The sequence below is a fragment of the Rhodococcus ruitaii genome (assembly GCF_055230935.1).
In genome coordinates this window covers 226,650-284,320 of the sequence record NZ_JBUYWC010000002.1, presented here as the reverse complement: position 1 = coordinate 284,320, position 57,671 = coordinate 226,650, and the positions used below count along the sequence as shown (strand labels likewise).

Annotated in this window: 50 protein-coding genes and 1 pseudogene (2 of these 51 cut by a window edge); 21 read left to right on the top strand and 30 right to left on the bottom strand. The window is 65.8% G+C overall.

What is annotated here, in order from left to right; all coding sequences use genetic code 11:
• Both ACZI8W_RS02400 and ACZI8W_RS02395 read right to left on the bottom strand, forming a co-directional pair.
• Positions 1-402 carry the 5' portion of an ABC transporter permease gene (locus ACZI8W_RS02400; protein WP_463366874.1) on the bottom strand. Its footprint begins 354 nt before the window's first position, so only the first 402 of its 756 coding nucleotides appear in the window; its start codon is at positions 400-402; the stop codon falls past the left edge of the window.
• 2 nt (positions 403-404) lie between these two features.
• On the bottom strand, positions 405-1,136 hold the full coding sequence (locus ACZI8W_RS02395) for an ABC transporter ATP-binding protein (RefSeq protein WP_463366873.1): 732 nt from the start codon (positions 1,134-1,136) through the stop codon (positions 405-407).
• Between the two features lie 125 nt (positions 1,137-1,261).
• Between ACZI8W_RS02395 and ACZI8W_RS02390 the strand changes: the two genes are divergently transcribed.
• From ACZI8W_RS02390 to ACZI8W_RS02380, 3 genes are all read left to right on the top strand, one after another.
• A complete protein-coding gene (locus ACZI8W_RS02390; protein WP_463366872.1) occupies positions 1,262-1,840 on the top strand; it encodes an AMIN-like domain-containing (lipo)protein in 579 nt (192 codons plus the stop codon).
• A 77-nt stretch (positions 1,841-1,917) separates the two neighbouring features.
• Positions 1,918-3,819, top strand: coding sequence for an ABC transporter ATP-binding protein (locus tag ACZI8W_RS02385; RefSeq protein WP_463366871.1), 1,902 nt, complete (start codon positions 1,918-1,920; stop codon positions 3,817-3,819).
• Positions 3,816-4,091, top strand: coding sequence for a hypothetical protein (locus tag ACZI8W_RS02380; RefSeq protein WP_463366870.1), 276 nt, complete (start codon positions 3,816-3,818; stop codon positions 4,089-4,091). Before ACZI8W_RS02385 ends, ACZI8W_RS02380 begins: the two co-directional genes overlap by 4 nt.
• Positions 4,092-4,112: 21 nt before the next feature.
• On the opposite strand, the gene ACZI8W_RS02375 is transcribed toward ACZI8W_RS02380, so the two are convergent.
• Entirely contained in the window at positions 4,113-5,942 is a 1,830-nt protein-coding gene (locus ACZI8W_RS02375) for a DEAD/DEAH box helicase (RefSeq protein WP_463366869.1), read from the bottom strand.
• Between the two features lie 244 nt (positions 5,943-6,186).
• Here ACZI8W_RS02375 and ACZI8W_RS02370 point away from each other — a divergent pair, with 244 nt between their 5' ends.
• Together ACZI8W_RS02370 and ACZI8W_RS02365 are read left to right on the top strand one after the other, a co-directional pair.
• Positions 6,187-6,822, top strand: a complete 636-nt coding sequence (locus tag ACZI8W_RS02370) for a phosphoribosyltransferase (RefSeq protein WP_463366868.1) — start codon at positions 6,187-6,189, stop codon at positions 6,820-6,822.
• A gap of 170 nt (positions 6,823-6,992) precedes the next feature.
• A complete protein-coding gene (locus tag ACZI8W_RS02365; RefSeq protein WP_463366867.1) occupies positions 6,993-8,795 on the top strand; it encodes an AMP-dependent synthetase/ligase in 1,803 nt (600 codons plus the stop codon).
• Positions 8,796-8,882: 87 nt separating this feature from the next.
• Here ACZI8W_RS02365 and ACZI8W_RS02360 read toward each other — a convergent pair whose 3' ends face one another.
• From ACZI8W_RS02360 to ACZI8W_RS02350, 3 genes are read right to left on the bottom strand one after another with little or no spacing between them, the layout of a single operon-like run.
• Positions 8,883-9,506, bottom strand: coding sequence for an alpha/beta hydrolase (locus ACZI8W_RS02360; RefSeq protein ID WP_463366866.1), 624 nt, complete (start codon positions 9,504-9,506; stop codon positions 8,883-8,885).
• 32 nt (positions 9,507-9,538) lie between these two features.
• Positions 9,539-10,765 carry an amino acid deaminase/aldolase gene (locus ACZI8W_RS02355; RefSeq protein WP_463366865.1) on the bottom strand — a complete coding sequence of 409 codons (1,227 nt, stop codon included), beginning with the start codon at positions 10,763-10,765 and terminating at the stop codon, positions 9,539-9,541.
• 45 nt (positions 10,766-10,810) lie between these two features.
• The gene (locus ACZI8W_RS02350) at positions 10,811-11,452 is read right to left on the bottom strand and encodes a TetR/AcrR family transcriptional regulator (protein ID WP_463366864.1); all 642 of its coding nucleotides are present in this window, start codon (positions 11,450-11,452) and stop codon (positions 10,811-10,813) included.
• Positions 11,453-11,528: 76 nt separating this feature from the next.
• On the opposite strand from ACZI8W_RS02350, the gene ACZI8W_RS02345 reads away from it, so the two are divergent.
• A complete protein-coding gene (locus ACZI8W_RS02345; protein ID WP_463366863.1) occupies positions 11,529-12,833 on the top strand; it encodes a D-arabinono-1,4-lactone oxidase in 1,305 nt (434 codons plus the stop codon).
• Between the two features lie 14 nt (positions 12,834-12,847).
• Here ACZI8W_RS02345 and ACZI8W_RS02340 read toward each other — a convergent pair whose 3' ends face one another.
• Both ACZI8W_RS02340 and ACZI8W_RS02335 read right to left on the bottom strand, forming a co-directional pair.
• Complete coding sequence (locus ACZI8W_RS02340; protein WP_463366862.1) at positions 12,848-13,792, bottom strand: adenosine deaminase; 945 nt, start codon at positions 13,790-13,792, stop codon at positions 12,848-12,850.
• Positions 13,789-14,844 (bottom strand): class I adenylate-forming enzyme family protein, encoded by a 1,056-nt coding sequence (locus ACZI8W_RS02335; RefSeq protein ID WP_463367039.1) that lies wholly within the window; start codon positions 14,842-14,844, stop codon positions 13,789-13,791. The genes ACZI8W_RS02340 and ACZI8W_RS02335 overlap by 4 nt, the downstream gene beginning before the upstream one ends.
• A 149-nt stretch (positions 14,845-14,993) precedes the next feature.
• On the opposite strand from ACZI8W_RS02335, the gene ACZI8W_RS02330 reads away from it, so the two are divergent.
• Together ACZI8W_RS02330 and ACZI8W_RS02325 are read left to right on the top strand one after the other, a co-directional pair.
• Complete coding sequence (locus ACZI8W_RS02330) at positions 14,994-15,674, top strand: GNAT family N-acetyltransferase (protein WP_463366861.1); 681 nt, start codon at positions 14,994-14,996, stop codon at positions 15,672-15,674.
• Positions 15,675-15,738: 64 nt separating this feature from the next.
• Positions 15,739-16,800, top strand: coding sequence for a glutathione S-transferase family protein (locus tag ACZI8W_RS02325; RefSeq protein WP_463366860.1), 1,062 nt, complete (start codon positions 15,739-15,741; stop codon positions 16,798-16,800).
• Here the strand turns inward: ACZI8W_RS02325 and ACZI8W_RS02320 are convergent.
• Together ACZI8W_RS02320 and ACZI8W_RS02315 are read right to left on the bottom strand one after the other, a co-directional pair.
• The gene (locus ACZI8W_RS02320) at positions 16,794-17,237 is read right to left on the bottom strand and encodes a VOC family protein (RefSeq protein ID WP_463366859.1); all 444 of its coding nucleotides are present in this window, start codon (positions 17,235-17,237) and stop codon (positions 16,794-16,796) included. The two genes, ACZI8W_RS02325 and ACZI8W_RS02320, sit on opposite strands and share 7 nt — an antisense overlap.
• Before the next feature lie 18 nt (positions 17,238-17,255).
• Positions 17,256-18,110 carry a helix-turn-helix domain-containing protein gene (locus ACZI8W_RS02315; protein ID WP_463367038.1) on the bottom strand — a complete coding sequence of 285 codons (855 nt, stop codon included), beginning with the start codon at positions 18,108-18,110 and terminating at the stop codon, positions 17,256-17,258.
• 37 nt (positions 18,111-18,147) lie between these two features.
• Between ACZI8W_RS02315 and ACZI8W_RS02310 the strand changes: the two genes are divergently transcribed.
• From ACZI8W_RS02310 to ACZI8W_RS02290, 5 genes are all read left to right on the top strand, one after another.
• Complete coding sequence (locus ACZI8W_RS02310) at positions 18,148-18,894, top strand: hypothetical protein (RefSeq protein ID WP_463366858.1); 747 nt, start codon at positions 18,148-18,150, stop codon at positions 18,892-18,894.
• 114 nt (positions 18,895-19,008) lie between these two features.
• A complete protein-coding gene (locus tag ACZI8W_RS02305; protein WP_463366857.1) occupies positions 19,009-20,121 on the top strand; it encodes an ABC transporter ATP-binding protein in 1,113 nt (370 codons plus the stop codon).
• Positions 20,118-20,897: an ABC transporter permease gene (locus tag ACZI8W_RS02300; RefSeq protein ID WP_463366856.1), complete on the top strand. Its 780-nt coding sequence runs from the start codon at positions 20,118-20,120 to the stop codon at positions 20,895-20,897. Before ACZI8W_RS02305 ends, ACZI8W_RS02300 begins: the two co-directional genes overlap by 4 nt.
• A gap of 54 nt (positions 20,898-20,951) precedes the next feature.
• A complete protein-coding gene (locus tag ACZI8W_RS02295) occupies positions 20,952-24,785 on the top strand; it encodes an ABC transporter ATP-binding protein (protein WP_463366855.1) in 3,834 nt (1,277 codons plus the stop codon).
• 258 nt (positions 24,786-25,043) lie between these two features.
• Positions 25,044-28,739, top strand: coding sequence for a multifunctional oxoglutarate decarboxylase/oxoglutarate dehydrogenase thiamine pyrophosphate-binding subunit/dihydrolipoyllysine-residue succinyltransferase subunit (locus ACZI8W_RS02290; protein ID WP_463367037.1), 3,696 nt, complete (start codon positions 25,044-25,046; stop codon positions 28,737-28,739).
• 15 nt (positions 28,740-28,754) lie between these two features.
• Here the strand turns inward: ACZI8W_RS02290 and ACZI8W_RS02285 are convergent, their stop codons facing one another.
• The gene (locus tag ACZI8W_RS02285; RefSeq protein WP_463366854.1) at positions 28,755-29,417 is read right to left on the bottom strand and encodes a TetR/AcrR family transcriptional regulator; all 663 of its coding nucleotides are present in this window, start codon (positions 29,415-29,417) and stop codon (positions 28,755-28,757) included.
• Positions 29,418-29,488: 71 nt separating this feature from the next.
• Between ACZI8W_RS02285 and ACZI8W_RS02280 the strand changes: the two genes are divergently transcribed.
• Genes ACZI8W_RS02280 through ACZI8W_RS02270 form a run of 3 tightly spaced genes read left to right on the top strand, consistent with a single transcriptional unit; the run spans position 29,489 to position 32,795 of the window.
• Positions 29,489-31,057: a flavin-containing monooxygenase gene (locus ACZI8W_RS02280; protein WP_463366853.1), complete on the top strand. Its 1,569-nt coding sequence runs from the start codon at positions 29,489-29,491 to the stop codon at positions 31,055-31,057.
• Positions 31,054-31,881, top strand: a complete 828-nt coding sequence (locus tag ACZI8W_RS02275; RefSeq protein WP_463366852.1) for an SDR family NAD(P)-dependent oxidoreductase — start codon at positions 31,054-31,056, stop codon at positions 31,879-31,881. Before ACZI8W_RS02280 ends, ACZI8W_RS02275 begins: the two co-directional genes overlap by 4 nt.
• 8 nt (positions 31,882-31,889) lie before the next feature.
• A complete protein-coding gene (locus tag ACZI8W_RS02270; protein ID WP_463366851.1) occupies positions 31,890-32,795 on the top strand; it encodes an alpha/beta hydrolase in 906 nt (301 codons plus the stop codon).
• A 12-nt stretch (positions 32,796-32,807) separates the two neighbouring features.
• On the opposite strand, the gene ACZI8W_RS02265 is transcribed toward ACZI8W_RS02270, so the two are convergent.
• From ACZI8W_RS02265 to ACZI8W_RS02250, 4 genes are all read right to left on the bottom strand, one after another.
• Positions 32,808-33,782, bottom strand: a complete 975-nt coding sequence (locus tag ACZI8W_RS02265) for a glycine betaine ABC transporter substrate-binding protein (protein ID WP_463366850.1) — start codon at positions 33,780-33,782, stop codon at positions 32,808-32,810.
• Positions 33,783-33,863: 81 nt separating this feature from the next.
• The gene (locus ACZI8W_RS02260; RefSeq protein WP_463366849.1) at positions 33,864-35,057 is read right to left on the bottom strand and encodes an NAD(P)-dependent malic enzyme; all 1,194 of its coding nucleotides are present in this window, start codon (positions 35,055-35,057) and stop codon (positions 33,864-33,866) included.
• 471 nt (positions 35,058-35,528) lie between these two features.
• On the bottom strand, positions 35,529-35,957 hold the full coding sequence (locus ACZI8W_RS02255; protein ID WP_463366848.1) for a hypothetical protein: 429 nt from the start codon (positions 35,955-35,957) through the stop codon (positions 35,529-35,531).
• Positions 35,954-36,808: a PHP domain-containing protein gene (locus ACZI8W_RS02250; RefSeq protein ID WP_463366847.1), complete on the bottom strand. Its 855-nt coding sequence runs from the start codon at positions 36,806-36,808 to the stop codon at positions 35,954-35,956. The genes ACZI8W_RS02255 and ACZI8W_RS02250 overlap by 4 nt, the downstream gene beginning before the upstream one ends.
• Before the next feature lie 198 nt (positions 36,809-37,006).
• Here ACZI8W_RS02250 and ACZI8W_RS02245 point away from each other — a divergent pair, with 198 nt between their 5' ends.
• Together ACZI8W_RS02245 and ACZI8W_RS02240 are read left to right on the top strand one after the other, a co-directional pair.
• Positions 37,007-38,020: a magnesium and cobalt transport protein CorA gene (locus ACZI8W_RS02245; RefSeq protein ID WP_463367036.1), complete on the top strand. Its 1,014-nt coding sequence runs from the start codon at positions 37,007-37,009 to the stop codon at positions 38,018-38,020.
• 7 nt (positions 38,021-38,027) lie between these two features.
• The gene (locus tag ACZI8W_RS02240; RefSeq protein WP_463366846.1) at positions 38,028-39,827 is read left to right on the top strand and encodes a hypothetical protein; all 1,800 of its coding nucleotides are present in this window, start codon (positions 38,028-38,030) and stop codon (positions 39,825-39,827) included.
• A gap of 3 nt (positions 39,828-39,830) precedes the next feature.
• Here the strand turns inward: ACZI8W_RS02240 and ACZI8W_RS02235 are convergent, their stop codons facing one another.
• The 6 genes from ACZI8W_RS02235 to ACZI8W_RS02210 form a co-directional block, all read right to left on the bottom strand.
• Positions 39,831-40,424 carry a suppressor of fused domain protein gene (locus ACZI8W_RS02235; RefSeq protein WP_463366845.1) on the bottom strand — a complete coding sequence of 198 codons (594 nt, stop codon included), beginning with the start codon at positions 40,422-40,424 and terminating at the stop codon, positions 39,831-39,833.
• A 53-nt stretch (positions 40,425-40,477) separates the two neighbouring features.
• Positions 40,478-41,407 carry a TAXI family TRAP transporter solute-binding subunit gene (locus ACZI8W_RS02230; RefSeq protein ID WP_463366844.1) on the bottom strand — a complete coding sequence of 310 codons (930 nt, stop codon included), beginning with the start codon at positions 41,405-41,407 and terminating at the stop codon, positions 40,478-40,480.
• Positions 41,391-42,836: a sensor histidine kinase gene (locus ACZI8W_RS02225; RefSeq protein ID WP_463366843.1), complete on the bottom strand. Its 1,446-nt coding sequence runs from the start codon at positions 42,834-42,836 to the stop codon at positions 41,391-41,393. The genes ACZI8W_RS02230 and ACZI8W_RS02225 overlap by 17 nt, the downstream gene beginning before the upstream one ends.
• Before the next feature lies 1 nt (position 42,837).
• Positions 42,838-43,497, bottom strand: coding sequence for a response regulator transcription factor (locus ACZI8W_RS02220; RefSeq protein ID WP_463367035.1), 660 nt, complete (start codon positions 43,495-43,497; stop codon positions 42,838-42,840).
• Positions 43,498-43,520: 23 nt separating this feature from the next.
• Complete coding sequence (locus tag ACZI8W_RS02215) at positions 43,521-44,906, bottom strand: MFS transporter (RefSeq protein WP_463366842.1); 1,386 nt, start codon at positions 44,904-44,906, stop codon at positions 43,521-43,523.
• Between the two features lie 149 nt (positions 44,907-45,055).
• Positions 45,056-46,285, bottom strand: coding sequence for a GNAT family N-acetyltransferase (locus ACZI8W_RS02210; RefSeq protein WP_463366841.1), 1,230 nt, complete (start codon positions 46,283-46,285; stop codon positions 45,056-45,058).
• A gap of 187 nt (positions 46,286-46,472) precedes the next feature.
• On the opposite strand from ACZI8W_RS02210, the gene ACZI8W_RS02205 reads away from it, so the two are divergent.
• The gene (locus ACZI8W_RS02205) at positions 46,473-46,910 is read left to right on the top strand and encodes a phosphatase domain-containing protein (protein ID WP_463366840.1); all 438 of its coding nucleotides are present in this window, start codon (positions 46,473-46,475) and stop codon (positions 46,908-46,910) included.
• Here ACZI8W_RS02205 and ACZI8W_RS02200 read toward each other — a convergent pair.
• From ACZI8W_RS02200 to ACZI8W_RS02185, 4 genes are read right to left on the bottom strand one after another with little or no spacing between them, the layout of a single operon-like run.
• Positions 46,899-47,732, bottom strand: a complete 834-nt coding sequence (locus ACZI8W_RS02200; RefSeq protein WP_463366839.1) for a hypothetical protein — start codon at positions 47,730-47,732, stop codon at positions 46,899-46,901. The genes ACZI8W_RS02205 and ACZI8W_RS02200 overlap by 12 nt on opposite strands.
• 21 nt (positions 47,733-47,753) lie before the next feature.
• A complete protein-coding gene (locus tag ACZI8W_RS02195; protein ID WP_463366838.1) occupies positions 47,754-50,243 on the bottom strand; it encodes an ABC transporter permease in 2,490 nt (829 codons plus the stop codon).
• Entirely contained in the window at positions 50,240-50,971 is a 732-nt protein-coding gene (locus ACZI8W_RS02190) for an ABC transporter ATP-binding protein (protein ID WP_463366837.1), read from the bottom strand. Before ACZI8W_RS02190 ends, ACZI8W_RS02195 begins: the two co-directional genes overlap by 4 nt.
• Before the next feature lie 44 nt (positions 50,972-51,015).
• A complete protein-coding gene (locus ACZI8W_RS02185; RefSeq protein ID WP_463366836.1) occupies positions 51,016-51,303 on the bottom strand; it encodes a hypothetical protein in 288 nt (95 codons plus the stop codon).
• Between the two features lie 218 nt (positions 51,304-51,521).
• Between ACZI8W_RS02185 and ACZI8W_RS02180 the strand changes: the two genes are divergently transcribed.
• Together ACZI8W_RS02180 and ACZI8W_RS02175 are read left to right on the top strand one after the other, a co-directional pair.
• Complete coding sequence (locus ACZI8W_RS02180; RefSeq protein ID WP_463366835.1) at positions 51,522-52,796, top strand: sensor histidine kinase; 1,275 nt, start codon at positions 51,522-51,524, stop codon at positions 52,794-52,796.
• Complete coding sequence (locus tag ACZI8W_RS02175; RefSeq protein ID WP_463366834.1) at positions 52,787-53,446, top strand: response regulator; 660 nt, start codon at positions 52,787-52,789, stop codon at positions 53,444-53,446. The genes ACZI8W_RS02180 and ACZI8W_RS02175 overlap by 10 nt, the downstream gene beginning before the upstream one ends.
• Before the next feature lie 22 nt (positions 53,447-53,468).
• Here ACZI8W_RS02175 and ACZI8W_RS02170 read toward each other — a convergent pair whose 3' ends face one another.
• The 5 genes and pseudogenes from ACZI8W_RS02170 to ACZI8W_RS02150 all read right to left on the bottom strand — a co-directional run.
• A complete protein-coding gene (locus ACZI8W_RS02170; RefSeq protein ID WP_463366833.1) occupies positions 53,469-53,954 on the bottom strand; it encodes a YflT domain-containing protein in 486 nt (161 codons plus the stop codon).
• 106 nt (positions 53,955-54,060) lie between these two features.
• Positions 54,061-54,312: pseudogene (locus ACZI8W_RS02165) on the bottom strand (CoA ester lyase); the annotation flags it as partial.
• 24 nt (positions 54,313-54,336) lie between these two features.
• Positions 54,337-54,810 carry a Na+/H+ antiporter subunit E gene (locus ACZI8W_RS02160; RefSeq protein ID WP_463366832.1) on the bottom strand — a complete coding sequence of 158 codons (474 nt, stop codon included), beginning with the start codon at positions 54,808-54,810 and terminating at the stop codon, positions 54,337-54,339.
• A 5-nt stretch (positions 54,811-54,815) separates the two neighbouring features.
• Complete coding sequence (locus tag ACZI8W_RS02155) at positions 54,816-56,609, bottom strand: proton-conducting transporter transmembrane domain-containing protein (protein WP_463366831.1); 1,794 nt, start codon at positions 56,607-56,609, stop codon at positions 54,816-54,818.
• Positions 56,606-57,671 carry the 3' portion of a proton-conducting transporter transmembrane domain-containing protein gene (locus ACZI8W_RS02150; RefSeq protein WP_463366830.1) on the bottom strand. The gene runs 461 nt beyond the window's last position, so only the last 1,066 of its 1,527 coding nucleotides appear in the window; its start codon lies beyond the right edge, outside the window; the stop codon is at positions 56,606-56,608. Before ACZI8W_RS02150 ends, ACZI8W_RS02155 begins: the two co-directional genes overlap by 4 nt.

The following is a 57,671-nucleotide window of genomic DNA, read 5'->3' as shown; positions in this document are numbered from 1 at the left end:
TCCCGCGCTGGTGACGCCGAGGAGCCAGAACGCCACGGCGCACGCGAGCCCGGCCTGGAGTGCCGCGGCGAGGGAGAACGCGCTGCCGTACCCGGCAAGCAGGTCGAGTTTCGTCAACGGTGTGGTGAGAAGCCGCTCGAGCGTGCCCGAGCTTCGTTCACGCTGCATCGCAATGGACGTGACCAGGAACATCACGACGAACGGCAGTATCCCGAGCATGGTCACGGCGATTTGATCGAACAGCGAGAAACCGCCCGGCCCGACAGGCGCGTTCTGGTACATGAAGTACAGCAGGATCATCAGCAGGCTCGGCACGAACACGATCATCGCGACCGTGCGGTGGTCGGATCTGAGCTGCCGGAGGATTCGGGTGGTGGTGGAGGCATAGATGACGACGCTCATGATCACGCTCCCGTCGAGGTTCGGATCAGGTGGAGGAAGGCGTTTTCGAGGCTCGGCTCGCCAGTCCGATCACGCAATTCGCCCGGCGTGAGCTGCGCGATCAATCGGCCGTCTCGGAGCAGGACCAGTTCGTCGCAGTGGTCGGCCTCATCCATGACGTGGCTGGAAACGAGGAGCGTGGCGCCACGCGCAGCCAGGGTCCGGAAGTGTTCCCACAGTTCTGCACGCAGGACCGGATCGAGGCCGACGGTGGGCTCGTCGAGGACGAGAAGCTCTGGGTCTCCGACGAGGGAGCACGCGAGCGACAGGCGTCCGAGTTGACCTCCTGAGAGTGCGCTCGCGGCATTGCGTGCATGGTCGGTCAGTCCGACTGCGGCGATCGTGTCGGTGACGGCCGAGCCCCGCCGGCCGTAGAGCGCGGCGAAGTAGGAGACGTTCTCGGTGACCGACAGATCGAGATACACGCTCGGCGCCTGGGTGACGTACCCGACGCGTCGGCGCAGGTCCGCAGAACCGGCGGGTTTCCCGAGCACGGTGACACTGCCGGATTCGACGATCTGGGTGCCGACGATCGACCGCATCAGCGTGGTCTTCCCGCAACCGGAGGGGCCGAGCAACCCGGTGATCGATCCGCGGGCGACCTGGACGTTCACATCTACGAGCGCTCGGTGAGTGCCGCGGCGGATCTGCAGATCACGGACGTCGACGGCGAAGGATTCGGAACAGACATTCATGGTCCACTCAATTCATCGAGTGTTGAAATCATCGTGTGTTGAATTGTGCAGCTCGAATCCTCGCCCGTCAAGACCCGCGCCGCACCTCCCTCTGTCCGACGCATCGGCGCCGTATCATGAGGCTCATGCTTCGCACCCGTCATGCCCTCGCCATCACCGCCGCCGCGTTGGTTCTCGCGGGATGCACCGCCACCGGCGACCCCGCACCCGAGTCTGCGGCATCGATCGAAACGCAGGTCGAAGCACCGGATGCTTCGGCGACGATCCCCACCGATACAGCCGACAAGGTCTCCCCCGCCGGCGACGGCGCGAAGCTCACGGTCACCGATATCCGCACCGGGCAGCACGACGGATTCGACCGCGTCGTGTACGAACTCGGCGGTGACGGCACCCCCGGGTGGCGGGTCGGCTACGTCGACAGGGCGATCCAGGACGGCAGCGGAAACGAGATCCCCGTCGCCGGTGGCGCCGTGATCCAGGTGCTCATCGACGGGTCGGCGTACCCGTTCGACAGTGGGGTGGAGCCGTACTCGGGTCCGAACCCGGTTCTCGGATCGCCAGGCGGCTCCGTCGTCGAAGTCAACGGATCAGGTGTGTTCGAGGGCGTGACACAGTCATTCATCGGAGTGGCCGACGCTGGCACCCCGTTCTCGGTCTCTGCCCTCACGGATCCCACCCGCCTGGTGATCGACGTGGCGAACTAATCCTCCCGCGCGTCTACGCTTGACCTCGAGCGCGCTCGAGGTTCTACCGTCGAGCGCGACACAAGGAGGGCTCACCCATGAGCATGGAAGTCACGGCGTGGAACGCGATGTACAACGCGATGCACGCCGAAAGCGACCGACGCCCGTTCTCGCGCGCAACAATGCGCAGGATCGGCGCATTCGCCCGGCCGCATCGGCGCAACATCATCGCGTACTTGATCTTGAGTGTGCTCATCGCAGCACTCGGAGTGGCAACACCGGTTCTCGCGGGCCGCGTGGTCGACGCGATCGTCGACAACGCCGCTCTCTCGGTTGTGGTGTGGCTGGCGATCATCATCGCGGCGATCGCACTGGTCGAGGCGGGACTGGGTATCGCCAACCGGTGGTTGTCGTCGAGCATCGGTGAAGATCTGATTCTGGATCTGCGCACAGCGGTCTTCGATCATGTGCAGCGGATGCCGATCGCCTTCTTCACCCGCACCCGCACCGGTGCACTGGTCTCGCGTCTGAACAACGACGTGATCGGTGCGCAACGCGCGTTCAGCGACACTCTCTCGGGTGTCGCCGGCAACGTCGTCACGCTGGTGATCACGCTCGTCGTCATGTTCGGTATCTCGTGGCAGATCACCCTCCTCGCATTGCTGCTGCTTCCAATCTTCGTCATTCCCGCACGCGCCATGGGCACCCGGATCGCACAGTTGAGTCGTGAAGCCGCCAACCATAATTCGATGATGAACACGCAAATGACCGAGCGATTCTCTGCTCCCGGCGCGACGCTGGTCAAACTGTTCGGCCGCCCCACCCACGAGTCGAGCGAGTTCGCGGTGCGTGCACGGCGCGTCCGAAACATCGGGGTTCGGACCGCCATGCTGCAGACCGTGTTCGTGACCGCTCTGACCCTCGTCTCGGCGCTCGCCCTGGCACTGGTCTATGGCCTCGGAGGCTTCTACGCGCTGCGCGGGCAGCTCGATCCGGGTTCGGTCGTGGCGATGGCAATGCTGCTCACCCGCCTGTATTCCCCGCTCACAGCCCTGGCCAGCGCGCGGATGGACGTGATGAGCGCGATGGTAAGTTTCGAGCGAGTGTTCGAGATCCTCGACCTGACACCACTGATCCGCGAGATCCCCGACGCGAAGCCCGTTCCGGACGGTCCGGTCGCAGTGGAGGTGCGCGACGTGGGTTTCGCTTATCCGTCGGCCGACAAGGTGTCGCTCGCGTCGCTCGAAGAGGTCGCGGTGCTCGACTCGCGCGGCGGCGAGACGGTGCTGCACGACGTGTCGTTCCGCGTCGAGCCGGGCGAGATGGTCGCGCTCGTCGGATCCTCGGGAGCCGGGAAATCGACTATTGCGCAATTGATTCCGCGTCTGTATGACGTCGATACGGGATCCGTGCTGCTCAGCGACACAGACGTGCGCACGTTGACGGCGGATTCGATACGGGACACTGTCGGCCTCGTCACGCAGGACGGCCACCTGTTCCACGACACGATCCGCGGTAATCTGCTGCTGGCCCAGCCCCACGCCACCGAGGAGCAAGCGTGGGACGCACTGCGCCGCGCCCGACTCGACGAACTGATCCGCAGCCTGCCGAGTGGTCTCGACACCGTCGTCGGGGAACGCGGTTACCGCCTGTCGGGCGGTGAACGTCAGCGATTGACCATCGCGCGTCTGCTACTGGCACAACCGCGTGTGGTAATTCTCGACGAAGCGACCGCGCATCTGGATTCGACGTCCGAAGCCGCCGTGCAGGAAGCACTCACCGAGGCACTCGTAGGCCGTACGTCGGTCGTGATCGCGCACCGCTTGTCGACAATTCGGGCGGCCGATCAGATTCTCGTGGTCGAGGCCGGCCGCATCGTCGAACGTGGCGGGCATCAGGAGTTGCTCGCGGCCGGAGGACGCTACGCAGAGCTGTATCGAACCCAGTTCGCAGATTCCGGACCGAAATCATCCGCGAATGCGTCGATACTTCAGGCATGACGACACAGACCGACCGAGAAACCGAACTGCTGCTGACGATCCTCGGAAACCAGTTCGCCGGACTACGCGGATCGTTGTCCGGTCTGACAACAGAACAGGCACGCAGCATCCCCAGCGCGTCGACGATGAGCCTGGCGGCGCTGCTCAACCACCTGCTCGACGGACTCGAAGAGAATATCGACCGGATCTCCGGTGAGCAGGGTCGCGCCGCCGACATCATCCGGGAATCGATCGACGGCGCCACCGCGGACGTGCTGGCGGAGGCGCCGTGATCGATACTCTGTGAACGACTTTCAGTCGCGATAGCTACCGCGACCACCGCGGTCGCTGCGGTGGGTGAAGTCGCCGCTACCGTAGTCCTTGCGACCACCGCGACGATCGCCACCACGCCGATCTCCACCGCGACGATCGCCGCCGCGATACGCCCCGGGGCGTCCACCCGGCGCACCGGTATCGGGCTGAAGCTGGATCAACACTCCGGAGATGCGCGTGGCACGCAACGCTTCGAGGGCCTGTTGCGGCAGATCCTTGGGTAGCTCGACGAGGCTGTGGTCGGCGCGGATGCTGATATGCCCGAAGTCGCCTCGGCGCAGCCCGCCTTCGTTCGCGATGGCACCGACGATCGCGCCGGGCTGCACGCGATGGCGCTTGCCCACTGCGATGCGATAGGTCGCCATCTCCTGGCCGTCACGACCCACCTTCGGCCCGTCGTCGAAGCGGCGCGGCGGACGCTCACGGGGTTCACGCTCACGGCGAGCCGGGGCGATGGGCTCCGGCTGTTCCTCCATGAGGAACGAATCGCCATCGCGCGACAGCACAGCCAACGCGGCCGCTATGTCTGCGAGCGGAACATCGTGTTCACGCTCGTAGTCCTCGATGAACGTGCGGAACAGCTGCAGGTGCTCGGACGTCAGCGCCTCGGTGATCGAGTCGTTGAACTTGGCCACACGCTGCGCGTTGACATCGTCGACGCTGGGCAGCTGGATCTCGGTGACCGGCTGGCGCGTGGCCCGTTCGATCGCCTTGAGCAGGTGCCGCTCCCGCGGCGCCACGAACAGCAGTGCATCGCCGCTGCGCCCTGCGCGACCGGTGCGGCCGATGCGGTGTACGTACGACTCGGTGTCGTGGGGAATGTCGTAGTTGACGACGTGGCTGATGCGCTCGACATCGAGACCACGGGCCGCGACATCGGTGGCAACCAGGATGTCCAGGGCTCCGCTCTTGAGCTGACCGATAGTCCGTTCACGCTGCGCCTGCACGATGTCGCCATTGATCGCGGCAGCGGAGAACCCCCGCGCGCGCAGTCGCTCAGCGAGGTCTTCGGTGGCCTGCTTTGTCCGAACGAAGATGATCATCGCCTCGAACGACTCGACCTCGAGGATGCGTGTCAGTGCATCGAGCTTGCGCTGATGCGACACGAGCACCCAGCGCTGGGTCGTGTTGGAGGAGGTCGTGGTCTTCGACTTGACCGTGATCTCCTGCGGGTTGTTCAGGTACTGCTTCGACAACCGGCGAATCGCGCCGGGCATCGTCGCCGAGAACAGCGCGACCTGTTTGGTCTCGGGGGTGTCCGCAAGAATCCGCTCGACGTCCTCCTGGAAGCCCATCGTGAGCATCTCGTCGGCCTCGTCGAGGACGAGGAATTCGAGCTCCGAGATGTCGAGAGTGCCTTTGGTGAGGTGATCGATCACACGTCCGGGGGTGCCGACGATGACCTGCGCACCGCGGCGCAGCCCGGAGAGCTGGACACCATAGGCCTGCCCACCGTAGATGGGCAGCACATGCAGGCCCGGGATGTGTGACGAATACTTGCCGAAAGCCTCCGCCACCTGCAGCGCGAGTTCTCGGGTGGGCGCGAGCACGAGCGCCTGGGGCCGCTTCTTCGAGGTGTCGATCCGGGAGAGGATGGGCACTGCGAACGCGGCCGTCTTGCCGGTGCCGGTCTGAGCGAGACCGACGACGTCCCGACCCTCCAGCAGTGGTGGGATGGTTGCCGCCTGGATCGGCGACGGGGACTCATAACCCACGTCCGAAAGAGCCTTCAGCACACGGTCGTCGATGTCGAGATCGGCAAACGTGAGGGATGCGGTCTCCTGGTCGGGGGCGTTTTCGATTTCACTCATTTGACCAGCAGTTTATCGGATGGCACGGCGATTCCGTGCCACACCCACGTAAGAGTGTGCCGAAACACGCCCCGAGCAGGGGTGTGTCGGCACTCATGAGTCCTCGACCCGGGACTCTACCCGCCGGTAGAACAGTCGAGCGCGCCCACCGCCACCGCCCTCGGTCGGCAACAGCTCCGCTGGAACTGCGGCTTCTCCGCAGCAGCTGTCGCCATCGCTCGCGTCGGGTTCATACACTGGGGTGGTGCGGCGGTACTCCTCGCGTGAAGAGGCCGGTCGGCGGCTCGCCCGCTCGGTCGAGCATCTTCGTGGAGCGGACACCGTCGTTCTCGCGCTGCCCCGCGGCGGGCTGCCGGTGGGCCGCGAGGTCGCCCGCGCGCTCGGCGCTCCCCTCGACGTCCTCGTCGTCCGCAAGCTCGGAGTGCCCTGGCACCCCGAACTTGCGATGGGCGCGATCGCCGAGGGCGGCATCCGGGTCCTCAACGAGGATGTGATCCGGCTCGCAAGAATCCGCGCCGAGTCCATCGAACACGTTCAGGCACACGAGCAGGACGAATTGGAACGTCGTGGCGCACTGCTGCGTTCCGGTCGCGAACGGGTCGCACTGGGCGGTCGCACCGCTGTCATCGTCGACGACGGTATGGCAACCGGGGCGACCGCAGCAGTCGCCTGCCTGGCCGCGCGCGCTGCCGGTGCCGCGCGGGTGGTACTCGCCGTTCCCATCGCCTCCCGGGACGCTTTGGCCAGGGTCGCGCGGGAAGCAGACGAAGTGATCTGCCCGTGGGCGCCTCCGGAGCACGACTCCGTGGGTGCGGGTTATCGCGACTTTCATCAGCTGAGCGACGACGAAGCCGCTGACATCCTGCGCGACAGCTCGTAGCGTCCCGGACTCGACTTTCGGCATCGAAGCTACCTGCGGGTAGCTTTCGTGTCGCAGATCACGCACAATGAGACTTGAAACCTCCCAAAACCGGCAGTCCGGGTGGTGCGGGAGCGGACGCTTTGTGATGCAATGCACATCGCAAGTTCAAAAAGATGGAGGGGTCACAGATGGGTGAGATTGCCGTTCCGCAGTCGTTCGCGATTCCGGACGACGTGTCGATGGCAGATTCGGTGTTCCGGCACGAGAAGGAGTCTCCCGACTTCGTGCCGTTCGAACGCCTCATCGACGGTAAGTGGGTCCCGGTCACGGCAGTCCAGTTCGCCGCCGAGGTGCGCGCCGTAGCGAAGGGCTTGATGGCATCGGGAGTGGAGCTGGGCGACCGTGTCGCGATCCTCTCGAGCACCCGCTACGAGTGGGTGCTGCTGGATTACGCGATCTGGACCGCAGGTGGTGCCACGGTCGCGATCTACGAAACTTCCGCAGCGGACCAATCGAAGTGGATCCTCGAAGATTCGGGAACATCCCTGCTCATCGTCGAGAACAGCGCGCAAGCCGACATCGTCCGTGAGGTCGCCGACGCCGCACCGACCGTGCGCGAACTCTTGCAGATCGATCCCGATTCGGGTGCCAAGGGCGCAATCGAGGAGCTCACCGCACGTGGCTCCGCGATCACCGACGAGCAGGTCGAGGAGCGCCGCACGCAGGTGAACGCGGAATCCGCCGCCACCCTCATCTACACCTCGGGCACCACCGGCCGACCCAAGGGTGTGCAGCTCAAGCATCGGCACTTCTATTCGGAGTCCACCGCCGCCCAACTGGGCCTGCCCGACTCGATGGAGCCGGGTCAGCGCACGCTGCTGTTCCTGCCCCTCGCACACGTGTTCGCCAGGCTCATCTCCTTCGCGTCATTCGATCACAAGGTCACGGTGGGCCATACGTCGGATCTGACGACCCTGATCGACCAGTTCGCCGCATTCAAGCCCAACTTCATCCTCTCGGTTCCCCGCGTGTTCGAGAAGGTCTACAACTCTGCCAAGCAGAAGGCGTACGACGGCGGCAAGGGCAAGATCTTCGACAAGGCGGCCGACACCGCGATCGAGTACAGCAAGGCACTCGAAGCGGGAGGCCCCGGCATCGTACTCAAGGTCAAGCACGCATTGTTCGACAAGCTCGTCTACGGCAAGCTTCGCGATGCGCTCGGCGGCAACGCCGATCGCGCCGTCTCGGGTGGCGCGGCACTCGGTGCACGCCTCGGCCACTTCTTCCGTGGCATCGGCGTCACGGTCTACGAGGGCTACGGCCTCACCGAGACCACCGGCGGCATCGTCATGAACACCCCGCAACACCAGAAGGTGGGCACTGTCGGGCGGCCCCTCAACGGGCACTCCGCGAAGATCGCAGAGGACGGCGAACTGCTGCTCAAGGGCCCCGTGGTGTTCGACGGCTACTGGCAGAACGACGCGGCCACCGCCGATGCGATCCGCGACGGCTGGTTCCACACCGGTGATATCGGCTCGATCGACTCCGACGGGTTCATCACGATCACCGGACGAAAGAAAGAACTTCTCGTCACCGCAAGCGGCAAGAACGTTGCACCCGCAATCCTCGAGGATTCCCTGCGTGCGCACCCGCTGATCAGCCAGGTCCTCGTCGTCGGCGATGCGAAGCCGTTCATCGGTGCGCTCATCACCATCGACTCGGAAACCCTCCCGGGCTGGCTCGAGCGCCACAGTCTGCCTGCGGACAGTGGGGTCGCGGATCTGATCAAGAACCCCGATCTGATCGCGGAAATCGACTCGGCAGTGGCGACCACCAACGCCAGGGTCTCGAAGGCCGAGGCGATCAAGAAGTACCGGATCCTCGAGACGGACTTCTCGATCGAGACCGGCGAGCTGACTCCGACACTCAAGCTCAAGCGCAACATCATCCACGACAAGCACGGCGCGGCGATCGCGGGGCTCTACGCCTGACCCGCCTACCCGCGCACTCCTGAGCGAAAGTGCCATTCACTCTCCTGATCGAGACGAATGGCACTTTCGCTCGCTCAGGGGAAGCGGTCAAGGCCCGGCAGTGGCGGCGAGGACGAATTCTGCGATGTCGCGGGTGACTGCGCGATGGACCGGTTCGTGGAGCAGATCGTGGCCGGCGTCGGGGTACTCGTCGAACTGCAGGTTCGGTACCTCCACGGCCCACGCCCGCACCCGTTCGACGGGAGCGAGCCGGTCGTCGATGCCGTGCACAGCAAGAACGGGCAGGCGGGATTCGGTCAGTGCCCACGCGAACTCGCGTCGCGTCGCCGACCGCGGAGTCCCGCACAGGACGGCAGCCCGGAATCGATCGGCGTCGGTGCACAGCAGCGCGAGCGCCGACGCGGCACCGAGTGAATGCCCCATCAGCACGAGCGGCGCCCCGGCGGCCTCCGCGATCGTGGTCAGCGCGGACAGATCCGCTGCGTGGGACGCGACGAGCCCCGGCGCATCGGGCTCTCCCTCGGACAATCCGTGCCCGGCCAGGTCGATGCCCCACAACGCGATACCGCGAGCACCGAGGCCTGCTGCGAAGCGATGGTAGTTGCCCGTGTGCTGCCTGATGCCGTGCGCAAAGACGACGCCGGCCGACGCCTCGTCGGTATTCCAGCTGCGGTAGTGGATGCGGCCTGCGGCCCCGTCGAAGAACGGCATGGGTGCATTATCCGCTCACCTTCACCGACCGGTCACCAGCAGTGGCCCTCGCCGCGGTAGGTCGGAACGGTCGTACGAGTACCGGCCTCGACCACGTGAATCTGCGTGAATCGCTCGCACAACTCCCCCGCCTTCGCATGCCTGAACCACACACGCCCACCGATGGGGACATCCGATGCGGCACGGCCGCACACCGGGGTCTGCACCTCACCCGCCCCCTCGTTGCGCAGAAGCCTCAGTCCTGCAGGCCGGACCGGGCGGGGAACACGGTTTGCACCCGGCGGTCCCGACGCGATGTATCCGCCGCCGAACACAGTGGTGATCGACGGCGTCGGCTTGCGCACGGCAGCCAGGGCGAAGAACAACGAGGGATTCGGCGCGAACGAGTCGTAAGCGTCGAACAGCGTCGGTACGTACAGTCCCGATCCAGCAGTCACCTCGGTGACCACCGGATCGGACGAACTCACCTCGAGTGATCCGGTGCCGCCACTGTTGACGATCTCGAGGTCGCCGACGACAGTGCGGACCGCGTCGACCACCTCGCCTCGCCGTGTCGCGAGTTCCCTCGCCGATATTCGCTTGACCAGCCGCACAGGCAGCGACGTATCGGGCAGTCCCGCGATCTGCGCCTCGTAGAACATGACTCCGACCACGTCGAAATTACCGGCCGCAGCGATCCGCGCGAGTTCGGCTGTGTGGTCAGGGGTGCGCAGCGGCGACCGCCGTACCCCGAGGTGCACCGGTCCGATACGCAGCGAGGCATCCACGTCGAGGCACACACGGGGACGGATTCTTTTGGCGCCCAGAGCATTTCGGATCAGGTCCAGTTGCGCGGGCGCATCGATCATGAGGGTCACCGCCCTGAGCGCGACAGGGTCGGCAGCGAGTTCCGCGAGCCCCGCGCGGTCGACGGTGGGATATCCGAGCAGGATGTCGCGTGCACCGCACTCGACCAGCCAGAGTGCCTCACGCAACGAGTACGCCATGATGCCCTGAAACCCACCCCGCGCAGTGAGACCGGAACCGAGCACCTCCTCGAGTACGGTTCGGCAGCGCACCGACTTGCTCGCGACCCGCACGGGAGTGCCCGACGCACGGCGCACCAGATCATCCGCGTTGCTCCGCAACGTGGTCAGGTCCAATGCCGCGAACGGTGGATCCAGCTCCGACGTTGCTGCATCGAGACGGTCGAGAACCGCCGTGTCGGGTACAGCAGTGTTGTCGGGTACAGCAGTGTTGTCGGGTACAGCAGTGCTCAAGGGTGATCCCATCGGTGCGGGGCGAGTACGGCGCCAGGGTGAGTGTCAGGGTTTTGTGACGGCACGAGCAGCGATGATCGCTGCCATGTCGTCGAGTTCACCGACGATCGACTCGCTTTCGCGGTCGACAAGCCAGCGAAGCGTGAAGCCGTCGATGAGGGAAAGCGCGGTCCGCGCCACGGATTCGATCGGTTCCGTCCAGGTCGTTCCGGTCTGCTCGGCACACGCTGCGAGGAACGCATGCGCCTGTTCGTCCATGATGCGGTACTGCTGCAGCGCGACGTCGCCGCCGAGCGCACCCGCATTGCGGTGGCGAAGCGAATAGGTAGTGATTTCGTAGGTGAGGAGTTGACGCCCTGCCGTGGCCTCGATCGACGGCCACGCGGCGCTGAGCCCTCTGTACAGCAGTTCGCGCAACCCGCGAACGCCCTGCGGCACAGGCTCGTCGTAGGGGATGTCGAACGCTGTGCGCATGGTGTCGGCAAGTTGCTGAATCAGCGTCTCCGCCATCGCGACGACAAGCGCCTCTTTGCTGTCGAAACAGTAGTGCACCACCCCCAACGACACCCCGGCGTTCTCCGCAACTGCCCGGACCGTGACCGCGCCGACGCCACCGCCTTCGGCAAGTTCCAGTGCAGATTCGACGAGTTGGGTTCGACGCTCGTCCGCAGGCAACCGGTTCGACATTCCCCGATGGTAGTTCGGGACCGGCACCCGAAGCACGGTATTGACTTGAACGCGTGTCCAGGTTGATTATGTGGGGATGGCGACGTGGCACAACTGGGCACGGATCGAGCACTCGAGCCCCCTGCGGTTCGATACACCCGGCAGCACCGCCGAGCTTGCAGAATTAGTCGCGCGCGCTGCCGACCAGGGCCGACGCGTCAAGGCAGTCGGCGCGGGCCATTCGTTCACCGGCGTCGCCGTCACCGATGGAACTCTGCTCTCACTCGACCGGATGACGGGAATCGAGGCCGTGTCGCCCACCGCGACCGGCGCGCTCGTGAGTGTGCGGGCGGGGACACGTCTGCGCGACACGAGCGAGCAACTGTGGGCACTCGGTCTCGCGCTGCCGAACCTCGGCGACATCGACATCCAGTCCGTGGCCGGGGCAATTTCCACCGGAACCCACGGAACCGGAGTGGGTTTCACCGGCCTCGCAGCGCAGGTTCGTGCGGTGACGACGGTGCTTGCCGACGGATCGGTGGTCGAGTGCTCCCCCGAACACGACCCCGACCTGTTCGAGGTGTCCCGGCTCGGGATCGGGGCGTTCGGCGTCCTCACGAGCGTGACGTTCGAGTGCGTCTCTGCCTTCCGGCTGCGCGCCCACGAGGCACCGGCATCCCTGAGCGAGACTCTGGACGGCCTCGACGACCGGCTGCGCGCCGACCATTTCGAGTTCTACTGGTTCCCCCATACCGACGGTGTGCTCACCAAGAGCAACACCCGACTGCCCGGCACCGCGCCGGTCGATCCCATCGGGCGGATTCGAGGGTTCGTCGACGACGAAGTCCTCTCCAACGGCGTGTTCAATGCTTTCCAGCACTTGGGAACCCGGGTGCCCGCTACCATCCCCCGACTCAATTCCGTGTCGTCGCGCGCACTGTCGCAGCGCACCTACACCGATCGTAGCCACCGAGTGTTCGCGTCGAAACGGCGTGTGCGGTTCAAGGAGATGGAATACGCGATACCGGTCGATGCACTGACCACGGTCCTGACCGAGCTCACCACGTGGCTGAACCGCTCGGACCTGCGGATCGGGTTCCCCATCGAGGTGCGCTTCGCAGCTGCGGACCATGTCTGGTTGTCCACCGCCCATGAACGCGACACCGCCTATGTGGCAGTGCACCAATTCCACCGAGGCGAGCATCGCGAGTACTTCTCGGCCTTCGAGACCATCGCACGGTCCGTCGGCGGACGCCCGCACTGGGGGAAACTGCACGGGCTCACCGCCGCCGAGCTGAGTGAGGCATACCCCCGGTTCGATGACGTTCTCGCGGTGCGGGACCGTGTCGATCCGCAGCGGGTGTTCGACAATGCGTACCTGCAGCGGGTGCTCGGCGCGTAGCGCGCGGATCGCGATCAGAGGAAGGCGGCGCGCATCGAGTTGGTCACCAGCACCGCCCGTTCCTCGTCGGTCAACCCGAGATGCTCACGCAACCCGGTGAACGCATCGTCCACATACCCGCCGAAGTACGCGGGATCGTCGGAGTTCACACTCACCGACAATCCTTCGCCGAGCATGCGGCGCAACGGATGACCTGCGAGCGTATCGACCACCCGCAACCGGACATTCGACAACGGGCACACCGTCAACGGAATCTGTTCCTCCACCAGGCGCGTGACGAGGTCCGGATCTTCGAGAGAGCGGATACCGTGGTCGATGCGCTCGGCACCGAGCAGATCCAGTGCCTGCCAGACGTACTCCGGCGGCCCTTCTTCCCCAGCGTGGGCCGTGACACGCAGGCCTTCCGCACGAGCCCGGGCGAACACATCCTCGAACAGCGACGGCGGATATCCGACCTCCGCCGAATCGAGTCCGAGGGCGATGATCGGCGCCTGCATCGCCATCAGCTCCGTAAAGGTGTCGTTCGCCTCGGGTACGGGGCGATCGCGCACGATCGACGCGATCATCGCGACCTCGATGCCGTACTCGCGACGTGAACCGGCGACGGCGTCGGAGAGACCGTCGACGACCTCGCGCAATTCCACTCCGCGCGCCGTGTGGGCCTGCGGATCGAAGAAGAACTCGGCCCGCGTGATGCCGGCCTGCGCCGCCCTCGCGAAGTACGCGCGGGCGAGGTCGGCGAAATCCTCTGCCGTGCGCAGGACCTCCATGTTGGCGTAGTAGAGGTCGAGAAACGACACGAGGTCGTCGAACTCGTATCTGCCACGCAGATCGTCGAGGTCCCGGTACGGGAGTTCGGTGCGATTGCGTTCCGCGAGCGCGAAGATCAACTCGGGTTCGAGGGTTCCTTCGATGTGAACGTGCAACTCTGCCCCGCCCCGGTCGTGAGTGTCCGTCACGACACCCGCACTGCGACAGGATTGACGAAACCGGCGTCGTCGATGGAGACCTGGTCTCCGGTGCGGAACCAGCCGTCGTCGAACATCTCGGCGGTTGCCACAGGATTGTTCCAATAACCTCGGGCGACGCTCGGCCCGCGGCACAGCAGTTCGCCTCGTCCTTCGTCGGCCTCCGGACCAAGCAACGCGACCTCCATCCCACCGAAGGGCACACCGACACTGCGCGGATGCCTGCGTCGATGCTCGGACGGCAGCAGCAGACCGATTCCTCCGGTCTCGGCGACCCCCCACCCTCGGATGCAACGCGACGCCGGGAACGACGCTCGAAGATGCCGCCACGGCACGCGGGTGCCCCGCGCGCCCGCAGCGACAACGGTTCCTCCGAACGCGAGGGTCGGGAGCAGCTGCACGCTGCACCCCACCGCCGTGCACAACGGTGCGGTGATCACGGTACGGCCGGGATCGTTCACCAGATCCATGGCGTGCCCCACCGCCTCGATCGTCGACAGGACGTTCGTATTGGTCAGTTCCACGCCGCGCAGGTCGCCACCGCAGCCTCGGACGTAGTAGAGCAGCGCCAATTCGTCCGGCGAGGCACCGCCATCGAGGAACGGAACTCCCTCGGGGAGAGTCCCGTCCAGAATGAGCACGGCGCCGCTGTCGAATGCCGACCAGTCGACTTCTGTGTCGCTGCACGTGGGGTCGGGCAGGACCGGCACACCACCGGCAAGCACAACCCCGAGGAACGCGCGCAGCCACTCGAACCCGTTCCGGTGATGCACCACGACGCGGTCGGCCGGGCCGACGCCTTGGTCGAGGAGCCCTCCCGCGACTTTCGCCGCTTCGGTCCACAGATCTCGGTAGGTGACGGCGCGGCCGTCTCCATCGATCGCGGCAACACGGTTCGAGTACCGCAACGCACTGCGATCGAGCATCTCGGCAAGACACGGTTCGAGGTCTTCGTAGTGCAGAACCCCGCCGCAGCGGCGCATGACGCGTTCACTCTCCAGCCAACCCGCTCCCGCGGACACTCCGACGACCGCCAGCGACATCGCCACCTCCAACACTGTCCGTGCTTGCACTATATGGCGTGCATCACATTCTGGCCGGAGAACCGTGTTCCGATGTGCGTCGAATTTCCGCCCGCTGGGCCGAGCCCCACTACAAGTCCCCTGCTCGTCCTGCGGGATACGGTATTCCCGTGGACCCCCATCTCTCGAGCATCGCGGCCCTCGCGTGGTGCCGCGAATTCGGTCTCGCGGACGACGCGCTCTCTTCAGGTGGACTCGTGACGGAAGTGGACGACACATCCACCACGGTTCGAGCGCTCCGCATCGGTGACGCCGTCGCGGTCGTGGGACCCGAACCGGCCGTGTCCGCCGTGGCGGCTCTGTCCGTACCCGCGGACGAAGGCGCTGTGCGCGCTGCGGCAGGTGGCTACGCGGTCCGCTCCGAGGTGCTCTGCCTGTGCCCGGACTGGACGGATGCGGTGCGGGTGAAGGATCCGCTGATCTCGCACGACACCGCCGACCTCGCCGAACTGATACGTCGCTGCCCACCCGACGACAGCACCGAAGTCGGCGCGGATGCACCCGATCGGGCGTTCGTCCTGCTCGACGACGACCATCAGCCACTTGCCGCGGCGGGCTACCGCGAACTCCAGTCGCTCCTCGCGGACGTGCGGGTGCTGACGACGCCGGACAATCGACGGATCGGGCTGGGCGCCACCGTCGCGACGCTGTGCACACACGACGCGCTCGATTCCGGGCTGATCCCCCTGTGGCGCGCCCGCCGCGACAATGCGGCGGCACGGGGGCTGGCCGCGGTGTCCGGGTACGTCGAATGGGGAACCCTCACCACAGTGCGGCTACCGGCCCGGTAGAAACTGCATATGCCGCCCCGGTAGCCGACCTAGACCGGTGACCAATTCGATTCGAGGAACCCCCATGAGCAGCAAAGCCGCAGACAATACAGGCGCCGCAGACCAGGCGAGCTACGTCGCGCCGGGTACCGAATTCATTCGCGACACCCACTACCTCTCCACACGGATCACCGCCGACGGCCGCGACGGGTACCCGGTCGAAGCGGGACGCTACCGTCTGGTCGCTGCGCGTGCCTGCCCGTGGGCCAACCGCACGTTGATCGTGCGACGACTGCTCGGTCTCGAGGATGCACTGTCGCTGGGCCTGTGCGGTCCGACCCACGACCAGCGCAGCTGGACCTTCGACCTCGATCCCGGCGGTGTCGATCCCGTGCTGGGTATCGAACGTCTCCAGGACGCGTACTTCGCGCGCCAATCCGACTATTCCCGAGGCATCACAGTGCCCGCCATCGTCGACGTACCGACCGGGAAAGTCGTCACCAACGACTATGCGCAGATCACGCTGGACTTCTCGACCGAATGGACGGCGTTCCACCGCGACGGTGCACCGGACCTGTATCCGGAGTCGTTGCGGACCGAGATCGACGAGGTCGCCGATCTCGTGTATCGCGATGTCAACAACGGCGTCTACCGCTGCGGGTTCGCCGGGTCACAAGACAAGTACGACGCGGCGTTCGACCGGTTGTTCGCCCGGCTCGATTGGCTCGAGGAAAGGCTCTCCGACCAGCGCTACCTGGTGGGCGAGACGATCACCGAAGCCGACGTCCGGTTGTTCACGACACTCGCACGATTCGATCCCGTCTATCACGGTCATTTCAAATGCAACCGGAATCCGCTCACCGCGTTCCCGGCGCTATGGGGCTACGCGCGCGACCTGTTCCAGACGCCGGGGTTCGGCGACACGACAGATTTCGTGCAGATCAAACAGCACTACTACATCGTGCACACCGACGTGAATCCGACGCAGATCGTACCGAAGGGCCCCGATCTCTCGGGCTGGGTGACGCCGCACGGCCGCGAAGAACTCGGCGGCCGGCCGTTCGGTGACGGCACTCCGCCTCCCCCGCCGCGTGCGGAGGAGACGGTGCCGTCGGATCACACGCCTCTGCGATCAGGAGTTCACTGACCGAATCCGTGCCCCGCATAGGTGCCGATACTCCAGAACACTCCCTGCGGGTCGCGGCACGTGAAGCCGTGTGAACCGTAGTCCTCGTCGCGCAACTCCACGGTGACGGTCGCGGCGGAGGCGCGGACCTTTCCGTAGAGAGCGTCGGCGATCGCGTCCTCGGGAACAACGAGGTACACCGTCCCCGAGTCGGCGTGCTGATCGAGTGGGGTGTCACGTCCGGCGGAGCCGAGCATGACTCCCCCGCCGTACGGCCACGTCAGTTCGGCGTGGTCGACGGTGTCGCCGTCGCCGTAGCACGCAGATTCGGTGAATCCGAGTGTGTCGACGAGAAAGCGGATGGCGCCCCGGGCGTCGGTGTACGCCAGGCACGGCCATACGTTCGGGGCGTGGTTGTCGGTACTGGTACGTTCCGGGTTTGCTGCTGTGCTGGTCATGCGACAAGCCTCCTCGGATCAGGCATCTGAGTCTTGGACGAATGGGAACACCTCGTCCCGTCTCCATCGCGACGGCGGCACGCCCGCGAAGTCACGCCACTCGCGGGCAAGGTGGGCCTGATCGTAGAACCCGCAGTGCACCGCCACCTCGGACAACCGCGCTTCGGGTCTGCGCAACATCGCCTTGGACCGATCGAATCTGGCGATGCGCGCGGATTCCTTGGGTGTGATGCCGAACTCCGCGGTGAAGCGTGCCGTCAGATAGCGCCGGCTCCATCCAAGGTCGTCTGCAATCTCGCGCACGGAGCGGCCGGGGCGGGTCACGAGTTGCTGCCACGCATGCGACACCCGCGCATCTATCTGCGCGGCATCATGCGCACCGAGCAGTCGCCGGGTGAGGACGCCATCGAGAATCGCGAAACGCTGCTGCCATCCGGGTGTCGCGGCGATCCGCTCGAGCAGTTCCCTCGCGTCGGAACCCAGTAGATCCTCGAGTTCTACCACCCATGCACCGAGCGCGGAGGTCGGAACCCCGAGGAGCGCGCGGGCTCCCGCCGGAGTCAGTGCGAGCTGGATTCCGTGCTGATTGCCGTCGTGTGCGATCGTCACCGCCGATGTAGCCAGGCCGCTCGCCAAAGCGGTGAACCGACCCGGTTGCTGACCCGACGCAGCCGCCCGAGTGATGTCCACTGGCTGATCGAGGCTGAGAACGACGGTGAGATCCGGCGACGACAGGCCCAGATGCTGCCCCGGCGGGAAACCCGTCAGGCGATACCCTTCGTACCAGCGCACGTAGTGTTGCAGCAGCGGCGCGGGCCGCTGCCGGGCGCCGTCGGACATGCCGGCAACAGTTGACGACCGGGCCACAATCACCAGGGTAGCCACCGGTGCACACACGACAAGGATCGAGATGAGCGAAAGTCCCGGCGCCGTCGACAAGAACGGTGAGGCCGTTAAGGGTGGCGCGATCGAACGCGCGCTCATCACGCTGCTCGACAACGGCAGCCGACTGCAAGGCCCTGCGGTAGCAAAGTACGTGGCGATGCTGCGCCGCGCGCATCCCGAGGAATCACCCGCCCAGATCATCACCCGACTCGAGAAGCAGTTCCTCACCACCATCACGGGAAGCGGAGCTGCCGCGGGTGCCACGGCCGCCTTCCCCGGTGTCGGCACGGTCGCGGCCATCGGCGCGATCGGCGCGGAGTCGGTGTTCTTCCTCGAAGCATCGGCGCTGCTCACCCTCGCCGTCGCATCGGTGCACGGCATCGAACCCCACGATCACCACCAGCGCCGCGCGCTGGTGCTCGCGATCGCACTCGGGGATTCCGGCAAGGAGATCGTCGCAGCCGCCACCGGAACCTCACTGAAGAACTGGCCGAAGGCGCTGACGGGCCAGGTTGGTAGCACCCAACTCAAGTTGATGAACAACACGCTCGTGAAGAAGTTCGTCCGGAAGTATGCGGCCAAGCGGGGAGTACTGATCCTCGGCAAGCTCGTGCCCGCGGGGATCGGAGCTGCGATCGGTGGTGCCGGAAATCGGACGATCGGCAAGCGCACGATCATCAACGCCCGCGATGCCTTCGGCGTCCCTCCCGCGACGTGGCCGGTCGCGCCGAACTCCTCGGGTTCGGCCCCCATACCCGAGTCGGGGAATTGAGGCACTCGTCCGGACCCGAGGTACTGGCCTCGGACGAGAGGTACTCGCCGTGTGATTGCCTGCACGTATGCTCGCGTCGACACAACCGCGAGAGGTAACCGGGGGAGCAACTCTGTGACAGCACCGTCAGCGCACACTCCGCACGGGCAGCCGCATTTCCCGGCACCGGCAAGCGGCCCTCCTCCTGGGATTGCAGTGGACGGGCTGACCAAGACGTTTCGCAATGTCACTGCGGTGTCGAACCTGAGTTTCACTGTGCCCCGGGGGTCGATCACCGGATTTCTGGGCCCGAACGGCTCGGGCAAGACGACGACCCTGAGCATGTTGACGGGGCTGGTGCGGCCCACCGCCGGTGCGTCGTACATCGACGGTGTGCCGTTCACTCGGCTCGACCAGCCCGCGCAGATCGTGGGTGCAGTGCTCGACGCGCACAGCGCGCACCCGAAGCACACCGCAGCCACACATCTGAAGGCATATTGCGCGGCAATGGGGGCGCCCGACGATCGAGCCGGCCGGATGCTCGACCTCGTGGGGTTGACCTCGGCCGCGCGGCGGCGCGTCGGCGAGTTCTCGCTCGGGATGCGTCAGCGGCTCGCTTTGGCGACGGCACTGCTCGGCCAACCTCGCTACCTGATCCTCGACGAACCCGCCAACGGTCTCGACCCGGAGGGGATGGCGTGGCTTCGCGACTTCCTCGTGACGTTCGCAGGAAGGGGCGGCACGGTCTTGATCTCGAGTCATATCCTCCGGGAGGTCGAGCAGATGGCCGACCACCTCGTGATCATCAGCCGCGGAGCACTCGTGATGCAGAGCAGCATGGCGGATCTGCGCAATGCGTACCGGTCGCGTGTGCTCGTCGCGGTGTCCGATCCCGCGAAGCTGGCGACGGTACTCGCGGCAAGCGGTGTCACCGATGCGCAGATCCAGCCCGACGGCCGGCTGGCCGTCGTGGGCGTCGAACCCGAGCGCATCGCCGCCCTGGCGGGTGAACACGGCATCACCCTGTTCGGCACGAGCATCGAGCATATCGACCTCGAACAGGTCTTCCTCGCCATGACGGCCGGCCAGTACACAGCGGCACAGCAGACCTTCGGTGCGCCGCAGAACGCCCAGAGCTTCCAGAGCCAACCGAACTACCAGAGCCAACCGAACTACCAGGGCCAACCGAACTACCAGGGCCAACCGAACTACCAGCAACCGCCGAGCGGACCCGGAGGACACTCGTGACTGCACTCTTGACAGCCGAGTTCCGGAAGGTGCTCGGCCTGCGGTACTGGTGGATCCTGGGTATCGCACCGCTGGTGGTGGGGATGTTCTGCGGGGCGCTCACGCTACCGGTGATGCGTCAGGTCGAGGACGTCCTCGGCCCCGGCTTCGCCGAGGCTGCCGCAGCAGCGGTGGGTATCTCGTTCGCGCTCGCCCTGGTGTTCCTGTTCGCCGCGCTGTTCGGCGTCGTCAACACCGGTGGCGAATACCAGCACCGCACCGTCATCACCACCTTCCTCACCACCCGCGGGCGTGACCTGGTGATTGCGTCCAAGTACACGACGGCGGCGATGTTCGGGCTGTTGTACTGCGTGATCGTCGAGGTCGTCTCGGCTCTGACGATCCTCATGTTCGGCGGTGGTTTCTCGGGCGCCGACCTCGGCAGTGTCGCGGGTGTTCTCGGCACCGGCCTGTTCTGCGCGGTACTGTGGGCGCTCATCGGTTCGGGTCTGGGACTGCTCACCGGCTCGATGGTGGGCAGCGTTCTCGCGATCTGCGCATGGATTCCGTTCGGTGAGATGACCGTTTCGCTCGTGCTCCACGGCATGGGTCTCGGTGGCATCGCGCAGTTCCTTCCTGCCCAGATCACCTGGTACACGCTGTTCGGTGTCGTGGACCTGTCCGGCGAGGACGAGATGCCGGTGTCGTGGCCGCTGGCCCCGCTCGTCCTGATCTTCTGGACCGCGTTGATCTGTGGGCTCGGGTGGTGGCGGACCCGCAGCCGCGACCTCGTGTGAATAGCGACCTCGTGTGAGTAGCGCTGTCGTAGCCCGGCGCTAATGTCGGAGGAAATGCCACACGACACACATGATCAAGGTTGGGTCCGCCGCCTCGGCGCAGAATGCATGCGCCACCGCAGAACGGCAATCGGCGCACTTGCGCTGACGGCGATCGCCGCCCTGATCGACATCGCCTTCCCACTGCTCACCAAGCTCGCACTCGACAGCGCGACAGGTGAGGCCACCGAATTCACCTCGGTCCCGAATCTGATAGGGCTCGCGGCCGCTGCGATCGCGGGGGGCGCCGCCATCCGGTTCGGGTGCCAGTACGGGCGACGGATGCTGGCGGGCAGGCTGTCGCTGGACGTCCAACACGACCTCCGATTACGCCTGCTCGGATCGTTGCAACGCCTCGACGGCCACGGTCAGGATCGAATCCGCACCGGGCAGGTGGTATCGCGCTCGATCACCGACCTTCAACTCATCCAAGGTCTGCTCGCCATGGTCCCGATGTCGGCGGGCGCAGTGCTTCAGCTCGTACTGGCCCTCGCGATCATGACATCGCTCTCGCCGCTGCTCACGCTGATCGCCGTAGCCACCGTGCCCGTCATCGTGACCATCGTGCGGGTGGTCCGGCCCAAGGTCTTCGCCGCGACATGGTCGGCGCAGCAGCGCGCCGCCGACCTCGCGCAGCACGTCGAGGAAACGGTCACCGGCGTCCGCGTCGTCAAGGGGTTCGGCCAAGAAGACCGCGCTGTCGATCAGCTCGAGGCCCACGGCCGGATCCTGTACTCGGAGCGGATGCGAGCGGCTCGTATCAATGCGCGATTCGCTGCGCCGATGGGTGCGATCCCGCAGCTCGGTCTGGTTGCGACGATCGCGCTGGGCGGGTCGCTCACCCTGAACGGCACGATCACCGTCGGTACCTTCGTCGCGTTCACCGCGTATGTCGCCACGATGAGCGCGACGACCCGCACGTTGGCGCAGGTCGTGATCATGGCGCAGCTCTCACGCGCCGCGGTCGAGCGGGTGTACGAGGTGATCGACACCGAGCCCGACGTCGCTGATCCTCCGCATCCCGTACCGCTCCCCGACGGTTCGCTCGGGCTCGCATTCCGGGGTGTCACCTTCGGCTTCGACGAGGGCCGCAACGTCCTCGACGGGATGGACCTCGAGGTTCTGCCCGGCGAGACCGTCGCGATCGTCGGGCCTGCCGGGTCGGGCAAGACCGCCCTGTCTCTGCTCGCGCCACGCTTCTACACACCGTCGGCGGGCGCGGTGTGCCTGACATCGGATGGCCGCGACGTCGATGTGGCCTCACTGCGCGCCGACCGGCTGCGTGAAGCGGTGAGTCTCGTGTTCGACGAACCGTTCTTGTTCTCCGACACCATCGCGTCGAACATCGCGCTGGGCCGGCCCGACGCCACCGACGCGGAGATCCGCGCCGCCGCTGCCGCGGCACGCGCCGACGAGTTCATCGATTCCCTGCCAGACGGGTACGACACCGTCGTCGGTGAGCGCGGTCTCACCCTCTCGGGTGGGCAACGGCAACGTGTGGCGCTGGCCAGGGCGCTGCTACTGAGCCCCCGCGTGTTGATCCTCGACGATGCGACATCCGCGGTGGACGCCGAGACGGAGGCCGCGATCTACGCTGCACTCGGCGCTCAGGCCGACCGCACCACACTGGTGCTCGCGCACCGCCGGTCGACGCTGACGCTCGCCGACCGCGTCGCCGTGCTCGACGGTGGCAGGATCGTCGACATCGGGACCGTCGATGAACTCGATCGACGCAGCCCGGTGTTCCGACGCTTGTTGACGGGCACAACACCCGATGTTCCCGCTGAACGGCCCGCATCGCCCCGGCAGAGCGATTCCGGCTCGCACGCGCTGTGGCCAGAGAAGGAGACCCCGTCCGGCGACGATTCGCCGAGCCGGCCGGCTGCCCTCACTCCCGGCCCCCGCGGCGGGGGCGGTCCCATGAGCGGCGCGCTCGGCGCGGTAGCACCCACCTCCGAGCTGCGCGCGGCGGTCGCCGCGTTGCCGCCGGCCACCGAGCACCCCGGCACCGACCCCGACCTGCAGTCGCGTGCGTTGCGTCGGCCCGACCCGCAGTTCCGGCTCCTTCGGACGCTACGCCCGGTGCGCTGGCTGCTCGCCGCAGTGATCGTCTGTCTGGCGGTCGAATCGGCGATCAACATCGCTTTCCCGTCGATCGTGCGGTTCGCCGTCGACCGGGGTGTCACCCCCGGCGACCCCGCCATGCTGTGGCTCGCTGCGACGATGGGCGTCGCCCTCGCGCTGCTCGGGTGGGTCGCGGTGGCCGTCCTGACGGTCCTCACCGCCAGGGCCGGGGAACGAGTGCTGTTCGGATTGCGGGTACGCAGCTACGCGCACCTGCAGCGGCTGGGCCTCGACTACTACGAGCACGAACTGTCGGGCCGGATCATGACGCGGATGACCACCGACGTCGACGCGCTGTCGCAGTTCATTCAGACGGGACTGTCCACCGCGGTAGTGAGTGTGCTGACCCTGCTGGGTATCTCGGTGGCTCTACTGGCCACCGACACGTCGCTCGCGGCGGTGGTGCTCGGTGTGATCCCGGTGCTGGTGGTGGCCACGCTGTGGTTCCGGAGGGTCTCGGGCGTGGCATATGCAGTCTCACGGGAACGAATTTCCCTGGTCAACGCTGACTTCCAGGAGAACGTGACCGGGCTGCGTGCGGCGCAGGCGTACCGCCGCGAGGAGACCTCCGCACGCCGGTTCGCGGAACGCGCCGACGCGTACCGTCGGAGCCGCATGCGGTCGCAGCGAGCGATCTCCCTGTTCTTCCCGTTCATCACCTTCCTGTCGGATCTGGCGTTGGCCGCCGTCGTGTTCGTGGGCGCCCGCGAGGTCTCGTCCGGCGCCACCACCGCGGGTGTGCTGATCGCGTTCGTCCTGTACCTGAATCTTCTGTTCGGCCCCATTCAGCAGTTGTCGCAGGTGTTCGACGGGTATCAGCAGGCACGCGTCGGGTTGCGCCGGATCGGCGAGCTGCTCGCAACCGAGAGTTCTCTCGAGTCCGGTCCGGCGGGCACCGTCGAGGTGTCCGGGCACTTACGCGGCGACGTTCGTCTCGATGGGGTCGGGTTCCGGTACAGCGGAGCCGACACCGATGCGCTCGCCGACGTAGACCTGAGTTTCCCCCCGGGATCGACCGTCGCGTTGGTGGGCCGCACGGGGGCCGGGAAGTCGACGATCGTCAAACTGCTGGCCCGCTTCTACGACCCGACGTCCGGCGCGGTGCGGGTCGATGGGACGGATCTGCGCGAATACCGGCTGCCCGAATATCGTGGCCGCCTCGGCGTGGTCCCGCAGGAGGCGCATCTGTTCACCGGGACGGTAGCGAGCAATATCGCGTACGGCCGACCCGATGCCGACCGCTCGACCATCGAATCCGCGGCGCGCGCTGTGGGTGCTCTCGACATGATCGCCGGCCTCACCGACGGGATGCTGCACCCCGTCGGCGAACGTGGGCAGGGCCTGTCGGCGGGTCAGCGTCAGTTGATCGCTCTGGCCAGGGCGGAACTCGTCGATCCGGATCTGTTGTTGCTGGACGAAGCGACCGCCACCCTGGATCCGGCCACCGAGCAGGCGGTGCTCGAGGCCGGGGCATCGCTGACCCGGTCGCGGACTGCGGTGATCGTCGCGCACCGGCTCGCCACCGCGGCGCGCGCCGACCTGGTCGTGGTGGTCGACGGGGGCCGAGTGGTCGAGAGTGGACCGCACGAGACGCTGCACCGCGCGGACGGTCTGTACACCACCCTGTGGCAACTCGCGACCGGTGGGCTGGTCCCAGACGTCGAAGACGACACGCCGACCCGAGACGTCGAACCGCTTGCGACCCCTCACAGCTCGAATTTGTAACGGGGCCAGTGCTGCGGCGATGCACGTAACAGGGAATAATCGGCGGGCGAGAACCGTCATCGATGGAGACCCCGTCGACTCGAGATTGTGAGGTGGCTCTCGCGCATGAACGATCAGTTCGAATCGTCACATGTCAAGGGCTAGCCTCATAACCACAGGCGCTCCGATCGGGTACCGAAGAAAGAAACGAGGCGAACAACTGCCGTGAGCAGCAGCTCTACATCACAGTTCGGACAAAACCAGTGGTTGGTTGACGAGATGTACCAGCGTTTCCAGGACGACCCGTCGTCCGTGGATGCGAGCTGGCACGAGTTCCTGACCGATTACTCGCCGGAAGCAGCGGTTGCAGGGGGTGTGAACGGATCCGACACCACAGCACCCGAGAAGCCGGCACCGGCGACGTCCGCACCTGCCACGACTGCTTCGGCTACTCCCGCCCCCAAGGCAGCAGCACCGAAAGCCGCGCCTGCACCGAAAAACGCACCCGCACCGAAAGCCGCACCCCGGACAGCCCCGGCGGCCAAGCCGGCCGCAGCGAAGCCCGCATCCAAGGCTGCTGCTGCACCTTCCGCCACACCCACAACCGAGGAGAAGAAGGTCCTTCGCGGTGCTGCCGGTGCGGTAGCGAAGAACATGAACGCCTCGCTGTCGATCCCTACCGCCACCAGCGTTCGGGCCGTTCCCGCGAAGCTGATGTTCGACAACCGCGTCGTCATCAACAACCACCTCGCGCGCACGCGCGGCGGCAAGGTGTCGTTCACCCACCTGCTCGGCTACGCGATCGTCCAGGCGGTCCAGGCGTACCCGAACATGAACAACCACTTCGCCGAGATCGACGGCAAACCCAACCTCGTCACCCCGGCGCACACCAATCTCGGTCTCGCCATCGACCTGCCCGGAAAGAACGGGCAGCGTTCACTCGTCGTCGCTGCCATCCGCAACTGCGAGACGATGAACTTTGCGCAGTTCTACTCGGCGTACGAGGACATCGTCCGTCGCGCCCGCGACGGCAAACTCACCGGTGAGGATTTCTCCGGCGTCACGATCTCGCTGACCAACCCGGGCGGGATCGGTACCGTGCATTCGGTCCCCCGCCTGATGAACGGCCAGGGCGCAATCATCGGTGCGGGCGCAATGGAGTACCCCGCAGAGTTCCAGGGCGCCTCCGACGAGCGCATCGCCGAAATGGGCATCGGCAAGCTACTGACCTTGACCTCGACCTACGACCACCGCGTCATTCAGGGCGCCGAGTCGGGCGAGTTCCTCCGTCGCATCCATCAGCTGCTGATCTCCGACGAGTTCTACGACGAGATCTTCCACACGCTGCATATCCCTTACGAGCCGGTGCGCTGGCGCAAGGATGTGCCCGAAGGACTTGTCGACAAGCACACCCGTGTGCTCGAGCTGATCGCTGCGTACCGCAACCGCGGTCACCTGATGGCCGACACCGATCCGTTGCAGTTCGTCCGCGACAAGTTCCGTTCGCACCCCGATCTCGACGTCACGACCCACGACCTGACCCTGTGGGATCTGGACCGCGAATTCAATGTCGGTGGCTTCCACGGCCAGCAGCGCATGAAACTGCGCGATGTGCTGTCGGTGCTGCGCGACGCGTACTGCCGCCACATCGGCGTCGAGTACACGCACATCCTCGAGCCCGAGCAGCAGCAGTGGTTGCAGGAGCGCGTCGAAGCGCACCACGTCAAGCCGACCGTGGCGCAGCAGAAGTACATTCTGAGCCGCCTCAACGCCGCCGAGGCCTTCGAGACGTTCCTGCAGACCAAGTACGTCGGCCAGAAGCGGTTCTCGCTCGAGGGCGCCGAGTCCGTCATTCCGATGATGGACAGCATCATCGACCAGGCGGCCGAGCACCAGCTCGACGAGGTCGCGATCGCCATGCCGCACCGCGGCCGCCTGAACGTGCTCGCCAACATCGTCGGCAAGCCGTATTCGAAGATCTTCACGGAGTTCGAGGGAAACCTGAACCCGTCGGCCGCACACGGCTCCGGCGACGTGAAGTACCACCTGGGCGCCGAGGGCACCTACATCCAGATGTTCGGTGAGAACGACATCAAGGTCTCGCTCACCGCGAACCCGTCGCACCTCGAAGCGGTCAACCCGGTGCTCGAGGGTCTCGTCCGCGCCAAGCAGGACATCCTCGACAAGGGCGAGAGCGGATTCACGGTCCTGCCGCTGCTGCTGCACGGCGACGCCGCGTTCGCGGGTCAGGGTGTGGTCGCCGAAACACTGAACCTCGCGCTGCTGCGCGGGTACCGTACCGGCGGCACCGTGCACATCGTCGTCAACAATCAGGTCGGTTTCACCACGGCACCGGAGCACTCGCGTTCGTCCGAGTACTGCACCGACGTCGCGAAGATGATCGGCGCCCCGATCTTCCACGTCAACGGCGACGATCCCGAGGCCTGTGTGTGGATTGCACAGCTCGCCGTGGACTTCCGCGAGAAGTTCCACAAGGACGTCGTGATCGACATGATCTGCTACCGCCGTCGCGGCCACAACGAGGGCGACGACCCGTCGATGACGCAGCCGGCCATGTACGACGTGATCGACACCAAGCGGAGCGTCCGTAAGAGCTACACCGAGGCCCTCATCGGCCGCGGCGACATCTCGCTCAAGGAAGCCGAAGACGCACTGCGCGACTACCAGGGCCAGTTGGAGCGGGTGTTCAACGAGGTCCGCGAGCTCGAGAAGTTCCAGCCGGAACCGTCCGAGTCCGTCGAACTCGACCAGACGCCCGCACCGCGTCTCACCACGGCCGTCGACCAAGGCGCCCTCGACCGCATCGGCGATGCGTTCGTCAACGTCCCCGACGGCTTCAGCGTGCATCCGCGCGTCAAGCCGGTCATCGAGAAGCGTCGTGAAATGTCCCGCGAGGGCCATATCGACTGGGCATACGCAGAGCTCCTCGCATTCGGGTCGCTCGCTGAGCAGGGCGCTCTCGTCCGCCTGGCAGGCCAGGATTCGCGCCGCGGTACGTTCACGCAGCGCCACTCGGTTCTCATCGACCGCAAGACCGGTAACGAGTACAACCCGCTCGCGGAGCTCGCTGCGAACTCCGGTCAAGGTGGCCGCTTCATGGTGTACGACTCGGCACTGACCGAGTTCGCGGGCCTGGGCTTCGAGTACGGCTACTCGGTGGGTAACCCCGAGGCGTTGGTGCTGTGGGAGGCACAGTTCGGCGACTTCGTCAACGGCGCACAATCGATCATCGACGAGTTCATCTCGTCGGGTGAGGCCAAGTGGGGTCAGCTCTCCGACGTCGTCATGCTGCTGCCGCACGGTCATGAGGGGCAGGGTCCCGACCACACCTCCGGCCGTATCGAGCGTTGGCTGCAGCTGTGCGCCGAGGGCTCGATGACGGTGGCCGTGCCGTCCACTCCGGCGAGCTACTTCCACCTGCTGCGTCGGCACCATCTCGACGGTATCCGCCGCCCGCTGGTGGTCTTCACTCCGAAGTCGATGCTGCGCAACAAGGCTGCGGTCAGCAACGTCGAGGACTTCACACAGGGCAAGTTCCGCTCGCTCCTCGAAGAGATTCCGTTCGAGAACGGGACGGCGGATCGGTCCGAGGTGACGCGCGTGCTCATGACCTCGGGCAAGATCTACTGGGAACTGCTCGCGAAGAAGCAGAAGGAAGGCCGCGACGACATCGCGATCGTTCGCGTCGAGCAGCTGTACCCGGTGCCGCGTCGCCGGATCGCCGAGACCCTCGACAAGTACCCGAATGCCTCCGAATTCTTCTGGGTGCAGGAGGAACCGGCCAACCAGGGTGCATGGCCGTTCCTGGGTCTGGCTCTGCCCGAGCTCCTGCCGGATCACTTGTCCGGCGTGAAGCGGGTGTCGCGTCGTGCAATGTCGGCTCCGTCGTCGGGTTCGAGCAAGGTGCACGCGGTCGAGCAGCAGGAGATCCTCGACAAGGCATTCGAGCGCTGACCGGTATGACGGTTCTCATGCGGGCCGGGTCGGTTCGTCCTTCGGGACGAGCGACCCGGCCCGCGCCGTGTCGCCGAGTGCGGCGGCCGCGTAGGTGACGGCGGGGAGTGCACCGACCGCGAGTTCGATGAACTGGTCGCGGTCGATGGTCGGCTCCCGGAGCCACGCGATGGTGGTGTCTTCGACGAATGCCACCCAGCCGCGCACGGCGAGGCGGACCGCAGGTCCGGCGTCGATTCCGATACCGGGCAGGTATCGAAGGGTCCGCTCGACCATGTCGGTGCGCGTCTGCTCGAAGACCTCGCGCATGTCCGGGTCTCCACTCGCCGTTCCGCGCAGCATCGACACGTAGGTGTCGCGACGCTCGGTCACGTAGTCGGCGTAGGCGACGATGGTGCCGCGCAGCATGTCGAAGGGATCGAGGGTCTCGTCCGGGGCGGTGCATGCGAGCATGTCGCGGCTGATGTGCCGGACGAGTTCGACGTGGAACTCGTGCTTGGACGAGAAATAGTGGAAGAGCAGTCCGCGCGAGACTCCCGCTTCGTCTGCGATGTCCTCGACCGAGATCTGATCGAGTGGGCGTTCGGCAAGCATCCGCATCCCGAGGTCGATCAGTTGGGCGCGGCGTTCCGCCGGTCCGAGCCTTCTTCGTTTGCCGGTGGCTTTCACGCCTTCCATGCAACCGCCCTACTGAATTAGAGTCAACAAGACTATTGACCAGCGCTCAACAGGTGCCTACGCTGATTTACATGAGTCTCACGGTTACAGACACTACCGCTGCCGACGCGAACCCCCGCCTGATCGACACCCTGATCATCGGCAGCGGATTCGCCGGGCTCGGTGCCGCCATCAAGCTCACCCGCGCAGGTAAGGACTTCCTCGTCCTCGAACGCGGCCCCGAGGTCGGCGGCACCTGGCGCGACAACACCTACCCCGGCGCGGCGTGCGACGTGCCGTCGAACCTGTACTCGTACTCCTTCGCCCTCAATCCCGGCTGGACCCGCTCCTTCTCCCCTCAGCCCGAGATCCAGGCATACATCTCGGCGGTCGCCGACAAGTACGACGTCCGCCGCCGCACCGTCTTCGACTGCGACGTACGCTCCGCGACCTGGAACACGACGACCTTCCGGTGGGACGTCGAGACCACCAAGGGCGCGTTCAGCGCGAAGATTCTCGTCTCCGCGGTCGGCGCACTGTGCGAGCCGTCGCTGCCCGAGATCAAGGGCATCGACACTTTCGAAGGCCAGGTATTCCACTCGGCGCGGTGGAACCACGATGCCGACCTCTCCGGCAAGCGAGTGGCCGTGATCGGCACCGGCGCGTCCGCCATTCAGATCGTGCCCGCGATCGCCGGGAAGGTCTCGCATCTGGATGTGTACCAGCGCACCGCACCGTGGATCCTGCCCCGCGCAGACCGCGAATACACCAAGGCCGAGCGATTCGCGTTCCGCTACGTACCGGGCTTCCAGCGGCTCTCCCGCATCGTGCAGTACCTGACGCGCGAGACTCAGGTCGTCGGACTCGCCAAGGCCCCGATCTTCATGAAGCCGCTCGAGCTTGCGGCCCGCGCCCAGATCCGTCGTCAGATATCCGATCCGGTGCTGCGACGCAAGGTCACCCCGACCTTCAAAATCGGCTGCAAGCGCATGCTCATCTCCAACTCCTACTACCCCACACTCACACGACCGAACGTCGACCTTGTCACCGCCGGCATCAGCGAGGTGACGGCTGACGGCATCATCACGAAGGACGGCACCACCCGCAAGGTGGATGCGATCGTTGTCGCCACAGGCTTCCACGTCACCGATTCCCCCACATTCGCCGGCATCGTCGGCAAGGACGGGCGTTCGCTCGCCGAGGTCTTCGACGACACCGGCATGCAGGGATACAAGGGCACCACCGTCGCCGGGTTTCCGAACATGTTCTTCCTCGTCGGGCCCAACACCGGGCTCGGTCACACCTCGATGGTCTACATGATCGAATCGCAGCTCAACTACCTCGTCGACGCGATCCGGACCATCGACCAGCACCGCATCGGCACCATCGAGGTACGCGAGGACGCCCAGGACGACTACAACCGCACTCTCCAGCATGCTCTCGGATCGAGCGTGTGGAACACCGGTGGCTGCGCGAGCTGGTACCTCGACAAGCACGGCAACAACACCACGGTCTGGCCCGGATTCACCTTCGAATTCCGCAACATCACAAAGCAATTCGATCTCGAAGCGTACCGTAGCGTCGCCGCCGCGGACCTTCCCGCACCCGACCCCGCGCCGGCAACGGACGCTGACATCACCCGAGAGGTCGCAGCACAATGAGTGAATTCATCGGCCGGGTCGTTGTCATCACCGGGGCCGGCTCAGGCATCGGGCGTGCCCTCGCGCTCGATCTTGCAGCGAAGGGTGCCCGGCTGGCACTGTCCGATGTCGACACCGTCGGGCTCGAGGAAACCGCTCGCCTCGCACGCGATCTCGGTGCCGAGGTGCAGGCAGATCCGCTCGACGTGACGCAGCGCGAGAAGGTCATGGACTACGCGAACAAGGTCGTCGAGCGCTTCGGCGTCGTCAACCAGGTCTACAACAACGCGGGCGTCGCGTACCACGGTGAGTTCGAGCGCACGGAATTCAAGGATTTCGAGCGCGTCGTGGATGTCGACTTCTGGGGAGTCGTCAACGGCACCAAAGCATTTCTTCCTCACCTGATCGAATCGGGCGACGGCCATCTGATCAACGTGTCGAGTTTGTTCGGACTGCTGTCCATACCAGGTCAGAGTGCGTACAACGCGGCGAAGTTCGCAGTGCGTGGTTTCACCGAGTCGCTGCGGCAGGAAATGCTCATCGCACGGCATCCCGTCCAGGTCACGTGCGTGCATCCCGGCGGAATCAAGACGGCGATCGCGCGCAACGCCGCCGTTCCCGACGGCGACGACCAAGCGAGCTTCGCGCAGTTCTTCGACAGCACACTGGCACGCACGACCCCCGAGGACGCGGCCGCGACCATCGTTCGCGGCGTCCGGAAGAACAAGGGTCGTGTACTGATCGGCGCCGATGCGAAACTGCTCGATGGGTGGGTGCGTCTCGTCGGCCCGTCGTACCAGCGTGTCGTCGCGTTCGTGACGGCGCGCGTCCTGCCGAAGGGTTAGCGTTCGTCATGCCCCACCTTCCGCTGCCGCTCGTCCGCGCCGCTCTCCGGCCCCTGTACGCGCTCACGCTCAATGCGCGACTCCCCTATCCCGTGCAACGACGCCTGCTCGAGGCCGCCGCGCCGATCCAGACGTTGCCGTCCGGCACAGTGGTTCGGCCGACGACACTGGCGGGCCGGCCGGCCGAACGGGTGACGGTGGGCGCCACCGAGCGGCCCACCGCGGTGCTGTACCTGCACGGCGGCGCCTACACCTGTGCGTCGCCGGCCACGCACCGGTCCCTCGTCGCGCACCTCGCCGCCGCCAGCGGTTCGGTGGTCTACGCGGTGGACTACCGCCTCGCGCCGGAGCATCCCTATCCGGCTGCGCTGGACGACGCGGTCGGTTCCTACCTGGAACTCCTCGGGAGGTGCGGCTTCACCCCTGAATCCCTGTCCATTGCTGGAGATTCGGCGGGCGGCGGCCTTTCCGTCGCCACCGCGAACCTGCTCAGCGACGAATACGGCATCACCCCGGCCGCTCTCGGCCTGTTCTCGCCGTGGACAGATCCGGGTGCACGCACCGCCCCATTCGAACGAGACGTCGTCATCAACACCGCGTGGGCGTATGCCTCCGCTGAGGCGTACCTGGGCGGTGGCGACCCCTCCGACCGGGGTTACGCACCGATGCACGCAGACCTGACGCGTCTTCCGCCGACGCTGATCCAGGTCGGCACCACCGAGGTGCTCTATCCTCAGATCATCGAGTTCTCCGGCAAACTGCGCGCAGCCGGTGTGGACCTCACGTTGGTGGAACAGCCAGAGTTGTGGCATGTCGCAGGACTGCAGGCATCTCTCGTGAAAGAGGCCGCAGATGCGGTGATCGAGTTCGGCGAGTTCCTCGGTGCACGCATGGCAGCGCCATCACATACTTGACCGGTCGGTGCGTCAGGCGTGCTCGGCGAGCCAGGCGTCGGCGACTGCGTCGATCTCGGCACCGTCGGCGATGTCGGCGAGCATCTCGGTGAGATCCGCGGTGGTCAGTTCGCCGGCAACGGTGCGGAGCGCATCGAGCTGAGCCTCACCGAGTACATCCTTGCGGAACACCGGGACAACATTCTGTGCGACGAACACCGGAGTCTCCGCGCCTGTGGAGGCCTCTTCCATCGGTGCACGATCCGGAGCGTCGGGCACCGTCACCACATCGCTTCCACTGCCCTTCGCCGCAAACACCGGCGCGAGGGTGGTCAGCCCGGCCACGGTATCGCCGGACACCGCAGCGAACGCCTCGGCTGAATCTGCACGTTCCACCGATCGTGGCTCGCACCCGATGCCCGTGAGCGCACCGAGTCCGCCTGCCGCTTCGAATGCCGGAGTGAGAACTAACGTCAGGTCGGCACAGTGGACGGCGATATCCGACACCCGTGCCATGTCTTGCTGTGAGACGAACCCGGTGCCAGCGGCGAGCACGGCACGATTCTGCGCGGACGCATAGTCCGCGATCGTCAGTTCGTCGGGGAGCGCACGGGCTAGGGCTTCGAAGACGTCCTCTGCGTCCGAAGTGACCTCACCACCGGTGACTCCGGGATCTCGGCCGTCACCGGGATCGTAGTACTGCAACAGCAGACCGGTGTAGTCGGCGATCATCGTCACGTCGGCGGTGTCGAGCGATGCGAGTGCGGCGTCACGGTCACCGAGACCGTCACGCACCTGCACGTCGATACCGGTCGTGCTCAACACTCCGGCGTAGAGGTACGCGAGCAGTGCACCGTCCGAGCCGTCCCGCGCGCCGACGACAACGGGACCGGACACTTCCGTCTGGTCGAGCACCGCCGATGCACATCCCGCGGAGAGTGATGTCGCGGCCGCAACCGCCACGATCAACGGTCGGTTCCGCATCCACTCGATTCCCACGGCGCTCATTGTCGCGCATGGCCCGCGAACACCGAGCGCCCCGGTCCGAACTTGGTGCGGGTTCGAGCCGGGGCACACGGTACGGCCACGTCAGTCGGTGACACCCTCCGCCCTCGCGGCGGCGGCAACGGCCTCCGCGACAGCGGGCGCGACACGCGGATCGAGCGGGCTCGGAACGATCTTGTCCACAGCCAGCTCATCGCCGACGACCGAGAGGATGGCCTCGGCGGCGGCGAGCTTCATACCCTCGGTGATGCGTCGGGCCCCAGCGTCGAGGGCACCCTTGAACACACCTGGGAAGGCAAGCACATTGTTGATCTGATTCGGGAAGTCGCTGCGACCGGTCGCGACGATCGCCACGTGCTTGGAGGCGACGTCGGGGTGGATCTCCGGGTCCGGGTTCGACAGCGCGAACACGATCGCGTCGTCGGCCATGGTCGCGACGATCTCCTCGGGCACGGTGCCCGCGGACACACCGACGAACACATCGGCGCCGTCGAGAGCCTCGACGATTCCGCCGTGTCGACGGGCTGGGTTGGTGCGATCTGCCAGGTCGGTCTTCACGCCCGACAGGTCGGTGCGCTCGCGCGAGATGATGCCCTTGGAATCGAGCACCGTGACGTCCTCGACACCCGCGGCAAGCAGGATGTCGGCGCACGCGACACCGGCTGCACCGGCACCCGAGATGACGACCCGCAGCTTCGTGATGTCGCGGTCCTGTACCTTCACCGCGCCTTTGAGGGCTGCGAGGAGCACGATGGCCGTGCCGTGCTGGTCATCGTGCATGACCGGGCAGTCGAGCGCCTCGATCAGGCGCTTCTCGATCTCGAAGCAGCGCGGCGCGGAGATGTCCTCGAGGTTGACGGCACCGAAGCTCGGGCGCAACCGGATGAGGGTCTCGACGATCTCGTCGGAATCCTTCGTGTCGAGGACGAGCGGAATCGAGTTGAGGCCGGCGAACTTCTTGAACAGCGCCGATTTGCCTTCCATCACGGGAAGGGACGCGCGCGGGCCGATGTCGCCGAGGCCGAGAACTGCGGTGCCGTCGGAGACGACAACCACGAGCCGGTTGGTCCAGGTGTACCGCTCGGCGAGCGTCGCGTCGGCCGCAATCGCACGGCTGACCTGGGCAACGCCCGGGGTGTACGCGATGGACAGGTCGCGCTGGGTATCCAGAGGCGAGGTGAGCTCGACGGAGAGCTTGCCGTCGACGTGGCTGCCGAAGATCTCGTCGTCCGTCAATGCGAGCTTCTGAGGGGTTTTTGCGTCGGACACAATTGACACGATGACACTCCTGCGTGTTCCGAGACCAGTCGGGTCCCGGTTACTGCGAAGTAACTGCAACAGAACATCATTAGGCATGCACCAGCGTGCATCGACCGTCTATGTAGTTGCAGCAGCTTCGCCAAGGACGGGTTCGGTGAAGCTTCCGGGCGCGATCACGATTGCCGCTGTACAACGCTGTACGACTTCCGGAGCGTGATGGCGCCTAGGAGGGTGGCCCTGGCGGCGGCCCTTCAGCAGGACCTGCCATCTTCTGCCCGAAGCGGGGCGGTAGCACCACCTCGAACCACACAGAAGTTTGCCACCTTCACAGACCAAACATCAAATCGGTGTTGGTTGCGAAGGTTCTCACCGATTTGCACTCCCCACCTGTGAGTTTGCAACTCGAACACCCCATTTTTCGGTGATTTCTCAGCGGTTCCTGGGATTACGCCCGAGCTACCGACGAGTAGCGCGAAGATTTCATGCCCCTCAACCCCACCACTGGGTGACCAACAGAATCGATGCAGTGAAAACCACCACAATTGCGGCAACGACGGAAATCGGCCCTCGCCGCCGGTCTGCGATCACCTGCGCCACCACCGCGACGACCGCCGCCACGACATGCGCCACCACCGACGTGGCCCCCGGACCGGGAAAACTGCCATCGCCCCCGAGGTAGTGGGCACCGCACACCAGGATCATGAGAACCAGGACGGCGCCGGTCACGATTCCCGAGACGACGCGCGCCGCTCTCACCACGATGCCCACCCGCCCGGGAGGATTTCCGTAGCGTGCACCGTCGCCGTAATACTCACCCGAGTAGTACTCGTCCGCGTAGTACGCATCGCCGTAATAGTTACTGTTCCGGTAGATTTCGTTCTGACGTGCGTCGTCGCGACCCGGTCCCCGCAACCTCATCCCTCGACCACCTCGGCACCGAGCGCACGATCGAGCAGGTCCTCGAATGCGTCGCGGTCGGTCGTGAACCGGCCGAGTCCGACCGATTTGTTGTCGCCGTGATAGTCGGACGAACCCGTGACGAACAGTCCCAGATTCGACGCCAGGTCCTTCATCAGCCGTGCATCCGCGTCGCTGTGGTCGGGATGGTCGGCCTCTACACCACCGAGACCGATCTCGGCGAGCTCCTCGATCTGGTCGAGCGCCAGCAACCGGCCGCGAGATCTCGCTCGGGCATGTGCGACGACCGTCACGCCACCGGCGGCCGCCACCATCTTCACTGCGTCCGCCAAGGGCGTGTCGTTCTTGTCTACGTAGTAGCGGCCGCGAGGCGCCAACAGTTCGGTGAAGGCATCTCCGATGGTCGGCACCACCCCCGCTTCGACGAGCGCACGCGCCAGATGCGGGCGACCGGCCGCCGGCCCCGCCTGCTCCAAGACACGGTCCGCATCGATGGGTAACCCGTCCTCTGCCATGCGTTCCGCCATCATGCGCAATCGCGACACGCGCTCACCCCGCAATCGTTCGAGTTCGTCGACGAATACCCGGTCCGTCGGATCGAACAGGTATGCCAGCAGGTGCACCGCCACGGGGGCTCCGTCCTCACCGCGACCGGTGCAGGACATCTCCATTCCTCGGACCAACCGCAGGCCGGACGGCAGAGCATCGACGGCCTCGCCCCATCCGGCTGTGGTGTCATGGTCTGTCAGGCCCACCACGTCGAGGCCCGCTGCCGCCGCGGCCCGGACCAACCCGGCGGGGGTGTCCGTACCGTCGGAGGCGGCCGAATGAGAGTGAAGATCGATGCGCACCCCATAAGTGTGTCAGGTGCAGCGACTACGATGATCGAGCGACCGGACGGTGTCTTCTACGTGTGCCGAAGACACCAGGGACACGTGGTGAAGACACACAGGGACACGTGGTGAAGACACCAGGGACACGGAAGGAACCCGTTGCCGAACTCCTCCGTACCTCGTCCGGGACGCCGCGCGACCACCGACGCACCGACGATCCTCGTTCCCGCCGAACGCGCGGTCGTCGACTGCGCGATCTACGTCGACGGCGAGCGCCTCCCCGGCCGGTACGCCCACGCCGCCGCCCTCGCCGAGGTTCGTCGGCGCGGCGAGGGCTTCGTCTGGCTCGGCCTCCACCAGCCGGACGAACACCAGATGACGAGTGTGGCCCGCACGTTCGATCTGCACGAACTGATGGTCGAGGACGCTGTACACGCCCATCAGCGCCCGAAACTCGAGCGCTACGACGACCTTCTGTTCCTGGTGCTGCGCACCGTGACGTATGTCGAGCACGAATCGGTGACCACCACCAACGACATCGTCGAAACCGGGGAGATCCTCCTGTTCACCGGCCCCGACTTCATCGTCAGTGTGCGTCACGGTGATCATTCCGAACTGTCTGCGGTGCGTGCCCGCCTCGAAGCAGACCCTGGACAACTCGCTCTCGGGCCGCCGGCGGTGCTGCATGCGATCGCAGATCATGTCGTCGACACGTATCTTGCGGTCACCATCGCGGTCGAACCGGACGTCGATGATCTCGAGGAATTCGTCTTCACCCCCGATACCAGGATCGCGGTCGAGCAGATCTATCTCCTCAAGCGCGAGATCGTCCAACTTCGCCGTGCGGTGGTGCCACTCGCGGAGCCGCTCCAGCGACTGATCCGCTCGCCCGGCAATCCGATCCCCAAGGACATTCGGCGCTACTTCCGCGATGTCGCCGACCACCACACCACGGTCTCCGACCGCATCGCGACCTTCGACGAAACCTTGAGCACCCTCCTCGATGCGGCGATCGCGAAGGTGACGGTGCAGCAGAACACCGATATGCGCCGGATCTCCGCGTGGGTCGCCATTGCGGCGGTGCCCACGATGATCGCGGGTGTGTACGGCATGAACTTCGACCACATGCCGGAGTTGCACTGGGAGTACTCCTATTACGTGGTGATCGGAATCATCGCGGTGATCGTGACGGTGCTGTTCGTCCTGTTCCGCCACAACAAGTGGCTGTGAGCAGCAAGTGGCTGTGAGCACTGCACTTCTCGAACGCGAACCTGCGTCATCCGGTTCGCGCCCAGGCCGGCGTTCGGTGCTGGTCGTCGCAGTCGCGCTCATTGCAATACAAGTGACGATCCGGTGCATCATTGCGTTCCGGGGGGAATTCTATTGGGACGACTTGATCCTGATCGGGCGTGCAGGCACGTACCCCCTGTTGTCACCGGAGATGCTGAACTACGACCACGACGGTCATCTGATGCCCGGGGCGTTCGCGGTCGCGTCGCTGGTCACGTGGCTCGCTCCGATGCAATGGTGGCCTGCTGCCCTGACACTCGTCGTGGGCCAGCTGTTGGCGTCACTCGCCGTGCTCCGGCTGCTGTGGCTGCTTCTCGGCAAACGCCGGGTGTTGTGGGGCCCGCTACTGTTCTATCTGTTCTCGCCGTTGACCCTGCCCGCGTTCGCGTGGTGGGCAGCCGGCCTCAACTCGCTCCCCATGCAGGCTGCTCTCGCCTGGGTCGCGGGGGACGCTGTGCAGCTCGCGCGCACGGGCAGACGACGTCATGCCGTGTCCGGCGTGGTCGTCACACTCTGCGCATTGGCGTTCTTCGAGAAGTCGGTCCTCGTGCCCTTCGTCGCGTTCGTGACGGTCGCGCTGCTGTATCGCGTGGACGGTGTTCGTCGGCCGGTCCGGGTCGCGTGGCAGCGAGCACGTCCCCTGTGGCTCGGATCCGGAGTCGTGCTGGCGGTCTGGGCCGCGTGGTACACCACCGTCGTCGTCTCGCGGTTCGGTGTGCCCCCTTGGTCGATGGTGGCGGGGCTGACCCATCACGGATTGTCCTACGGCCTGGTGCCGTCGCTGCTCGGTGGGCCATGGCAGTGGGAACGATGGAATCCGAGTCCGCCGTGGGCCGACCCTCCGCTCGTCCTCGTGATCGCGGGGTGGGTCGCTGTCGCCGGCGCGCTGCAGTGGAGCCTGCGCTGCCGGGCACGTACCGGTGCGGTGTGGATCGCCTCGGTCGCGTACGTGTGCGCATCGCTCGTCGCCATGATCAGCACGCGGTTCGGACCCGAAACCACCTACGAACTGGCGCAGACTCTCCGCTACTTCGCGGATTCGTCCGTCATCGTGGCGGTTGCCGCCGCACTGATCCTCCGCGCCCCCGAGCGCCGACCACCGGCGGCGGCGCGTGCAGTGGCCCTCACCTGCGCGGTCGCGTTCATCGTCAGCTCGGTATGGTCGACGGTGACCTTCACCCGCAGTTGGACCGACAACCCCACCGACGAATATCTCGCGGCTGCGAAGGCCTCGCTCACCGCACATCCACAGGAACCTGTGCTCGATCACCCGGTGTCGGTGTGGGTGTTGCTGCCCATCACTCACCCGCACAACCTTGTCGGGTCGGTGTTCTCCGCCCTGCCCGGACGCTCCGAGATCAGCACTCACGCCACCGAGCTGAATGTCCTCGACGATCGGGGTGTCCTGGTTCCTGCCGAACTGATGCCGCTGCGCGGCGTACTTCCCGGATCCGTACCCGAGTGCGGACACGCGGTCACCGGCAATACGGTGACATCGCTGCCGTTGAACGAGCCCGCCGGCGACTGGGAATGGACCGTCGAACTCCACTACATGGCCGCCGACGACGGTGCCATCGCGCTCGGATTCCCGGGGCAGGAACACGTGACCGCACCGGTCACTGAAGGACTCGGCACGGTCTACGTGCGCGTGTCCGGAGGTGGAGCCGCGCTGCAGATCGAATCGGCGACGCCGGGCTTGAACGTGTGCATCGGCGGCGGTTCGATGGGCGTCGTCGTCCCGAGCTGACCATCACATGCGGGCAGCACCGCGTTCGGGATCGCGGACATCGATGTCCGCCTCCACCCACGCTTCGCGGAGGGCATCGGCGCCGCGCAGTCGCTTCCACGCCGCCTCGTTTGCTGTGATCGGAACTGCATCGAAGAACTGCACCGGATCGGCCGGTTCGGGTAACTCCAGATCAGGCACGTCGCTCACCTCGAGGAGAATCGCAGTGAAGGGCGCACCGGCCCACAGTGGCTCCCCGAGATCGAGGAGCGCATCGGTGGTGAGGACTACTCCCTCCACTGCGGGGAGCGCAGCCAGTACCGCCAAACTTCGGTGTATTCCTGCGGTGAGTCCGTCTGCTTTATGCAGGTTCAGCACCAGTTCGGCACGCGGGCCCCTGGTCGGGTCTGCGACGGTCTCGCTCGGGTCGCCCATCGGATGGCGAGAACAGCCCAGTGTCGCGAAGCGGGTGAGTCCTTCGTCGGCCCGGAACCGCAGGATTTCGATCGGTTCGAGACCGAGGAATGTCACCGACGCCGATTCGGGCGCAGCCCCTGCCGGGTCGGACAGGTTCGCGACGAGGTGGGCACGGACGGCGGTGAGAACGGCTTCGGTCACCTCTGCAATCTAACGCTCTCGCGACACCGCACGTAGCACTGGCAGGGCGACCGTCATCCATGCTGCCTCCGATAGGCGGCGACAGCCCCTGGGTGTAGCCGCACCGTACCGGTGTGAACGAGGGATTGCGGGTCGAGGAATTGGCTTCCGACGGCCTGCTTCGGAACAAGCTCCGCCGCATGTTCGACCAGCAGGTCGACCACGGTGCCCACTGCCGAATCCGGCACAGAGAGGGGCGCCAACAGCAAATTCGCCAACCCTACCGTCTCGACAGGCGGGTGGACCCCGTACGTGTCTGCCCTGATGACGACCCGCTCGTAGATGGGTCCGAACCCGGCGCGCAGCAGATCCACGGTTCCGGACAGACTCACCAATCTGATCTGCACCGGCAGCTGCTCGAAAGAGGGCGTGGGGATGCCGCCCGCCCACAACGCCGCGTCGATGTCGCCGGCAACGAGCGCCTCCGCCGCCTCTGTCAACGACAACTGGACCCGGTGGACCGCGCCGGGCACACCGAGACCTCCGACGGTGAGAATCCGCTCGGAAGTCAGCAGGGCGCCCGAGCCCGGGGCACCGACGCTGACTCGTGTGCCGCGGAGATCTTCCACGCTCTCGATCGTCGAGTCGGCCCGCACAGCGAGCTGCATGTAGTTCTCGTATACGCGGCCCACAGCGCCGAACGCGCCGCCCATACGGAACCGCTCGACCGCTGAATCCATCAGGCTAAGACCGAAGTCTGCAGTTCCCGTCTCCAATGCGCGAAGATTGTCGGCGGATCCGCCGGTCACGAGTGGCACTATTTCGTCGTCGGAACGAGCACGTGCCGCGGATGCGGCGAGAAGCTCAGCGAACTCCCAGAAGAACCCACCCTTCTCTCCTGCTGCCAGACTCAGTCTCACCGGTGACGACGCATCACAGGACGCCACCAGCGCCAGGGCGACGGTTCCGATCGAGGCACGCAGAAAATCACGACGATTCATCACTGCCGTCCCCCTCCCCGCACGGTGTCCGTGTCGCGGCCGCAGGCAACACCATGTCGATCCTCAGTCCATGCGGGAGCACCGGACTCAGCGTGAGGTTGCCTCCGACCGAATCGACGAGTGCTACCGCGATCGACAGACCGAGCCCGGTACCGGGCCCGGTCGATCCCGACGCCCGGTAGAACCGCTCGGACAACCGTCCGAGGTCGTCAGGTGACACACCGACTCCGTCGTCCTCGTAAGACAGGCGAACACCGTTGGCAACACGACAGGCATCGATCCTCACCGTTGCCTCTCGCCCCGCGTATCGACACGAGTTGCTGAACAGGACATCGAGTATCTGGGATAGTCGATCGCCCACCATCGCCACTCGAAGAGTCAGATCGTCGCCGACGACCAGTGAGATCTCACGCTCCGCCAATGCCGCCGACCAGGCGTCCGCTCGATCGGCGACCACCGAATACAGGTCGCAGGTCTCGGCATGACGTTCTGTCTCGGCACTGGCGGGCACTTCTGCAGCGGCCAATGTGAGTAGGGCATCGAGGATATCGCCCAGCCGATCCGCTTCCGCACTCGCTCGGCGATGGACCTCGACCGCAGAATCAGGCAGTTGCGCAGCCAGCGAATCGAGCCTTATCTGTAGAGCCGCCAATGGATTGCGTAGTTTGTGCGCCGTATCCTCCACCAATTGCCGCTGCGCACGGACCGATGCTCGTATCGCCACTGACATCATGTCGAACGACCGCGCGAGTTGACGAACCTCGGGTGGCCCGTGATAGCGACGCACCGGTTCCTGACCGAGCAGTTCACCGGGGCGCCGGGGGACGTGCTCGGACAGGTCCACCACCCGTTCGGTCAGCATCTCGAGTGGTCGGGCGATCCAACGTGCCAGCACTATTGCCAGAAGCGTGACGACGGCCAAGGCGGAAATCGCACCTGCAGCAATGATCATCCAGGCATTCCGGATATCTTGGCGCGCAGCCGCAGTGGACACCTCGAGAACCACTGCGCCCTCCACCTCTATCCCGGTACCGATCGGCACCGCGATCAGCTCGCGATTGTCCGACCACGGGGTGAGCGACACGCCGATCCCTTGGCGTTGGTTGCGAAGGGCCGAGGTAATCACTTCGGCAACACCAGGATCCGCGGGAGCGAGCCCGGCCGACGCACGGCTCATCCCGCGCGCATCGACGACAAGGACACCCTCTCCGTACAACTCACGGTAGCGGTCCAGTTCCGCCTGCAACTGCTCGTCGGAAATCTGATCTGCAGTGCGACGGGCAACCGCCGCAAAGTGTGTGGCGTCAGCATTACGATCCAGCACCAGCTCCCGTGCACGCGCATCCGCGGTTGCTGACGCCAACGGCACCGCGAACGCAACGATTGCGAACGTCGAGAACCCGAGCAGCACGATGAGGATCCTACGACGCACGTCAGGTGCTCCACCTGTATCCGTAGCCGCGGATGGTCGAGATCAGGCCTGGACGAGCAAGTTTCGCCCGCAGACCCGTCATGTGGACATCGAGCGACCGCGAGATTGCCACGTACGCGTCGCCCCACACCGCATCCATCAGTTGCTGGCGGCTCACTGCAGTGCCCGCACGTTCCACAAGTACGGCCAGCAGGTCGAATTCCTTGACTGTGAGCACCACTGGATTACCCGCAACCTCGACCGTTCGCGCATCGAGATCGACTACGACATCACCTGAGCACACAATACGGTCGCGCTCGTGAGCGACTGCTCCACGACGACGGGACACAGCGTCGATGCGTGCGAGCAGTTCCGGAAGCCGGGCAGGTTTGACGAGATAGTCGTCTGCGCCGCCGCGGAGACCGCGCACGATCGAGCGTTCGTCGTCGCGGGCGGTGAGCACGACGACCGGAACGTCGCTGACTGTCCTGAGCTGTCGAAGCACCTGCAGTCCGTCCGTGTCGGGAAGCCCCAGGTCGAGCAGAACGAGGTCGGCGTCTCGGTGTCCGAGCAGTAGGTCGGCTCCCCTGCGCATGCGGACCGGCGTGTGCCCGTGCATGGCAAGCGCATCGACGAGCGCGTCACCGACTCCGTCGTCATCCTCGACCACCGCGATCCGCACCTGTAGAGTTCCTCCGTCCACGATCACCGGGTTACGGTGACCAGATCCTTCTCGGCGACCGGCTCATCCTGCTCCGCCGACACCCGGCGATCCGCATCAAGGGTCGATCGTGCGGATGTCTCACGCATGAACACGTAGGTGATCAGGGAAATCGCGATGCATCCGGTCACATAGTAGAAGAACAGCGATTCGTGGCCGATGCCTTTGAGACCTAATGCCACGGCCTCGACTGTACCGCCGAAGATCGCTTGGGTCAGCGCGTACGGCAGTCCGACACCCAGGGCGCGAATCTTGGCAGGAAACAGCTCTGTCTTGACGATCGCGTTGACCGAGGTGTACCCGGTGACCAGCGTCAAGCCCAGCATCATCAGACCGAAGGCAGTCAATGGGCTCGCGGTGCCACCGAGTATCGTCATGATCGGCACCGTCAACAGTGTGCCACCGAGCCCGAAGAAGATGAGCAGTTTGCGACGGCCGATGCGGTCGGACAAACTGCCGGCGATCGGCTGCAGCACCATGAAGACGAACAGGGCCGCGAAGTTGATCCACGCGACGGTGACCTTGTCGATCCCCGACGTGTTGATCATGTATTTCTGCATGTAGGTCGTATAGGTGTAGAACGCGACGCTTCCGCCGAGTGTCAATGCGAACACCAGCATGCATTCGCGCTTGTACTGCATCAGCATCCGCAGCGATCCGCGCTTCGGCTCGTCGGTCGTCGCTACCACCGCAGTGTCGGTCGCTGTGGAAGACGTCGCGGCGGTGAATGCGTCCGACTCGTCCATTCCCCGTCGCAGCCACATCACGACCACCGCACCGAACGCACCGATCACGAATGGAATCCGCCAGCCCCACGACTCCATGGCCTCCGGGGGAAGAACGCTCTGCAACACGATCTGGATCCCGAGTGCGATCAGCTGGCCCGATACGAGCGTCACATACTGGAAACTCGAGTAAAATCCGCGCCGCCCCTCCGACGCGACCTCCGACAGGTAGGTCGCGCTCGTGGCGTATTCACCACCGACCGAGAGCCCCTGCAGCAGACGCGCAAGCACCAGCAGCACGGGGGCGGCCACGCCGATGGTGTCGTACCCGGGGGTGAGAGCGATGATCAACGATCCGAACGCCATCACCGTTACCGACAGCGTCAGCGCGGTGCGGCGACCGTACCGATCGGCGAACCCTCCCATCAACCAGCCGCCGAGCGGCCTCATTAGGAAGCCGACCGCGAACACCGCTGCCGTGGAAAGCAACTGGGCGGTGGTATCACCCTCCGGGAAGAAAGCATGCGCAAAGTAGACCGAGAAAGCCGCGTAGACGTACCAGTCGTACCACTCGATCAGGTTACCGATCGAGCCCTTCAGAATATTGCTGACGACCCGGCGTTCGCCGGTGGCGGTGCGCGCCATGTGGAGCTCCCTTCGATGCGGTGCATCACGTTCGGGATCCACAGTGCAGGTGGCCACACTCGATGGGAACAGCAATCACAGGTTCCTAACACTCCCTTAGGAATGTCGTGCACCGGCACGTCGCGTTCCGGCACCAAGCAGTACCGCATTCAGAACATGGTGCCCGCGAACGGTGCCAGCGGCCACCCGAACAACCCCTCGGCGATCGGCAGTACTCCCCGGTCGTGCACCCTGATCCGCCCCGCTGCCGCCAGCATGTGACAGCTCACCCCGCCGAGCAACAGCGACCCGAACTCGGCGATGCCGACTTCGAGGTGCGCCGGTTCGGTTGACATCGACACACCGTCGGCGGACACCTCGAACACCCCGTTGTTCTCCGCGAAGACAGGATCGGTCACCGCGACCCGAACACTTCCGGCGCCCACGAACGAGCGCATTTCGAGTGCTCGCCGGACGTCGAGGATACGCAGCCACGTCTCGTCCGACACGGAACCGATCCGAGCGCTACGCTGATCCGTCAGCATCCACGGCAGTGGATCGTCTACAGGTACCGCGTCGAAGACGATCCGGTCGACGAGATCCAGATTCAGCAGGAACCGAACGAGTCCTGCGTGCGATGCGGCTGTAGGTGCAAAGAACTCGCTCACGACGATGGTTCGGTCGCGCCCACCGAACCATGCCGCGGTGTTCTCCGGGCGGTACCGGACGAACCCATCTTCCATCCCCGCACTGCCGTGCACCGCGACATAGGCGGGTCCGTCCACAGCCGACCAACGGAAGCGTTGCGAGGCCCACCAGTAGGAGGTGCGACCGATACGGCCCGGCCGATCTGCCACGTGCTCGGAGTAGATGCGCTCCAACACATCCCACGCGTGAGAGTACTCGATGAACCTGACGGTGCCGCCACTCGGAACACCCGGATGCAGAACCGCACGGCGCCTGTCGACCTCGAGGGTCATGGAGGTCGACGCAACGCCGTAACCGAACCTCCCGTAGATCGTCGCTTCGGACGCACGCAGGCTCGCCACGACGTCGCCGCGCTCGCGTGCGTCGCGCAACTGACGGTGCACCAGGTGCGTGACGACGCCGCGCCGCGTGTGAGTGGGGAGCACCCCGACATGGGTGACACCCGTGTGCGACACCCGCTCGCCGCCGGGGAGCACCAGGAACCCCGACGTCGCATCGGTGGTGCCGACGAGTGCGCCATCGATGAATGCACCGAAAGTGCGGCTTGCCTCGAGGAAATCACCCATGCGTCCCTCGGGGTAGTCCGGCCCGGCAGGGAGACCGACCATGGCTGTACGGAACAGGGCCATCGCCTGCCGCAACTCCTCTTCGGATTCGAGGACCCGGATCGCGACGTCGGAGTGTTCACTCATGCGCCCGAGAGTAGGGCCTCCGCTCGTGCCCCGACCGTAGTGGGTGGCAGAAGACATGCCGGGCAGGTGCGACGCGGCCCGCGTGTGCGATCGGTCGGAGAGCCCGTGGCCACAGTGCGCCGTGACACACGACCGACACGACGCTGTGTGCAGCAAGCGGCGGCATCGGCACAGGTAGGTTTCCCTCGTGCACGAGGAATGGGACATCGAGTCTCCCGGCGTATTGCAGCTGCCGTCGGGAAGGCGCGTACGCGGACGTGCCCTGCGCGCCCCGCTGCCCGATGGCCCACTGCCCGAATTCGGTGTATACCTCCAGGGTCGTCCGCTGGTCCCGATCGATTGGGACTCTCGCTGGGTGCGGTGGCATGACTTCCGGGTGCCGTCCGACGCCGGGGATGCGTATGACGCCCTGTACGAACTATGGGTCCGCGCGGGGCGGCAGCGTGTGGAGGTGGCCTGCGGCGGTGGACGTGGACGCACCGGCACAGCGCTCGCGTGCCTTGCAGTCCTCGATGGCGTGCGGACGAGAGATGCAGTCGGTTTCATCCGCCGTCACTACGATCCGCGCGCGGTCGAGACACCGTGGCAACGGCGTTTCGTCACCCGATTCCGTTCACTCGGGTGAGCGGCGCCCGCGCAACCGGACCACATCTGCTTCGGCCGCAGCTGCCTCCCGCTCCGCGGCAGTGATGTCCTTCTTCGCTGCCACAACCGCGCGTCGGGCGAACTTGCGCTGTTGCTCCGCGTAGGCCAGCTTCTCGTGCAGTGCCGCGACTCCCGCTTCGTGGCGTGCGAGTTCTCGCTCCGCTTCCGCCGCGGCGGCGCGCGCACGCTCGACAGCGCGGCGTCCCCCTTCCGCCACAGTGGTCGCGTCGCGAAGTTCGGCGCGCGCTTCGGCACGTTCGGCTCGTGCGGAAGTCCGGTCGGGAACCACGCTCAGCTGCGCCGACGACACATCACCGAACCCGCCGAAGTCGCCGCTTCCATTCGGCTCGATGATGGCGTCGAGCCTCCCCGCACGCACACGATCGGCGACAGCCGGGTCCATCAGAGCGGCGTTGAGCGTCTGCGCAACCTCCCGCAGCGCAGTCTCGCTGGGGTTCCGTCCCCGCTCGGAAGCAAGTGCAGCCACATCCCGCCCGAGTGCGGAGATCACCTGCCGCCGCTGCGTCGACAGTGTGCGCAGGTCCTGTCCGGACAGGGTGCGCTGCGCAGTGCGCAGGGCGTCACCGAGGCCGAGAAGGACGCCGAGTTCGTCGGGCCGCTCACGTGCGAGCACGTTCACCAGCCACGCGGCGACCGTCGGTTTGCGGAGCCGCCCGATCGCGGCGGTGAGTTCACGATCGCCCGACTCACGGGCCTGCGCCGCGTACTCGGTGCGCGCGGCGATGAACTCCCCGGGGTCGAGGCCGTACAGGGAGTCCGCCACCGAGTCGAGCGTGGGCATGTGATCAACAGTAGTGGCGGATCATCCTGCCGGCATAGGGACACCCGACCTTTTCAGCAGACGACGCGCGGGCAGCATCGTCGCCAGATGCGCGACGATGCAGGTGAGGAATACCGTCCCCAGTACGGGCCACAACGGGCCCTGAGGCCAAGGCTTTCCGACGAACCCGAGGGCCAGCACGGTCATCGGCCCGAGAGAGACCACGAGCCCGATGACCGTTGCCACGAGACAGATCAGCGCGGTTTCCGACCACGCCATCGTGCGGAGTTGACGCGGGGTGGCCCCGACTGCCCGCAACAGTTGCCATTCTCGTCTACGCCGGAACGTGCTCGCCACGAGGCGGTTGGCGACACCGAGCAGGATGTAGCCCATCAAGACGAGGGAGACGGCGATATTGAGCACACGTGAGGGATCCTGTGAGGAGGGCCCGAGCAGGGCCGCGCGGGCATCGTCGATCTTCAGTCCGGGCGAATCTGCAAGAAGCGGGGCGAGTTCGGTCGTGATCCGCGCAGAATCTCCGGCGACGAGCACCTCGTCGTACGGTCCGGATATTCCCTGCGGGAGCAGATCGAGCGACACGACGATCTTGCCGAAGCCGAAGCCACGTGCATACGTAGCGACCACGGTCGGCTCCACCTCGGTTCCATCCGCCAGGATCAACGGCAGCGTGTCGCCCACATCGACCCCGGCAAGCCTGGCAGCCGCGGATTCCATGGCCACGGCATTGCCGGTCAGGTGCGTCAGATCACCGTCAGCGGCTCCGAGATCGAGCACCTTCCCGACGTCGGGACCGACAGCGAGGATCGAGTATTCCTCGGCGCGTGGCCCGCCATCCTGCTGGAACGGCCGCACCACGCTGGACCGGACGGCAGCGACGGCTGTGGTCGAAGAAGGTGCACTCTCGATCGCCGCGAGAGTCGAGGACGACACGCCGCCCGCGTCTGGCGCGGACACGAGTACGTCGGCGATGGTGCCGCCGCTCACCTCGTAATTCGCCGTGGCGCTCGCAGTGGTCACCGCGAAAATCTGTGTGGTCGACAGCCCGACCGCGAGTGCGAGGACGCTGACCGCACCACCGGTCCGCAGTGCATGACTACCCGAGTTGTGCACGGCAAGCCATCTGCCCGCAGAACCTGTCCTGAGAAGAATCCACCCGCAGATACGCCTCACCATCGCCGGAGCCACCAGCGCCACGCCGATGATCGCCAGGAGCGTTCCCGACGCTGTGCCGATGAGAGCTTCCTCGCTGCGGATTCCGAGTGGGACAATGGCGGATCCGGCCGCCAGCGCCAGAACCACGAACCCCACTCTGGTCCGGAGCGGGCCTCCGCCGCGGGGTTCGGCCTCGGTCTCGAGGATCGCTTCGGTGGCCGGCATCCGAGAGATGTGCAACGCTCCCGCTCGCGCCGCCACCTGGACCATGCCCAGCATCAGCAAGCCGGCGCCCAGCGCCGGGCCAGGACTCCAGCTCAGCAACTGGCCAGGTGCGAGCATGCCCGCGGTTGTCAACGGTCGCGTGGCCGCTGCAGACAGCAAGTATCCGCCGAGCACCCCAGCGATCACAGCCCCGAATGCCGCGACGGTCGTCTGGTTCGCCGTCATCACCCGGATCTGTCGCGGTGTCGCCCCTACGGCGCGGAGCAACGCGATTTCCCGCGACCGGTTCGCCACTCCGACGGAAACCGCTCCCGCGGTGATGAAACCGACGAGAACCACCAGTACTCCCCCGACGGAGAGCGCGGCGGCCGTCAACATTGCGTTCCCGGACGCCGCCGCCGGTCGTTCGGCACGGCCGATGTGGTCGCCCGTCGCTACCACCAACCCCTGCCCTGCGACGACTTCCTCGACGTGGTCGGCGACGACGGCGGTATCCGCATGGTCGTCGAGCGCGACCGTGAGCAGGTCTGCGGTACCCTCCGGCTTCCGGGAGTGCTCCCGCGCCGAGGCGTCGCTGACGAACACACTGCCACCTGGGAGATCAGCGACGCCAGTGACCCGCATATCCCGTACTCGTCCACCGAGCAGTACCGTCACCGGATCTCCGACCGAGACCCCGACCTCGACGGCTGTACCGGAGGTCAGTACGACGTCGGCCGGACCGCTCGGCTCATCACCGGCCAAATCGACCGTTCCGAGAAGGGAATCCCACCCGTGCCCATTGTCTCGGACCGACTCCACGGGCAGCACCCCACCGTGTCCATCCGTGACCACAGCCGGAAAACTCAGATCGGGCGCCACCGCACGCACCCCCGGTATCACCGACAGCTCGCCGACGAGATCGATCGGGACGCCGACGTGTTCGGGCAGCACCGGATCGAAGTCTTCGTCCTGCGGGACGCTCTGGTCGGCACCGACGACCATATCGATGCCGATGAACCGCTGTGTGGGTACCCGCGAATACAGGCCCGACTCGGCCATGACGAGACAGAACGTGACCAGAGCCGCACCCACCGCCACAGCACAGATCACCGCAACGACTTCACCGGCCCGAACGGGCAAGCGCAGTGTCACCGGACCCGCCCGCCGAGCAGGGCAGCCAAGGTGGATGCGTCTGGCCCACGCAGGACCCGCTCGACTCGGCCGTCTGCCATCACCACAACGTCCTGTGCCCGGGCAGCGGCCACCGGATCATGCGTGACCATCACGACAGTCTGAGTGAAGTGACGCACGAGATCATCAAGGAGGGAAAGGATCTGATCGCCGGTCGCCGGGTCCAGAGCACCCGTCGGTTCGTCGGCGAAGACAACGTCCGGGCGCGTCGCGAGTGCGCGAGCCACCGCAACCCGTTGTTGCTGCCCTCCCGAAAGTTCCCCGGGTGAGCGGGTCAGGAGGTCGCCGAGCCCAATCCGCTCGACGACCGTGGCGAGCCATGCCCTGTCGCCGGGTGTCTGCGCCAGGCGCAGCGGCAAGGTGATGTTCTGCTCGACGGTCATGGACGGGATCAAGTTGTAGGCCTGGAACACGAAACCCACCCGTGCGCGTCGCAACCGCGTGCGAGCAGCCTCCGACATACGACCGATCTCCGTGTCCCCGATCCACACCCTGCCTCGCGTCGGAGTATCGAGCCCGGCCGCGCAGTGCAAGAGTGTGCTCTTGCCGGACCCGGACCTGCCCATGACGGCAAGGAAAACGCCGCGCGGGACGGTCAGGCTCACGTCGTCGAGTGCTGGCGTGTCGCTTCGATTGTCCTTGGACCGATAGACCTTGGATACCGCCTCCAGCCGGATTGCTTCCGTCACGGAATTTTCCTCGGCCACAGACCGGCCGCTCGCCACTGCGATGTTCACGAGCGTCGCCGCCCCAGATAGCGTGCCACCAGCACCACGAGGCAGAGAACGGCGGGGATCCCGAATGCCAGCGAGAACAGGACACTGTCGGGATTCACGATCGAGGACACCGCGTTCAGTCCGACGAAGACCGCGACCGCAGCCCACAGTGCACCCGTTGCGCGGTCGCGCGGCGCACCCGTTGCGCGGTCGCGCGGCGTTCCGATCGATCGTGTGTCCGCTGTCGAACGCGACTCCAGTATCCCGGATCCGTGGTTCGGTCGGATGCCGTACGGGTCGTCCACGATGCCTCCTCCATGAGCCGAGGCCGCGAGCATTGCGCAGCGCCGTTGTTCGTTCACTGGTCTCGACGCTATGAGCTGCCTCGCCACCCTGACAGCCCGTCGGCTACCCGCTTCCGGTACAGCAGGCTGTACTTCTGCGCACCCGCATGGACGGCGCACGAGTACAGGGCCTACCGTCGGCACACCCACACCTCCAGGCGAGGATTCGAGGAGGAAGCGTGACAGCCGGTACCGAGTCTCGGCGGACTGCGCTGCGCCAGAACGCAGGTGCAGCGGCCAAGCGGGCGGGCATCGCGACAAAATGGCTGGTGCTCGGAGCCGGCACCGCTGCCCTGGCGCTACTCGGCATGATCGCCTCGATCCTGGTCGCTATGCTCTGCGTGGTGGGTGTCGGGGTGTATCTGCTCGCGCCGGCACTGTCCGGTATCCGGTGGATCGCAGATCTGGAACGCCGGCGGCTCGCCGCGATCGGCATCGCTGTCCCGTCACCGTACGATCGCGTTCCCACCGAGTGGCGAGAAGCATGGCGAGTCCTGCGCTCCGACCCTGCCTCCCGGCGGGACATCGCATGGCTGTGCGTCCATGCAACGTGGGGCCTCATCGTCGGCCTCCTGCCGTTGGAACTGCTGTCGAATACAGTGGAGGAACTCAGTGCTCCTCTGTGGTGGCACCTTGCTCCACCCGGTGGTGCGACCATCCTCGGCGGTCTGGTGACAATCGATTCATGGGCTGATGCGCGTTGGGCGATCGTCACCGGTCTCTGTTGGGCACTCCTATGGTTTGTCTTGCCCCCGTTTCTTCTCCGGGCGCAGATGGCTTCCGGCATCCGATGGTTGGCTCCGCACCCGGACATCGACCTGTCGGCTCGGGTCACCGAGTTGACGGCGACACGAGCCGCAGCGCTCGACGCTCATGCCGTGGAATTGCGGCGGATCGAGCGGGCACTTCACGACGGCGCGCAGAATCGGCTCGTGACAGTTGCCGTACTCACCGGCGCGGCCCGCCAGGCTCTGGCCCGGGATCCCGCCAGCGCCGATCCCCTCCTCGAGCGTGCCCAGATGAGCGCCGAAGCCGCCCTCGCGGAACTGCGCTCGGTGGTGCGGAGCATTCTGCCGCCGGTTCTGGAATCCGAGGGATTGCCCGGCGCATTGTCGGCCCTGGCGGCGCAGTGTCCCGTCGAAACCCGGGTGGACACACAAGTTTCCCCCCGCTGTCCCGTGTCCGTCGAGGCGATCGCCTACTACACGGTGGCCGAGGCACTTACCAACACCACCCGCCACAGCGGTGCACAACGCGCCTATGTGCAAGTGCAACGGCGGGGCACCACGCTCGTCGTCGAGATCAGAGACAACGGCTCCGGAGGTGCGGTTGTCGGACCGGGATCCGGCCTCACCGGGATTCGTGGGCGCGTGGAGGCGCATGATGGGACGTTGCAGGTGGACAGCCCGGCCGGTGGGCCGACAACAGTGACGGCGGTGATCCCATGCGAATAGTGGTGGCCGAGGACGACGCGCTCCTCCGGGAAGGACTCGTGCTGTTGCTGCGCGGCGAGGGCCTCGATGTTGTCACCGCGGTGGGTGATCCGGACGGGTTGCTCGACGTTGTGGAATATCATCGCCCCGACGTCGCAATAGTCGATGTCCGGATGCCGCCGACTCACACCGACGAAGGCATTCGCGCGGCCGCCGCGGCACGGGCCGCTCATCCCGAGCTCGCTGTCCTGGTGCTGTCCGCATACGTAGAACAGAGCTTCGCCACCGAACTACTCGCAAACGGTGCTCATCGCACCGGGTATCTGCTCAAGGAACGCGTCGGGCGGGTGAACACCTTCATCGAGGCCCTGCACCGTGTCGCTGGCGGCGGCACCGCGATCGACCCCGAGGTGGTCGCCCAGCTCTTCGCCCGGCAACGCGCCGCCGACCGACTCGCCGACCTGACGGGTCGCGAGCGCCAGGTCCTCGCCGTGATGGCCGAGGGGCTCGGGAACGGTGCGATCGCGACTCGGTTGTTCGTCACCGAGAACGCCGTCCACAAGCACATCCGGAGTATCTTCGCCAAGCTCGGCCTGCAGGTCGGCGACGACTCCGACCGGCGGGTAGTCGCGGTGCTGCGGCACCTCGATGCCGCCGGCGCGCGAGGATGACCTGTCCTCGCCGGTGAGTGGGCTACAGAGCAAGTCTCGCGAGCAGGTCGCGAGCCTTTTCTGCACTGCGCGGATTGCACAGGACGTCGTAGCGCCTGGCAACCAACTGCATCGTCGACGAGAAGTCGCGCTGCCCACGTGTCGCCGCGTAGGGGATCGTCGCCGAGATCAACCCGAAGATGATGCCGCCGACAAGACCCACGATGAGCGGACCGAGGAAGTCGGTGGAAAAGATCCCGAGGAGCAATCCGAAGAACACACCCAGCCAGGCACCGGAGACGATGCCGCCACCGATCACCTTTGCCCACGTCAATCGCCCGGTGACGCGTTCGACCTGCATGAGATCGACCCCGACGATCGTCACGTCCTCGACGGAGAAGTTCTGCTCGGAAAGATGATCGACGGCGCGTTGCGCTTCGGCATAGGTCGTGTACGAGCCGACCGGCCATCCGCTCGGCGGTTCCGGGAGGCCTGGAGCCGGGCGTCCGGCTCCCATGGGGTTCGTCATTCTGACTCCTTCTCGAGTGCCGGGCGGCGTCTCGGCTCCCTGAGACGCGGCTTTCGCATCTCAGTCCATTCTGCCGGGATTCGAAACGCAGACGGCGAACAGCTGGCTACTGCGGCGGCTCGAACGACGTGGTGCGTGCCATACCGGCTGCACGACCTTTCGCGACGATGACGAGGGCCATCTTGCGGCTCGCCTCGTCGATCATCTCATCGCCGAGCATCGCGGCACCACGTGCTCCCGCGGAGGTGTGCCATTCGTAGGCGTCGAGGATCATCTCGGCCTTGTCGTAGTCCTCCTGCCGAGGACTGAACACCTCGTTCGCAGCGTCGATCTGGCCGGGATGCAGCACCCATTTGCCGCAGTCACAGCGGGCACCGTCGCGTCACGCGGCCGTTCCGGCGATCCGCCCTAATCTCCGTGAGAGTTCCCCCCACGACCCTCGTGCGTCGAGGTCGGGTGCGAGTTCGTGGATCTCTACGCGGTTGCCGAGGTCACGGCGCACCAGCGCCCCGGGCATGAGGTTGAACATGCCCATGCAGATGCGTCGCACCATCCCGTCGGGAAGGTCGACGTCGACTATCAGCACATGCGGGTCGACGTCGACCCGCCGATGCAGTGCGCGGCGCGCGACATCCACGCCACCGAGAAGAATCTGGAGGACGAACCAGACGAGCAACGAGGGAATTTCCCAGATTCGTCGTCTGTAGGGACGGATGACAGGTGGGCTGATCCATAGGCTCAGCACAGTGCAGGCCGACGCGACGGGAAGCCCGTACTGCAGGTATTGCACCGCACCCTCGGCCAGCACCTGCCACAGAAGGAAGAAGCCGATGAACCGGAGGAGCGCCGAGATCACGTATCTCATGGTGTCCCCCCCACGAGGGCAACGACCACGATGATCACCAGCAACACGACGCCGCTGCCGAACCGCGACAGCACGACGTTCTCGCCGCCGTCCACCGCCCGCCCGAATGCAGAGCCTGCGCGGGCCAGCACCCGCCGGGGTGTCTCTGTACGACGATCGCTCAGGTAGCGCGCGGACGTGACACCGGCAACGTGCACGGACCGAGCCGCGCGTATCTCGAGGACCACCAGATCCCCGGGAGGAATGACGGTGCCGTCTGCACGGACCAATTCTTCGGGTAGCAACCGTCGGTGACCGGCGAAGAATGCAACACCGCCGATGCCGACGCCGAGCACGATCGGCCACGCGGCTTCCCAGAAGGTGACGGCGTCAAGACCGGGAACAGCACTCGCCGGTAACCACACCTCGGTGATGGCCCACGGTACGACGATGCCCGCCGCAACGAGCAGCAGCCACGCACCGAGTTCGGCGTCGCCACGCGGCCTCGACGTGTGTGGTGCGCGTAAGAGCAGCGCGCCGAATCTCAGCAGCAGCAACGTCGAGCAGGTGGCCACGAACGGCAGCAACAGAGTGAGGTCGACGCCGAACACCTCGTGGCCGTCCACGGCCGACTTTGCGGCGTACTTGCCGACCGACCCGGAACTCAACGGAGCACCGGCCACCGCCAGCCCCGCGCCGACAAGACCGGAGATCACCAGCCATTTCCGTGCGCCGACCGCGTGGTGTTTCCATACCGGAACGCCAAGGAACAACGCTCCTTTGGCGAGACCGTGATGCACTGCGTATGCGACTGCGGCACTGAAACATGCGGTGGCCAATTCCGGTTCGGCTGCAGCCACACCGACGACGGCGGCCAGGAACCCCATCTGACTGATGGTGGAGTAGGCCAAGACCACCTTAGGGTCGTTCTGCAGCACACCCACGACGAGCGCGACGACCGAGCCTCCGAGCCCCACCACGACGAGCACCGTGCCCGCTGCCGGAAGGGGATTCTCTCCGAGCGGCAGGAACCGCAGCCAGCCGACCAATCCGGCCTTCACCATCGCACCCGACAGCACTGCACTCGCCGCAGGCGGTGCCGCGGGATGCGCGAGCGGCAACCATACGTGTACCGGGAGCACACCGGCCTTCACCCCGAAACCGAACAGCAGGAGCACGACGATGAGGACCGTGTACGGTGAGTCCGCTGCCGCGGTCGGCGCGTCGCGCACGAGCAGGCCACCCGCTGAAGTGATGAGCAGCAGCGCGGCCAGTACCGCGCCTTCGCTGAGCACAGTGAGGACGATGTAGACCCGCCCGGCCCGCCGCGCGGAGGCCTTGCGGCTATTGATGACAAGTCCGTAACCGGCGAAACTCATCACCACGTACGACAGGTAGAACGTGACGGTGTCTGCGGCGAGGTACACGCCGATGTTGCCCACGAAACACGTCAGCAGGAAGGCGCTCAGCTCCCGTCGCCGATCCGCATTCGTCCAGTCGACCGCGATCAGGGCAGCGAAATAGAGCAGAGCCGTGACCAGCAGCAACGACCGCGCCGCGGTGTCCATGTGCAGGTGACTGCCCAGGAGCAACCAGTTCGCCGAGACGACCGGGAACGTGTCGGCGCCGGGGATGAGGGTGGTCAGCAATGCCGGCAGCACCGTCAGCGGTGCGACTTTCAGAACCGCGTCGGTGAACCGATCATCCTTGCCGTCCGCGGACTGTCCGCTGCGGGCGCGGGCCGGCGCGGCGAACAGAAACACAGCCGCCGCGATTGGCAGCGCAAACATCAGTGCCCACAGAGTTGTCATCCGAGAAATGCCTCCTCTGCGATGAGCTTCGCCATCGAGAGCGGCGAAAAGGGAGCCGCAGCGAGGGTACCCACGAGAACCGCCATGATGGCGGTGGCCACAGCCGGCACCAACAGCGCCGGTGGTGCCTCGATCACCGGGCGGACGCGGCGCTGGTCGGCAACCTGTTCGTGTTCGGGTTCACGGAACCACATCGAGTACACCGGTGGAAGGAAGTACGCACAGTTCAGAAGGGCGCTGAGCACGAGAATTCCGAGGACCCAGCCGTGGCCGGAGTCGAGTGCGCCGAGGCCGAGGTACCACTTGGAGGCGAACCCGGCGATGGGCGGCAGGCCGATCATGCCGAAGGCGCCGATCGTGAAGGCTGCGCACGTCCATGGCATCCGGGCTCCCAGACCCGGGAGTTCGGAGATCTTCTTGACGCCCAGGACCTCAGCGAACAAACCCGCGCAGAAGAACAGGGTGATCTTCATCAGCCCCTGGTGGATCAGATGCGCGAGTGCACCGGTTGTCGCGACGACACTGACCATGGCGATGCCGACGGTGATGTATGAGATCTGACTGACCGTCGAATACGCCAGCCGCTTCTTCAGGTCGTCCTGCCTCAGAGCCTGCACGGACCCGAAGATGATGGTGAACGCGGCGAGCAGGACGAGCGGCGCAAGAACACCGAGGTCGGCAGCAACCTGCACCCCGTACACGTCGTCGATGATCCGTACCATGCCGAAGACTCCGGCTTTGACGACGGCGACGGCATGCAGGAGAGCACTGACCGGTGCCGGTGCCACCATTGCGCGCGGCAACCACCCGTGTAGCGGGAACAGTGCTGCTTTGACACCCACCCCGGCCACGAGGAGGACGAAGATCGCGGTGGCCGCCGCAGGTTCTCGTGCCGCGAGATCGGCGACCACCTCCGCACCGCCTTCGGCGAAGTCGACGTCGCCGACGAGGGCGGTCAACCACACGATGCCGGTGAGCAGGCTGAGGCCACCGCCCAGCGTGTAGAACAGGTACACGCGCGCAGAGCGCAGTGCCGGCACATTACCGGTGTGCGCGACCAGG

Excerpts from the sequence above, each read along its gene's own strand:
- ACZI8W_RS02170 (WP_463366833.1), bottom strand. The coding sequence starts at position 53,954 with ATGACGAACCCCATGGGAGCCGGACGCCCGGCTCCAGGCCTCCCGGAA.
- ACZI8W_RS02155 (WP_463366831.1), bottom strand. The coding sequence starts at position 56,609 with ATGACAACTCTGTGGGCACTGATGTTTGCGCTGCCAATCGCGGCGGCT.
- ACZI8W_RS02345 (WP_463366863.1), top strand. The coding sequence starts at position 11,529 with ATGGCGACGTGGCACAACTGGGCACGGATCGAGCACTCGAGCCCCCTG.
- ACZI8W_RS02350 (WP_463366864.1), bottom strand. The coding sequence starts at position 11,452 with ATGTCGAACCGGTTGCCTGCGGACGAGCGTCGAACCCAACTCGTCGAA.
- ACZI8W_RS02255 (WP_463366848.1), bottom strand. The coding sequence starts at position 35,957 with ATGAGGTTGCGGGGACCGGGTCGCGACGACGCACGTCAGAACGAAATC.
- ACZI8W_RS02375 (WP_463366869.1), bottom strand. The coding sequence starts at position 5,942 with ATGAGTGAAATCGAAAACGCCCCCGACCAGGAGACCGCATCCCTCACG.
- ACZI8W_RS02270 (WP_463366851.1), top strand. The coding sequence starts at position 31,890 with ATGCCCCACCTTCCGCTGCCGCTCGTCCGCGCCGCTCTCCGGCCCCTG.
- ACZI8W_RS02295 (WP_463366855.1), top strand. The coding sequence starts at position 20,952 with ATGCCACACGACACACATGATCAAGGTTGGGTCCGCCGCCTCGGCGCA.
- ACZI8W_RS02390 (WP_463366872.1), top strand. The coding sequence starts at position 1,262 with ATGCTTCGCACCCGTCATGCCCTCGCCATCACCGCCGCCGCGTTGGTT.
- ACZI8W_RS02380 (WP_463366870.1), top strand. The coding sequence starts at position 3,816 with ATGACGACACAGACCGACCGAGAAACCGAACTGCTGCTGACGATCCTC.
- ACZI8W_RS02275 (WP_463366852.1), top strand. The coding sequence starts at position 31,054 with ATGAGTGAATTCATCGGCCGGGTCGTTGTCATCACCGGGGCCGGCTCA.
- ACZI8W_RS02335 (WP_463367039.1), bottom strand. The coding sequence starts at position 14,844 with ATGTCGCTGGCGGTCGTCGGAGTGTCCGCGGGAGCGGGTTGGCTGGAG.
- ACZI8W_RS02175 (WP_463366834.1), top strand. The coding sequence starts at position 52,787 with ATGCGAATAGTGGTGGCCGAGGACGACGCGCTCCTCCGGGAAGGACTC.
- ACZI8W_RS02385 (WP_463366871.1), top strand. The coding sequence starts at position 1,918 with ATGAGCATGGAAGTCACGGCGTGGAACGCGATGTACAACGCGATGCAC.
- ACZI8W_RS02200 (WP_463366839.1), bottom strand. The coding sequence starts at position 47,732 with ATGCCCACGCTCGACTCGGTGGCGGACTCCCTGTACGGCCTCGACCCC.
- ACZI8W_RS02285 (WP_463366854.1), bottom strand. The coding sequence starts at position 29,417 with ATGGAAGGCGTGAAAGCCACCGGCAAACGAAGAAGGCTCGGACCGGCG.
- ACZI8W_RS02215 (WP_463366842.1), bottom strand. The coding sequence starts at position 44,906 with ATGGCGCGCACCGCCACCGGCGAACGCCGGGTCGTCAGCAATATTCTG.
- ACZI8W_RS02210 (WP_463366841.1), bottom strand. The coding sequence starts at position 46,285 with ATGAGTGAACACTCCGACGTCGCGATCCGGGTCCTCGAATCCGAAGAG.
- ACZI8W_RS02290 (WP_463367037.1), top strand. The coding sequence starts at position 25,044 with ATGTACCAGCGTTTCCAGGACGACCCGTCGTCCGTGGATGCGAGCTGG.
- ACZI8W_RS02395 (WP_463366873.1), bottom strand. The coding sequence starts at position 1,136 with ATGAATGTCTGTTCCGAATCCTTCGCCGTCGACGTCCGTGATCTGCAG.
- ACZI8W_RS02265 (WP_463366850.1), bottom strand. The coding sequence starts at position 33,782 with ATGAGCGCCGTGGGAATCGAGTGGATGCGGAACCGACCGTTGATCGTG.
- ACZI8W_RS02320 (WP_463366859.1), bottom strand. The coding sequence starts at position 17,237 with ATGACCAGCACAGCAGCAAACCCGGAACGTACCAGTACCGACAACCAC.
- ACZI8W_RS02280 (WP_463366853.1), top strand. The coding sequence starts at position 29,489 with ATGAGTCTCACGGTTACAGACACTACCGCTGCCGACGCGAACCCCCGC.
- ACZI8W_RS02310 (WP_463366858.1), top strand. The coding sequence starts at position 18,148 with ATGAGCGAAAGTCCCGGCGCCGTCGACAAGAACGGTGAGGCCGTTAAG.
- ACZI8W_RS02325 (WP_463366860.1), top strand. The coding sequence starts at position 15,739 with ATGAGCAGCAAAGCCGCAGACAATACAGGCGCCGCAGACCAGGCGAGC.
- ACZI8W_RS02365 (WP_463366867.1), top strand. The coding sequence starts at position 6,993 with ATGGGTGAGATTGCCGTTCCGCAGTCGTTCGCGATTCCGGACGACGTG.
- ACZI8W_RS02360 (WP_463366866.1), bottom strand. The coding sequence starts at position 9,506 with ATGCCGTTCTTCGACGGGGCCGCAGGCCGCATCCACTACCGCAGCTGG.